The organism is Lactiplantibacillus sp. YT640 (genome assembly GCF_049745435.1).
Lineage (GTDB): Bacteria > Bacillota > Bacilli > Lactobacillales > Lactobacillaceae > Lactiplantibacillus > Lactiplantibacillus plantarum.
On the sequence record NZ_JBMNVY010000017.1, the window covers coordinates 1 to 57,671 of the forward strand.

57 protein-coding genes, 3 tRNA genes and 1 other annotated feature (1 of these 61 running past the window's edge) are annotated in these 57,671 nt (G+C 45.3%); of the genes, 7 read left to right on the forward strand and 53 right to left on the reverse strand.

All coding sequences use genetic code 11. The annotated features are described in order from the left end of the window. Positions 1 to 70: 70 nt before the first annotated feature. From rplL to ACOV1R_RS10730, 17 genes are all read right to left on the reverse strand, one after another. Positions 71 to 439: a 50S ribosomal protein L7/L12 gene (rplL, locus tag ACOV1R_RS10650; protein ID WP_003637775.1), complete on the reverse strand. Its 369-nt coding sequence runs from the start codon at positions 437 to 439 to the stop codon at positions 71 to 73. A 62-nt stretch (positions 440 to 501) separates the two neighbouring features. After that, complete coding sequence (rplJ, locus tag ACOV1R_RS10655; RefSeq protein ID WP_003643933.1) at positions 502 to 1,005, reverse strand: 50S ribosomal protein L10; 504 nt, start codon at positions 1,003 to 1,005, stop codon at positions 502 to 504. Between the two features lie 29 nt (positions 1,006 to 1,034). Next, positions 1,035 to 1,148, reverse strand: a sequence feature (ribosomal protein L10 leader region). A gap of 55 nt (positions 1,149 to 1,203) precedes the next feature. Further along, positions 1,204 to 1,893, reverse strand: a complete 690-nt coding sequence (rplA, locus tag ACOV1R_RS10660) for a 50S ribosomal protein L1 (RefSeq protein WP_003640943.1) — start codon at positions 1,891 to 1,893, stop codon at positions 1,204 to 1,206. A gap of 100 nt (positions 1,894 to 1,993) precedes the next feature. Beyond that, positions 1,994 to 2,419, reverse strand: coding sequence for a 50S ribosomal protein L11 (gene rplK, locus ACOV1R_RS10665; protein WP_003640942.1), 426 nt, complete (start codon positions 2,417 to 2,419; stop codon positions 1,994 to 1,996). Between the two features lie 101 nt (positions 2,420 to 2,520). Next, a complete protein-coding gene (locus ACOV1R_RS10670) occupies positions 2,521 to 3,408 on the reverse strand; it encodes an alpha/beta hydrolase (protein WP_003640941.1) in 888 nt (295 codons plus the stop codon). Between the two features lie 27 nt (positions 3,409 to 3,435). After that, positions 3,436 to 3,984 (reverse strand): transcription termination/antitermination protein NusG, encoded by a 549-nt coding sequence (gene nusG, locus ACOV1R_RS10675; RefSeq protein ID WP_003643932.1) that lies wholly within the window; start codon positions 3,982 to 3,984, stop codon positions 3,436 to 3,438. Positions 3,985 to 4,088: 104 nt separating this feature from the next. After that, complete coding sequence (gene secE / locus ACOV1R_RS10680) at positions 4,089 to 4,274, reverse strand: preprotein translocase subunit SecE (protein WP_003640939.1); 186 nt, start codon at positions 4,272 to 4,274, stop codon at positions 4,089 to 4,091. A gap of 11 nt (positions 4,275 to 4,285) precedes the next feature. Continuing rightward, positions 4,286 to 4,435: a 50S ribosomal protein L33 gene (gene rpmG, locus ACOV1R_RS10685; RefSeq protein WP_003637768.1), complete on the reverse strand. Its 150-nt coding sequence runs from the start codon at positions 4,433 to 4,435 to the stop codon at positions 4,286 to 4,288. 61 nt (positions 4,436 to 4,496) lie between these two features. Then, positions 4,497 to 5,060 (reverse strand): sigma-70 family RNA polymerase sigma factor, encoded by a 564-nt coding sequence (locus ACOV1R_RS10690; protein WP_003644973.1) that lies wholly within the window; start codon positions 5,058 to 5,060, stop codon positions 4,497 to 4,499. Between the two features lie 545 nt (positions 5,061 to 5,605). Next, the gene (locus ACOV1R_RS10695) at positions 5,606 to 6,151 is read right to left on the reverse strand and encodes an NYN domain-containing protein (RefSeq protein ID WP_016510973.1); all 546 of its coding nucleotides are present in this window, start codon (positions 6,149 to 6,151) and stop codon (positions 5,606 to 5,608) included. A 1-nt stretch (position 6,152) separates the two neighbouring features. Next, positions 6,153 to 6,938 (reverse strand): 23S rRNA (guanosine(2251)-2'-O)-methyltransferase RlmB, encoded by a 786-nt coding sequence (gene rlmB / locus ACOV1R_RS10700; RefSeq protein WP_003640935.1) that lies wholly within the window; start codon positions 6,936 to 6,938, stop codon positions 6,153 to 6,155. Next, on the reverse strand, positions 6,910 to 7,320 hold the full coding sequence (locus ACOV1R_RS10705) for a Mini-ribonuclease 3 (RefSeq protein ID WP_003640934.1): 411 nt from the start codon (positions 7,318 to 7,320) through the stop codon (positions 6,910 to 6,912). Before ACOV1R_RS10705 ends, rlmB begins: the two co-directional genes overlap by 29 nt. 1 nt (position 7,321) lies before the next feature. Continuing rightward, positions 7,322 to 8,734, reverse strand: a complete 1,413-nt coding sequence (cysS, locus tag ACOV1R_RS10710; RefSeq protein WP_016510972.1) for a cysteine--tRNA ligase — start codon at positions 8,732 to 8,734, stop codon at positions 7,322 to 7,324. A 277-nt stretch (positions 8,735 to 9,011) separates the two neighbouring features. Then, positions 9,012 to 10,502: a glutamate--tRNA ligase gene (gene gltX, locus ACOV1R_RS10715; protein WP_003640932.1), complete on the reverse strand. Its 1,491-nt coding sequence runs from the start codon at positions 10,500 to 10,502 to the stop codon at positions 9,012 to 9,014. A gap of 325 nt (positions 10,503 to 10,827) precedes the next feature. Further along, positions 10,828 to 12,003, reverse strand: a complete 1,176-nt coding sequence (locus tag ACOV1R_RS10720; protein ID WP_003640931.1) for a PIN/TRAM domain-containing protein — start codon at positions 12,001 to 12,003, stop codon at positions 10,828 to 10,830. A 15-nt stretch (positions 12,004 to 12,018) separates the two neighbouring features. Beyond that, a complete protein-coding gene (radA, locus tag ACOV1R_RS10725; protein WP_003643928.1) occupies positions 12,019 to 13,398 on the reverse strand; it encodes a DNA repair protein RadA in 1,380 nt (459 codons plus the stop codon). Positions 13,399 to 14,435: 1,037 nt separating this feature from the next. Next, complete coding sequence (locus tag ACOV1R_RS10730) at positions 14,436 to 14,972, reverse strand: dUTP diphosphatase (RefSeq protein ID WP_003640928.1); 537 nt, start codon at positions 14,970 to 14,972, stop codon at positions 14,436 to 14,438. Positions 14,973 to 15,110: 138 nt separating this feature from the next. Here ACOV1R_RS10730 and ACOV1R_RS10735 point away from each other — a divergent pair, with 138 nt between their 5' ends. The 3 genes from ACOV1R_RS10735 (at position 15,111) to ACOV1R_RS10745 (ending at position 17,506) form a co-directional block, all read left to right on the forward strand. After that, positions 15,111 to 15,407: a GNAT family N-acetyltransferase gene (locus ACOV1R_RS10735; RefSeq protein WP_003640927.1), complete on the forward strand. Its 297-nt coding sequence runs from the start codon at positions 15,111 to 15,113 to the stop codon at positions 15,405 to 15,407. A gap of 8 nt (positions 15,408 to 15,415) precedes the next feature. Continuing rightward, complete coding sequence (rpiA, locus tag ACOV1R_RS10740; RefSeq protein ID WP_003640926.1) at positions 15,416 to 16,099, forward strand: ribose-5-phosphate isomerase RpiA; 684 nt, start codon at positions 15,416 to 15,418, stop codon at positions 16,097 to 16,099. Positions 16,100 to 16,174: 75 nt separating this feature from the next. Beyond that, on the forward strand, positions 16,175 to 17,506 hold the full coding sequence (locus tag ACOV1R_RS10745; RefSeq protein WP_128485120.1) for an aminopeptidase C: 1,332 nt from the start codon (positions 16,175 to 16,177) through the stop codon (positions 17,504 to 17,506). Positions 17,507 to 17,695: 189 nt separating this feature from the next. Here ACOV1R_RS10745 and ACOV1R_RS10750 read toward each other — a convergent pair whose 3' ends face one another. The 4 genes from ACOV1R_RS10750 to ACOV1R_RS10765 form a co-directional block, all read right to left on the reverse strand. Next, on the reverse strand, positions 17,696 to 18,388 hold the full coding sequence (locus tag ACOV1R_RS10750; RefSeq protein WP_128485121.1) for a matrixin family metalloprotease: 693 nt from the start codon (positions 18,386 to 18,388) through the stop codon (positions 17,696 to 17,698). A gap of 418 nt (positions 18,389 to 18,806) precedes the next feature. After that, positions 18,807 to 19,484, reverse strand: coding sequence for a 2,3-bisphosphoglycerate-dependent phosphoglycerate mutase (locus ACOV1R_RS10755; RefSeq protein ID WP_003644979.1), 678 nt, complete (start codon positions 19,482 to 19,484; stop codon positions 18,807 to 18,809). A gap of 149 nt (positions 19,485 to 19,633) precedes the next feature. Next, entirely contained in the window at positions 19,634 to 20,659 is a 1,026-nt protein-coding gene (locus tag ACOV1R_RS10760) for a DMT family transporter (protein ID WP_015379850.1), read from the reverse strand. A 432-nt stretch (positions 20,660 to 21,091) separates the two neighbouring features. Beyond that, positions 21,092 to 22,054 carry an AEC family transporter gene (locus ACOV1R_RS10765; protein ID WP_003643925.1) on the reverse strand — a complete coding sequence of 321 codons (963 nt, stop codon included), beginning with the start codon at positions 22,052 to 22,054 and terminating at the stop codon, positions 21,092 to 21,094. A gap of 309 nt (positions 22,055 to 22,363) precedes the next feature. Here ACOV1R_RS10765 and ACOV1R_RS10770 point away from each other — a divergent pair, with 309 nt between their 5' ends. After that, positions 22,364 to 23,557: an LCP family protein gene (locus ACOV1R_RS10770; RefSeq protein ID WP_003640920.1), complete on the forward strand. Its 1,194-nt coding sequence runs from the start codon at positions 22,364 to 22,366 to the stop codon at positions 23,555 to 23,557. Between the two features lie 67 nt (positions 23,558 to 23,624). Here the strand turns inward: ACOV1R_RS10770 and accA are convergent, their stop codons facing one another. The 22 genes from accA to ACOV1R_RS10880 form a co-directional block, all read right to left on the reverse strand. Then, positions 23,625 to 24,398 carry a carboxyltransferase subunit alpha gene (gene accA / locus ACOV1R_RS10775; RefSeq protein WP_003640919.1) on the reverse strand — a complete coding sequence of 258 codons (774 nt, stop codon included), beginning with the start codon at positions 24,396 to 24,398 and terminating at the stop codon, positions 23,625 to 23,627. Continuing rightward, complete coding sequence (locus ACOV1R_RS10780; RefSeq protein ID WP_015379848.1) at positions 24,391 to 25,194, reverse strand: acetyl-CoA carboxylase carboxyltransferase subunit beta; 804 nt, start codon at positions 25,192 to 25,194, stop codon at positions 24,391 to 24,393. The genes accA and ACOV1R_RS10780 overlap by 8 nt, the downstream gene beginning before the upstream one ends. After that, positions 25,191 to 26,513, reverse strand: a complete 1,323-nt coding sequence (locus ACOV1R_RS10785; RefSeq protein ID WP_015379847.1) for an acetyl-CoA carboxylase biotin carboxylase subunit — start codon at positions 26,511 to 26,513, stop codon at positions 25,191 to 25,193. The genes ACOV1R_RS10780 and ACOV1R_RS10785 overlap by 4 nt, the downstream gene beginning before the upstream one ends. A 2-nt stretch (positions 26,514 to 26,515) precedes the next feature. After that, positions 26,516 to 26,917: an acetyl-CoA carboxylase biotin carboxyl carrier protein gene (locus tag ACOV1R_RS10790; RefSeq protein WP_003640916.1), complete on the reverse strand. Its 402-nt coding sequence runs from the start codon at positions 26,915 to 26,917 to the stop codon at positions 26,516 to 26,518. 10 nt (positions 26,918 to 26,927) lie between these two features. Further along, the gene (locus tag ACOV1R_RS10795; RefSeq protein WP_064578378.1) at positions 26,928 to 27,899 is read right to left on the reverse strand and encodes a ketoacyl-ACP synthase III; all 972 of its coding nucleotides are present in this window, start codon (positions 27,897 to 27,899) and stop codon (positions 26,928 to 26,930) included. Positions 27,900 to 28,062: 163 nt separating this feature from the next. Next, a complete protein-coding gene (locus tag ACOV1R_RS10800) occupies positions 28,063 to 28,581 on the reverse strand; it encodes a PTS system mannose/fructose/N-acetylgalactosamine-transporter subunit IIB (RefSeq protein ID WP_003640914.1) in 519 nt (172 codons plus the stop codon). Then, positions 28,578 to 28,997, reverse strand: coding sequence for a PTS sugar transporter subunit IIA (locus ACOV1R_RS10805; RefSeq protein ID WP_003640913.1), 420 nt, complete (start codon positions 28,995 to 28,997; stop codon positions 28,578 to 28,580). Before ACOV1R_RS10805 ends, ACOV1R_RS10800 begins: the two co-directional genes overlap by 4 nt. Positions 28,998 to 29,067: 70 nt before the next feature. Next, a complete protein-coding gene (locus ACOV1R_RS10810) occupies positions 29,068 to 31,917 on the reverse strand; it encodes a sigma-54-dependent transcriptional regulator (RefSeq protein WP_219033504.1) in 2,850 nt (949 codons plus the stop codon). Positions 31,918 to 32,366: 449 nt separating this feature from the next. Continuing rightward, on the reverse strand, positions 32,367 to 32,753 hold the full coding sequence (locus ACOV1R_RS10815) for a DUF956 family protein (RefSeq protein ID WP_003640911.1): 387 nt from the start codon (positions 32,751 to 32,753) through the stop codon (positions 32,367 to 32,369). Positions 32,754 to 32,881: 128 nt separating this feature from the next. After that, on the reverse strand, positions 32,882 to 33,814 hold the full coding sequence (locus tag ACOV1R_RS10820; RefSeq protein WP_015379845.1) for a PTS system mannose/fructose/sorbose family transporter subunit IID: 933 nt from the start codon (positions 33,812 to 33,814) through the stop codon (positions 32,882 to 32,884). An 18-nt stretch (positions 33,815 to 33,832) separates the two neighbouring features. After that, complete coding sequence (locus ACOV1R_RS10825) at positions 33,833 to 34,642, reverse strand: PTS mannose/fructose/sorbose transporter subunit IIC (RefSeq protein WP_015379844.1); 810 nt, start codon at positions 34,640 to 34,642, stop codon at positions 33,833 to 33,835. A gap of 35 nt (positions 34,643 to 34,677) precedes the next feature. Next, a complete protein-coding gene (locus tag ACOV1R_RS10830; RefSeq protein ID WP_015379843.1) occupies positions 34,678 to 35,652 on the reverse strand; it encodes a mannose/fructose/sorbose PTS transporter subunit IIA in 975 nt (324 codons plus the stop codon). Between the two features lie 290 nt (positions 35,653 to 35,942). Next, a complete protein-coding gene (locus ACOV1R_RS10835) occupies positions 35,943 to 36,797 on the reverse strand; it encodes a C39 family peptidase (protein WP_021357534.1) in 855 nt (284 codons plus the stop codon). A gap of 231 nt (positions 36,798 to 37,028) precedes the next feature. Next, positions 37,029 to 37,113: transfer RNA gene (locus ACOV1R_RS10840), tRNA-Leu, on the reverse strand. 55 nt (positions 37,114 to 37,168) lie between these two features. Further along, on the reverse strand, positions 37,169 to 38,044 hold the full coding sequence (thrB, locus tag ACOV1R_RS10845) for a homoserine kinase (protein ID WP_003640906.1): 876 nt from the start codon (positions 38,042 to 38,044) through the stop codon (positions 37,169 to 37,171). 8 nt (positions 38,045 to 38,052) lie between these two features. Continuing rightward, on the reverse strand, positions 38,053 to 39,339 hold the full coding sequence (locus ACOV1R_RS10850; protein WP_003640905.1) for a homoserine dehydrogenase: 1,287 nt from the start codon (positions 39,337 to 39,339) through the stop codon (positions 38,053 to 38,055). Between the two features lie 65 nt (positions 39,340 to 39,404). Then, a complete protein-coding gene (locus ACOV1R_RS10855) occupies positions 39,405 to 39,851 on the reverse strand; it encodes a SprT family protein (protein ID WP_021357495.1) in 447 nt (148 codons plus the stop codon). Next, entirely contained in the window at positions 39,851 to 42,022 is a 2,172-nt protein-coding gene (locus tag ACOV1R_RS10860; RefSeq protein WP_128485122.1) for a Tex family protein, read from the reverse strand. Before ACOV1R_RS10860 ends, ACOV1R_RS10855 begins: the two co-directional genes overlap by 1 nt. Before the next feature lie 293 nt (positions 42,023 to 42,315). Next, complete coding sequence (locus tag ACOV1R_RS10865) at positions 42,316 to 42,750, reverse strand: hypothetical protein (RefSeq protein ID WP_003640902.1); 435 nt, start codon at positions 42,748 to 42,750, stop codon at positions 42,316 to 42,318. A gap of 54 nt (positions 42,751 to 42,804) precedes the next feature. Then, on the reverse strand, positions 42,805 to 45,459 hold the full coding sequence (locus ACOV1R_RS10870) for a cation-translocating P-type ATPase (protein ID WP_128485123.1): 2,655 nt from the start codon (positions 45,457 to 45,459) through the stop codon (positions 42,805 to 42,807). Positions 45,460 to 45,914: 455 nt separating this feature from the next. Further along, on the reverse strand, positions 45,915 to 46,742 hold the full coding sequence (nadE, locus tag ACOV1R_RS10875; protein ID WP_003640900.1) for an ammonia-dependent NAD(+) synthetase: 828 nt from the start codon (positions 46,740 to 46,742) through the stop codon (positions 45,915 to 45,917). Next, entirely contained in the window at positions 46,742 to 48,220 is a 1,479-nt protein-coding gene (locus ACOV1R_RS10880) for a nicotinate phosphoribosyltransferase (protein WP_003640899.1), read from the reverse strand. Before ACOV1R_RS10880 ends, nadE begins: the two co-directional genes overlap by 1 nt. 156 nt (positions 48,221 to 48,376) lie before the next feature. Here ACOV1R_RS10880 and ACOV1R_RS10885 point away from each other — a divergent pair, with 156 nt between their 5' ends. Beyond that, entirely contained in the window at positions 48,377 to 49,114 is a 738-nt protein-coding gene (locus tag ACOV1R_RS10885) for a WecB/TagA/CpsF family glycosyltransferase (RefSeq protein WP_003643865.1), read from the forward strand. Positions 49,115 to 49,283: 169 nt separating this feature from the next. Here ACOV1R_RS10885 and ACOV1R_RS10890 read toward each other — a convergent pair whose 3' ends face one another. The 3 genes from ACOV1R_RS10890 to proC form a co-directional block, all read right to left on the reverse strand. Continuing rightward, positions 49,284 to 49,985 carry a GntR family transcriptional regulator gene (locus ACOV1R_RS10890; RefSeq protein ID WP_003640897.1) on the reverse strand — a complete coding sequence of 234 codons (702 nt, stop codon included), beginning with the start codon at positions 49,983 to 49,985 and terminating at the stop codon, positions 49,284 to 49,286. Between the two features lie 23 nt (positions 49,986 to 50,008). Beyond that, the gene (gene nagA, locus ACOV1R_RS10895) at positions 50,009 to 51,145 is read right to left on the reverse strand and encodes an N-acetylglucosamine-6-phosphate deacetylase (protein ID WP_021357175.1); all 1,137 of its coding nucleotides are present in this window, start codon (positions 51,143 to 51,145) and stop codon (positions 50,009 to 50,011) included. Positions 51,146 to 51,223: 78 nt separating this feature from the next. Continuing rightward, positions 51,224 to 52,015, reverse strand: a complete 792-nt coding sequence (gene proC, locus ACOV1R_RS10900; protein WP_003640895.1) for a pyrroline-5-carboxylate reductase — start codon at positions 52,013 to 52,015, stop codon at positions 51,224 to 51,226. Between the two features lie 360 nt (positions 52,016 to 52,375). Between proC and pnuC the strand changes: the two genes are divergently transcribed. Both pnuC and ACOV1R_RS10910 read left to right on the forward strand, forming a co-directional pair. Next, positions 52,376 to 53,197, forward strand: coding sequence for a nicotinamide riboside transporter PnuC (pnuC, locus tag ACOV1R_RS10905; protein ID WP_003640894.1), 822 nt, complete (start codon positions 52,376 to 52,378; stop codon positions 53,195 to 53,197). Between the two features lie 192 nt (positions 53,198 to 53,389). Then, the gene (locus ACOV1R_RS10910; protein WP_021357174.1) at positions 53,390 to 54,496 is read left to right on the forward strand and encodes an SLC13 family permease; all 1,107 of its coding nucleotides are present in this window, start codon (positions 53,390 to 53,392) and stop codon (positions 54,494 to 54,496) included. Between the two features lie 158 nt (positions 54,497 to 54,654). On the opposite strand, the gene ACOV1R_RS10915 is transcribed toward ACOV1R_RS10910, so the two are convergent. The 7 genes from ACOV1R_RS10915 to ACOV1R_RS10945 all read right to left on the reverse strand — a co-directional run. Then, entirely contained in the window at positions 54,655 to 55,497 is an 843-nt protein-coding gene (locus ACOV1R_RS10915) for a metallophosphoesterase (protein ID WP_013355212.1), read from the reverse strand. Positions 55,498 to 55,531: 34 nt separating this feature from the next. Further along, positions 55,532 to 55,867, reverse strand: a complete 336-nt coding sequence (locus ACOV1R_RS10920) for a cupin domain-containing protein (RefSeq protein WP_003640891.1) — start codon at positions 55,865 to 55,867, stop codon at positions 55,532 to 55,534. Positions 55,868 to 55,897: 30 nt separating this feature from the next. Then, positions 55,898 to 56,215 carry a cupin domain-containing protein gene (locus tag ACOV1R_RS10925; protein WP_225914124.1) on the reverse strand — a complete coding sequence of 106 codons (318 nt, stop codon included), beginning with the start codon at positions 56,213 to 56,215 and terminating at the stop codon, positions 55,898 to 55,900. Positions 56,216 to 56,596: 381 nt separating this feature from the next. Beyond that, positions 56,597 to 57,055, reverse strand: a complete 459-nt coding sequence (locus ACOV1R_RS10930; RefSeq protein WP_021357172.1) for a hypothetical protein — start codon at positions 57,053 to 57,055, stop codon at positions 56,597 to 56,599. 320 nt (positions 57,056 to 57,375) lie between these two features. After that, a tRNA-Gln gene (locus tag ACOV1R_RS10935) sits at positions 57,376 to 57,447 on the reverse strand. A gap of 9 nt (positions 57,448 to 57,456) precedes the next feature. After that, positions 57,457 to 57,539 (reverse strand) — tRNA-Tyr (locus tag ACOV1R_RS10940). Positions 57,540 to 57,614: 75 nt separating this feature from the next. Beyond that, on the reverse strand, positions 57,615 to 57,671 hold the 3' portion of the coding sequence (locus tag ACOV1R_RS10945) for a metallophosphoesterase (protein ID WP_003640888.1). The gene runs 786 nt beyond the window's last position; the window shows 57 of its 843 coding nt (coding positions 787-843); its start codon lies beyond the right edge, outside the window; it ends in the stop codon at positions 57,615 to 57,617.

Sequence of the window (57,671 nt, forward strand, 5' to 3'; positions counted from 1 at the left end):
ACAAAAAAATCCGGAAACACCGTCATTACAACGATGTTTCCGGATTAATAACGTTACTCTAAGTATTTGACTACTTAAGGGTAACGACACCACCAACTTCTTCAAGCTTAGCTTTCATATCGTTGGCTTCGTCTTCTGAAACGCCTTCTTTGATGATTGAAGGTACGTTATCAACAAGACCCTTAGCATCTTTCAAGCCAAGACCAGTGATATCACGAACGGCCTTAATAGCCTTAACCTTTTGGTCACCGGATTCAGTTAATTCAACATCGTATGAATCCTTAGCAGCGGCAGCGTCGCCACCAGCAGCACCGGCAACAGCAACAGGGGCTGAAGCTGAGACATCGAATTCTTCTTCGATAGCCTTAACTAAGTCGTTTAAATCTGAGATTGAAGCTTCTTTTAATGAGTCGATAATAGCATCTTTATCAAAAGCCATTTTTTTGTTCCTCCATTTTATATGAACTTATATTTTAGTTTTTTTAACACACTGACAGCAAATTAAGCTGCGTCTTCGTCGCCTTTTTCAGCAACCGCCTTAACAGCGTATGCAACGTTACGAACAGGTGCTTGTAACAAGTTGGCGATCGTAGCCAATAATTCTTCACGTGATGGCATCGTAGCGTATTCTTGAACAGTTTCAAGATCAGCAACTTTACCTTCGATCACGCCACCCTTTAATTGAAGGGCATCAGCGGTCTTCGCGAAGTTAGCCAAGATCTTTGCAGGAGCAACTGGGTCTTCTTCAGAGAAGGCAACGGCAGTAGGACCAGCAAATACAGGTTTTAAGTCTTCAAATCCGGCCTTATCAGCGGCACGCACCATGATCTTGTTCTTGATAACGCGCATCTTAACACCGGCTTCACGTAATTGCTTACGTAAATCAGTTACTTGTTCAACAGTCAAACCACGGTAATCAACAACAATGGCTGATACTGAGCTCTTCAATTGTTCTGCAACTTCTTCGACTTCTTGTGCTTTAACAGCAATTGTTTCTTTACTCAACAGATTCACCTCCCAGAATTTTGGTTCAGGGATTTATAAAAAAATCCCTATGTCCACCAAGACATAGAGAAAAAACAATGTCCTCGGCAGGTAGATTAAGGCCGTTAAGCCGCCTGAGTCTTAGGTAGAGATATTACTTAACCTCTAGTAATCTATCACAGATCACCCACGGGGTCAATTGTTTTCAGAATTTAATCCTTAAAATGATGCTAAATCAACACGTACCGCTGGGGTAAAGGTTGAAGTAACAACTAAGTTTTGGATGAAAGTCCCACGTACTGAGGCTGGACGAGCTTTCACGATGGTGTCTTCAATGGTCTTGAAGTTACCAACTAACTTGTCAGTATCGAATGATACCTTGCCAACAGGAACGTGAACGTTACCGTCACGGTCAGTCCGGTAAGTCACCTTACCAGCTTTTGAATCGTTAACGGCTTTAGCAACGTCCATCGTAACCGTACCAGTCTTAGGGTTAGGCATTAAGCCTTTAGGTCCAAGAACCCGACCTAAACGACCAACTTGGGCCATCATGTCAGGGGTAGCGATTGCGACATCAAAGTCTAACCAACCGTCTTGGATCTTCTGAACTAAATCAGTTTCACCAACAAAGTCAGCACCGGCTTCTTCAGCTTCTTTAGCCTTGTCACCCTTAGCAAAAACGATAACGGTTTGATCTTTACCGGTACCATTAGGAAGGACAACCGCGCCACGAAGTTGTTGGTCGGCTTGCTTTGTATCAACGTTTAATTTGAAGGCAACTTCAACAGTTGCATCAAACTTTGCGAAATCCATTTTTTTAACCAAGTCTACCGCTTCAGTTACATCGTAAGCTTTGTCACGATCAACGAGCTTAGCGGCGTCTTGGTATTGTTTACTTTTCTTTGCCATCTAAGTGTTTTCCTCCTTGCAAATGTGGTTCAAACGGAGATTTCCTCCCACTTGACACATTCATTTTGATGAAGTGTCCGACATACTCAACAGTACTGAATTAGCCTTCGACGGTGAATCCCATACTCCGAGCAGTACCTTCGATCATGCGCATAGCTGCTTCAACGTCAGCTGCGTTTAGATCTTGCATTTTAGTTTCGGCGATTTGCTTAACTTGATCTTTGGTTACAGTTGCAACCTTCTTCGTGTTAGGTTCACCGGAACCACTTTCAACACCGGCAGCTTTCTTCAATAGAACGGCAGCAGGTGGGGTCTTAGTGATGAAGTCGAATGAACGATCTTCGTACACCGTAATCACAACAGGGATGATCATACCTGCTTGATCAGCAGTACGAGCATTGAAATCCTTTGTGAAACCCATGATATTGATACCTGCTTGACCTAAAGCTGGGCCAACTGGCGGAGCAGGTGTTGCTTTGCCCGCAGGAATTTGTAATTTAACAACGTTAGCTACTTTTTTAGCCACGAGACATTCCTCCTTAGTCCGTGATGTGGTAAATGGAGCTGAGTTTTTGCTCCTCCCACGTAAACGTGCATACGTGACGCACAAATATCATTGTAGCATATCTATTTTTCACCAGCAACCTTTTTTGTGGCTTCTGGATATAAAAACTGGACGATTTGGCGATCAACTTCATAGTTTTCATGTAATCGTGAATGGCGGGCATTCTTACCATGTACCACAAATTCTTGATACTGGTCACGCGTCGGTCGCAGTAAAAAGCGCAATGACAACGCACTATTCAGAGCGACAGCACCATCACTTTGCGCCGCATCGCCAATGTTACCCGCAATATTCAAATACGAAATCGTGTTTGGCAATCGTTGGAGCGTTCGCAAAAAATAATTATAAACGGGCGTGGTCTTAGTTGGTCCGGTCGCCGTCAACGGGTGGTTTTCAATCGGATACGTATTCTGCCCGACCTCACTATCATTAAACGGCGCACCAATTGTGACAACCTTGCGGACTTCCGGTAAATTGACCAGTTTGGCAGCTGTCGTCAAGTATTGAAAGAGCACCACACCACCCATCGAATGAGCGACTAAATTGATCGTCTGAACGTGCTCATGCGCAATCAAATACTGCACAACTGCCAAGACGCCCGCCGCCTGTTGCCGTACAGCAACGCGTGGCGTGGCAAAAATCAACTGTACCATTGGGCGGTAAGCGTCTAGCTCACCAGTCACATGGGGATGATTATGTCGATCAATCATTACGACTAATGACTTATTGGCGATGCCCCCGGCCGTAAAACGTTGGAGCATGCCACCAAAAGAGAACCGGTTGCCCGCATACCCTGGAATAAATAGCGTCACGGCGCTATCATCTGCTGAATTAGCCGACACCGACTGCCGCAAATGCTGCGGTCGCCCGTATTGCCAAAATTTAAAGGTGATACGCCCCAAAATACCGAGCACTAAGGCGCCGATGATGACTAAAATTACTTCTGCCAAGATGGTCCACCAGCTTACTTAAATTAATTACCGAATCTGGTCAACTTGATCGAAGTCCAATTCAGTACTTGTTTCCCGACCGAACATATTGATATTAACCTTGAGCTTCATCTTTTCGTTGTCAATTTCAGTAATTTCACCAGAAAGGCCAGAGAAAGCACCATCGATGATGGTAACTTGTTCGCCAACTTCAACGTCCAATTCGGTATGCCGAGCACTCATGCCTAGTTGATGCAAGATTTGTTCCGCTTCTTCAGGCAACAATGGCGTTGGTTTACTACCTTGCCCATGTGATCCTAAGAACCCAGTAACACCTGGCGTATTCCGAACAATATACCAAGCTTGGTCCGTCATGACCATTTCAACCAAAACGTACCCGGGGAAGATCTTCTTCATTTCAACTTTGTCTTTCCCATTCTTGACTTCATGAGCTTCTTCTTCGGGAACAACGACCCGGAAAATATTGTCTTCCATTCCCATAGATTGAATACGGGATTCCAAGTTAGAACTAACCTTATTTTCATAACCAGCGTAGGTATGTAAGACATACCATCTTTTCTCAACAGACTCGACCATTATTATTCTCCTTTAAAATGTCTTTTGGCAAAATAAAAAAACCTCGTTTGCACGAAGTTTTCTTTCAATGCCATTATTATAACAAAAATTTGTTCAAAAAGCCATTAATGCCAGCTTGTTAACATTTGTAATAATAATTGGATAATCCAATCAAATAAAGCGAAAAACGCCACGAAGAACAGTGATGTTGAGACAACTGTCCACGAATCACGACGATTTTCCCGCCAAGTTGGCCAGGTCACTTTTTTCATTTCATGTCCAACTTGACCAAAAAATTTAAATAAGCGCATGTCTAATCCCCCTACCGCGTTTCACGATGAAGTGTGTGTTTACCACAATATTTACAAAATTTCTTAACTTCTAAGCGGTCAGTTCGATTCGGGTTAGCATCAATCGTGTAGTTCCGCGAACCACAAACGGTACATGCCAGTGCAACTTTTTTCTGTGCCATCGACAAAACCTCCATAATAAATCAGGTATAACATTAGCATGGAACTTTTCGAATGTCAATTTCAGGCAGCGTCTTGTAAAAAGTCACGCATCTTCTTGCGGCATCGATCCGTGGCGTTGACCACTTGATCAACTTCCACTTGCCGACTCAATGCAATCCGTTCTGGCGATTGCCCTGCCAATAGATCCATAAAAACCAATCCTTCAAATGCCGAACAGATTGCTGGAAAAATCCGCACCTGCTCACGAACATGAACCACATCAAGGGTCGAGGCCCTTAGCGTCTGAATATTGCATAAGATATCCTCATCATTAACATCCAGTGATAAGATATCCCCTTCCGGACGACGCTTGCGAGCCTGTGTCCGCCGAATATGATCAATAATCTGATTACTCAATAGCACCCGGTAATAAGTGCCAAAGCTACATTGCCGTAGCCGTTGATACTTTTTAGCCGCTCGATAAACTGCAATTCGACCTTCTTGAAGCCAATCATCCTCGTCAAAGTTCCGGACATAGTATTGCCGCCGCAACCGCCAAACAACTGGCACATACTGCTGGGCTAATGCATTAATGCTTGCATCATCACCATCTGCTGCTAAGTGGATCAATTGCTGTTCATTCACGTGACATTCCTCGCTTCTGACTAGTTTCAGAAACTGCACCCCTGAGCATCTGTAATGCTAATATACCGGGTTAATTGTGCCGTCACAAGCGAACGAACGTTTCAATTCAGCCACCTCAGCACTCACAGAAATCCTCTTATACGCGGCTATCAAAACTACTATGATCGTCCTATTCATCAACCTAATAGTGCCATATCGCACTAATTATTAGTAATATCAAAATATTGCTAACGCCAAAGACAAGTGCGACCTACTTAAGCCCGTTGGCGACGAGTACGCGCGTCCGCTGGAGTTGCAAGAAGCCACTGCGCTGTCTAACCAACCGATTAATGCAATCGCCAGCGCAAACTCCGATAACACCAAAACTGTTATGACAAGCCATCCTAACATCTAGTGAACAGCAGCTGAACTGGGGCATTTGATTACTAGATATTTTAATACTAGAACTGCTTTCGAGCCTTAAATTGCCACTGGTTATCTTTTGCAAAATTTAAATATTAATTATGACGATTTAGAAACAACCCACGCTCGCGGCAACCACCTAATTACTTGTGATGATGTTTAACGTGATTGCGTTCTAGTTGTTGGCGGTATTGATCCAAGGCCGATAATTGATCCTCATTCCAGGGTGATTTACGAACGGCACCTAAATCCTGGGTACGCACGGCGGTATGACGCACATCTTTCAGTGCAGTCTTGACGCGGTGCCGTAATTCCAAAGCTGGTACTCGTAGCGCACCTTCCGAAAAGATTACCCATTGTTCTGCCTGATCACTAGTCGCAACCGTCACTTGAAGTACTCGCGATTGCTTTTCACCCGCGTACTTTTCGATATAACTGTCAGCGGTCTGGTCTTTACTCGTCCAAATAATCTCAAGATCAGCTTGGCGATAACTCTTAGAATTACCCGGAACGTACATCGCATCAAAAACCAGGCTAATATTAAGGCCCGTAATTTTTTTATACTCAGTCAACATGCTAATTAACTCGTCACGAGCTTGCGGCAACCGGTCCGTTTGTTTTAAATGATTGAGTTCTGGCCAGTTGCCAATCATATTGTAAGCATCGACAATCAATAATTGTTGTTTCATCTTATTTTCCCAGTGGATGCCGGGACGTGTAGCCTTGATAAATCAGAAGGCTGGCCGCCACACTGGCATTCAAACTTTGAACATGACCAATCATTGGAATGGTCAACATTTCGTCCACACTCTTCTTAAGTAATGGTGAAATTCCCTTACCTTCATTACCAATAATCAAACCAACGGCACCGGAAGCATCCCACTGTCGGTAGTCCGTCCCGTTCATATCAGTCCCAAAGATCCACAGACCGGCTTCTTGCAATTGTTTAACCGTTTGAACCAAGTTCGTCACCCGCGCAACTTTCACGTGTTCGATAGCCCCCGTTGACGTCTTGGCAACCGTACTGGTTAACCCCACGGCGCGCCGTTTCGGAATAATGATGCCATGGGCGCCAGCTGCATCGGCCGTCCGCATAATCGAACCTAAGTTATGGGGATCTTCGATATTATCCAAGATCAAGAAAAATGGCGCTTCATTCTTAGCCTTAGCAACAGCAAATAAATCATCAATGGTGGCATATTCAAAAGCAGCCACCCCCACAGCTACCCCCTGATGGTTGGCGTTGTCGGTTAAACGGTCTAACTTTTGTTTCGGCACGTACTGTACGATCAAATTACGTTTCTTCGCAATCTTGGCAATGTCATTCAGTACATCGGCCTGTAGACCGCTTTGAATAAAGACTTTGTTGATCTGTTGATCACTCTTGATTGCTGCCATGGCGGGGTGCCGCCCGATTACAAAGTCAGCTGCTGTTTGGTCTTGTTCGTTATTTGACACTGGAAACCCTCCCTTCATCAACTTGTTTAATACACCACTGTGCCAGTTCTGCAATTCGGTCCGCCTGCTGAGTCAATTGTAAATACCCAAAAACGGCTTCAAAACCGGTTGAGATCCGGTAAGTGACGACATCGGTATGTTTGGCCGACGTATGACTCTTGGCATTCCGTCCACGCTTAAAAACGTCCACTTCAGTTGGCGTTAAAACTTCTTCGGCCTGCATCCGTTCGATCAGTGCCGCTTGCGCTTTGGCTGAAACATAGTGGGTTGCGTGGTGGTGCAACTTAGTGGCTTTAGTAAAACCACTTTCAATCAAATGTTGGCGAATAAACGGTTCATACACCGCGTCACCGAGGTACGCGAGTGCAATCCCGTTTAATTGTTGATAATCAACTTGCATATTATTCCTTTCTAAACCGCACACCCTGAGGCGTATCTTCTAAAATAATCCCCTGAACTTTCAAATCATCACGAATCTGGTCGGCCTTAGCAAAATCCTTAGCTTTACGAGCAGCTTCTCGTTCATCGATCAGTGCTTGAATCGCGTCATCAGCCAGCGTCGCATTAACCATTTCAAAAGTGACGCCGAAGACGCCAGTCAACTGCACTAATGCCTTCTGTAAGGCAATCAACGTCTCTTTTTGAACCGTTGCCTTGGCTGCATAGACATTGGCTAACTTAGCTAATTCATACACAGCAGCCACCCCGTTTTGAACATTGAAATCGTCATCCATTGCGGTTCCAAAGTTAGTGATGAGTGTCTGTAACTGTTCTGCCACCGCAGTATCCGTCCCGTTCGTCGCATCTTGCAACCGGAACGTGAGATTACGATAAGCATTACGTAACTTATCCAAGTTATTAGCTGCCTCGTCTAAGTTGGCCTGCGTATATTGAATCGGTCGCCGGTACTGGGTCGTCGCCATGAAGAACCGTAGCACTTGCGGATCAACCGTTTTAATAATATCGTGGACCGTCACAAAATTACCTAATGACTTGCTCATCTTTTCGTTGTCATCGCCAACCGTCACAAAACCGTTGTGTAACCAATAATTGGCAAACGTCTTGCCGGTCTTCGCTTCACTCTGGGCAATTTCATTTTCATGATGTGGGAATTCAAGGTCCTGACCACCACCATGAATATCAAACGTATCGCCCAAGTACTTAGTAGACATGACCGAGCATTCAATATGCCAGCCGGGCCGACCCGCACCCCATGGCGATTCCCATGAAATTTCACCGGGCTTGGCTGCTTTCCAGAGTGCAAAGTCAATTGGATCTTCTTTACGATCGGTTTCTTCATCGGCAGTATGCTGACTGGCACCCACTTCTAAATCATCGATTCGCTGGTCAGATAACTGACCATACTTTTTAAACTTCCGTGCGCGGTAATATACGTCGCCAGCTGATTCGTAAGCATAGCCCTTTTCAATCAATGCTTGTACAAATGCAATGATTTCTGGGATATTCTCAGAGGCCCGCGGGTGAACCGTCGCTGGTTCAATATTGACCGCAGTCGTATCTTCCATAAAAGCTTTAATAAACCGGTCAGCAACTGCTGGTACCGTGGTGTGATCTTCAGCGGCACGTTTGATCAGCTTATCATCCACATCCGTGAAGTTGGAGACATAGTCAACGTGGTAACCGCAATATTCAAAATACCGTCGGATAGTATCAAAGGCAATTGCAGAACGCGCATTACCGATATGAATATAGTTATAAACGGTCGGCCCACAGACATACATTTTCACAACTCCGGGGGTGATGGGCTTGAACGGTTCTTTTTGACGCGTTAACGTATTAAAAACACTTAACATATTGGCGACAACTCCTTTCAATTGAATCATTACTTTTGATGATAGTTTACCATGTTTGAAACACAAATAAAAAGCATCCCTCGCACGGTGGAACCGAAACTCCACCATACAAAAGATACTTTCATATGCAGTCACGCGCCACTGGGTAACTTTCGCGATACTGAGATAACGCTCACCCGGGGACTAGCTTGCTGACCGCACGATGTATTAATTGCGTTGTCTTGCTGACGACGACCGCCACTTACGACAACCAACTAATATTTTAATAATCCATTCATTACTTGGCGAGTTCCGCAATCATAGCATCGAGATGCTTTTTGGTCGTTTCACGCCCTAATAATTCAATCGTTTCTGGTAATTCTGGCCCGTGCATTTCGTGAGAAACGGCGATCCGGATCGGCATGTATAATGCCCGGCCCTTGATCTTCGTATCCTTTTGAATGCTCTTGATCGTCTTTTGAATTGCGGTTGCTTCGAAGACGTCAATATCTTCGATTCGTTGCCGGAATTCCTTCAAGACAGGGAGTGCCGTGTCATTATCAAGTTCGGCCTTAGCTTCATCATTGATATCAGCCGGACCATTGAAGAAGAGATCTGCTAAATCAACGATTTGACCAGTATAGCTCATCTGGTTCTTAAATAATGAAACCAACGTCCGTGTCCATTCAATCTGGCTCATATCTGGGCGTTGTGGTAACCGGCCAGCCTTGATCAATTGGCGAATTGACATTGCAAAGACTTCATTTTCGTCAGCCTTCTTAATGTACTGGTTGTTCACCCATTCCAACTTCTTGCCATCAAAAGCTGCTGGTGACTTGCTCAACCGCTTTTCATCATACATTTTGATGAATTCGCGCTTACTGAACAATTCACTTTCGCCAACTGGTGACCATCCTAGTAGGATGATGAAGTTAAGCATTGCTTCTGGTAAGTAACCCAATTCACGGTATTGTTCGATAAATTGCAATACGGTTTCGTCACGCTTGCTTAACTTCTTACCGGTTTCGGTATTGATAATTAAGCTCATGTGGCCAAACTTCGGTGGTTGCCAACCAAAGGCTTCATAAATCATCAATTGCTTAGGCGTGTTGGCAACGTGGTCATCACCACGGAAGACGTGGCTAATTTCCATCATATGGTCATCAACAACCACCGCAAAGTTGTACGTTGGCATCCCGTCACGCTTCTTGATGACAAAGTCGCCACCAACCGTCTTGGATTCAAACGAAACTTTACCTTTAACCATGTCATCCCAAGCATAGGTCGTATTTTCTGGGACGTGGAAGCGAATAACGGGTTGGATACCAGCCGCCTTAGCAGCCGCGATCTTCGCCTGTTTTTCGTCTTCCGTCATGCCAGCAAATTCGTAGACGTAGTGTGGCATTTCCTTACGCGCTTTTTGAGCTTCACGTTGTGCCGACAATTCGTCTTCCGTCATGTAAGATTCGTAAGCTTTACCTTCATCAATTAATTGTTGAATCAACGGGTCATAGATTGATTTCCGTTCTGATTGACGGTAAGGGCCAAAGTCGCCACCCTTATCCGGACCTTCGTCCCAATCAATCCCTAACCACGTCAAATTGTCCATCTGACTCTTTTCACCGTCTTTAACATTCCGCTTTAAATCGGTGTCTTCAATCCGAAGAATGAACTTTCCCTTATTATGCCGGGCAAATAAATAGTTAAACAATGCAGTCCGAGCATTACCAATGTGTAAATGGCCAGTTGGACTTGGTGCGTAACGCACACGAATCTTGCTCTTTGCCAATGTGATTAACGCCTCTTTCGTATTTTTTCATCTTAAATGTTACGCCGGAACCTTTCTATCGACCAGAATATTCCGACTTTCACTTGCTTTTCCAGTTTACCATGTTTACCGCTAAAAATTAAGGTTTCAGACTGAACCCATTGTAAAAATATCGAAACAGGCCCTAATCGTACACTAACAACATCCCAATTTATTGATAATGAGCATTAACCCTCCTATTTTGTTGCGATTCGGCCGCCTCCCTTACGACGTCCTGGATTAGTCATCATTGAACAAAAAAACGGTAGCCCCCATCAAATGAGTTGCTACCGTTGAATCGCTTAACCTAGTGCCGATTATCGCGATTATTATTTCGATTATTACTATGATTATTGTTGTGCTTATTATTTCCATCCGCATGATCCGGAATTCCGCGATTAGCGTGCGCTAAACGGGCAAAAATCATTCGACCAGCATCCGTTTGTAAGGCGCTCGTTACAACGACATCCACCTTTTCATTGATGTAAAACTTCCCATCTTCGACGACAACCATCGTCCCATCGTCCAAGTAACCGACCCCTTGTTGGCGTTCGCTACCATTTTTGACGACCATGACATTCATCTCTTCACCAGGAATAACCCGTGGTTTCAACGACTTAGCCAACTGATTAATATTGAGAACTTGTACGTTTTGGAACTCAATCACCTTATTCAAGTTGTAGTCATTCGTCACGATCACACCGTTGACTTTTTTAGCCAATTGAATGAGTTTACTATCAACTTCTGGAATATCCTCAAAATCGCCCTCGTACATTTCAACCGGGATAATATTTTCATTTTGTAGCTTATTTAAAATATCTAGCCCGCGACGACCCCGCACACGTTTAATACTATCAGCTGAATCCGCAATGTACTGTAATTCATACAAGACGAAGTTCGGTACTAACAGTGTCCCTTCTAAGAAACCAGTCTTGACAATGTCGTAAATCCGGCCGTCAATCAAGATGTTGGTATCTAGAATCTTATAATGATGATAGTTCTGATCTGGCTGAGCATCAGTAATCTCCGGACTTGTTTCCTTTTCACGACGGCGGAAGTTGAAAACTTTCCGCCACTCGTCGATCCGGGTAGTCCCGACTCGCGCACCAATGTAACCAAAAAACAACATCAAAATAATTGGGACGACCGTGTTCAATAGGAATAATGGACTACGATTAAATAATTGCGAAATCAGAACCGCGATCAATAACCCAATAATAAATCCGATACTGCCAAATAAAAGTGTCATTGGGTTTTGCTTGGATAAGTTCTTTTCGACTCGATCCACCAGTCGTACAGCGGCATTGGCTAAGAACAATGACAAAACCCATAGAATCAGCGCCCCCAACAAAAAGTTGGTAAAAACGTTATTCAATAACACATTTGGTTGCGACAAAATTGTCGTCCACAAGAACGGCAGGTAAGTTAGTCCTAACGTACCCCCGACGACAATAAATACTAGTCGCACCGTTAACTTCTTCATGGCATCAGCCCCTTTTTAATAATTTGGTTGTTGTAATGCTAATTGGAGCGCTTCTTTTAGCGTGGCAACTCCAATTACTTCGATTCCAGTTGGGATATCCCAACCTTGCAGATTATTCTTAGGAATAAAGATACGTTTAAAACCTAGCTTAGCCGCCTCACCAACTCGAGATTCAATCCGGTTGACCCGCCGAATCTCACCAGTCAAACCGACTTCACCAACAAAACAGTCACTCGGACGAGTCTGCTGGTCACGATAACTAGAAGCCACACTGACCGCAATAGCTAAGTCAATCGCCGGTTCATCTAACTTAACGCCACCGGCCGCTTTCAAATACGCGTCCTGGTTCTGAAGCATTAGACTCGCCCGTTTTTCCAACACTGCCATAATCAAGGAGACTCGATTATGATCCAAGCCACTTGCGGTCCGCTTCGCATTACCAAAGACCGTTGGCGTTACCAGCGCTTGAACTTCTACTAAGATTGGTCGTGTTCCTTCCATTGAAACAACGATGGCGGAACCCGTAGCATCCTTCAGACGTTCTTCCAAGAAGATCTCTGACGGATTGGCCACTTCATACAAACCGCCCGTCCGCATCTCAAATATTCCCAGTTCATTCGTTGACCCGAATCGATTCTTGACTGCCCGTAAAATGCGGTACGTATGATGTAAATCACCTTCAAAGTACAAAACGGTATCAACCATATGTTCTAAGATCTTAGGCCCCGCAATGGCACCACCCTTAGTCACATGGCCCACAATAAAAATGGTAATGCCGTTAGTCTTCGCAATTTGCAGTAGTTCAGCCGTAATTTCACGGATTTGTGATACTGAACCAATCGCAGAGTCCATATCAGGTTCTTGCATCGTTTGTACCGAATCAATGACCACAAATTCTGGATGCGTCGATTCAATCGTTGAACGAATATTCGACATATCAGTCTCAGGATAAAGATAAAAGTCTTCACTGCTAACAGCCAGCCGGTCCGCCCGCATCTTCACTTGGGAGGCACTTTCTTCACCAGTCACGTATAGTACAGAACCACCCGTCTCGGCCAATTGCCCCGAAACTTGCAGTAGTAACGTTGACTTACCAATACCTGGATCACCACCGATCAAAACTAGTGAACCTGGCACAACACCGCCACCTAAGACCCGGTTGAACTCTTTCAGCTTAGTCTTGACACGCGGTGTCTTAGTCAGCGACACTTCTTTGAGTCGTTGTGGCTTAGCCGACTTACCCGCAAAGCTCACCCGCGACTTGCGGTCCGGTTTTGTATCAAAATGTTCTTCAGTTAGTGTATTCCATTCACCACAGTTCGGACACCGTCCTAAATATCGCGGTGTTGAATAACCACAGTTAGAACAAACAAACTGAGTTTTTGCTTTTGCCACGTACACACGTCTCCATTTCTCCGCCAACATATCAATTTAATGTTGGGTATTGGAATTTCTAAAATAATTACTTCATCCGCGTCACACTGTCATGAGTCATGATTAAAACGTGCCGTTTTTTAAATTTAAAAGCAGCCAGCTTAGGCCCGCTGGAAACAGTCCGGGTTAGCGTAAACTTGCTTAGTTAATTCGTCCTACACCGACCTCCAGGCATTTCTGCCAATTGCCGGAACGCGGTGGGCACAGATTTGAGCCGAAGCCCACGTCTTAAATACTGGCCTTTCACGCTTTTATGCCATATTGGTGAAACGTGTTCGGGTCAGACTGAGACTTCACACTCTTGCAGTACTGGGCATTGTCAGAAACACCTTCCAGTCGGGATGGTATTCGAATAGCTGATGAAGATGTACTCAACTTTTGATGAATTGGTCGTTGTTCTTCATAAACGGTAATTTTCTCAATCAACTGTCAGGCCGAAAATGATATTGTGATGACTTACTATTTCTGAGTTACCAGTCATAATACATTGAACGTTTCGACAAAGTAGAGATTACATTCTGATGTTTCGCTCAAAGTTTTCGTATCAAAGTAGTCAGCAACCAATTGTACCAAGTTAAGCGGCCGTTTATTTGCCATTCGAGCGGCTTCCCGGCTGGAGGGGCTGGGTGACAATGCTCAGTAGCCAAATTATTCTTAGGCGGAAGTGTCTTTCTTCCGGCTTAGAATAAGACTCGTATTTGAGATGACGCGGGTTATGCGTTAGCTCAAATCGACGTCGGCTTACGTTCCAGCAATTGTCACCCAGTCCCGGAGGTCGGAATAGGATAGTCATTGCAGACGAACAGAAATCTATCTAATTGGCACCTTTTAACCATGATTCTTACTAAACAACCAGCCAGTACGATGCAGACTTAAATAATCAATCAAACTCAATTAACTGGATCGTCATTTTCATGCTATGGGTATAAGTTTATTTTACCATTATTAATCATTAAAGCCTTTAAATCACCTTGGCTTTACCGATTTTTTATTATTTCCTATTTATTGGTCGAACCGAAGCCCCCAGAACGTGTCGTTGTCACATTCGTTTCATCCGTAACAGTCAGATAAGGGGTAAAAATCCCTTGGGCAATGCGTTCACCCTTTTTAATGTGAACGTCGCGAATCCCCATGTTGATTAATTGGACGAAAATCGCACCTTCGTTCTTGGGATTGTTATAGTAGTCAGCGTCAATGACGCCAATCCCATTCGGTAGAATCAAGTTACGCTTCAAGGGGTTGCTAGAACGATTGGCTAATAGTAAGTATTCACCATCATTCATAAATGCCTTAATACCCGTTGGAACAAGCCATGGTTTAAGGACTTTAGCCGCCGCATCCAAATCGGCTGCAGAACTCGTTTCACCATGATGTATTTGCCAAAGTACTTTGATAAAGTTCATTTTCCAAATTGACGGTAACGTAAAATCTTCCGCCGCTTCGAAGTCATAGCCAGCTGCTTGCTTGGTAGTGCGGTAAGGTACATGTAACCCCGCCTGCGCGTATTGACTTACAATTTCAAATCCCCGTGCCATTTCAAATTCCTACTTTCTCAACATTAATTTAGTGTTCACATTTTACCATACTTTTATTATAGAAGTTTCGTTGACAAAACGGGCAATTACCGGTTTAATTACGGTAGATATAAAACCCTTTACAAGGTGGTGAAATCAATGGAATTCACGCGTGAAGCACACCGCTTTTATTTTAATGACGATCACGGCAAGTTGGCTGGTGAAATTACCTTCCCCGCCATCAATAATGATCAGACCTGGGTCATTGAACATACCTTTGTTCGTGACGATTTTGGTCATCAGGGCATTGCCGGCCAATTAACCAAAGCCGTTATTGACGCCGCTCGAGTTGAACACAAACGTATTCAGCCACTGTGTACCTACGCTAAGGCTTACTTTGATCGGCACCCTGAAGCTGCCGACGTATTAGTCACTAGTTCTCAATCAAAGGAGTAATTCATATTATGAATCAGGATCAGTTAAAACAACTTGTTGGTCAAAAAGCCGTTGAATACATTCAAGACGGCATGCAGGTCGGCCTCGGAACCGGCTCAACCGTTAAATTCATGGTTGATGCTCTGGGTGAACGGGTCAAAAATGAACATTTAAACATTGTCGGCGTCTCAACCTCCGACCGAACCGCTGCCCAAGCTAAGGCGCTCGGTATCCCGATGAAATCCGTTGACGAAGTCGACCATCTCGACTTAACGATCGACGGTGCCGACGAAATCGCCGATGATTTCCAAGGCGTTAAGGGTGGTGGCGCCGCCTTACTCTTCGAAAAAATCGTTGCCATCAATTCTGATAAAGTCATGTGGATTGTTGATGAAAGCAAAATGGTCCATCAATTAGGTGCCTTTGGCTTACCCGTTGAAGTGATTCCTTACGGCAGCCAACATGTCTTTGAAAAAATGGCTGCCCGGGGCTATAACCCAGTATTCCGTAAAGTCAACGATGAACTCGTCCGGACCGATTCTAATAATATTATCATTGATTTACACATCGACCCAATCACGGATCCCCACGCTTTAGCCGAAGATTTAATTCACATGGTTGGTGTGGTTGAACACGGCCTGTTCTTAGACATGGTCAACACTGTCATTGTCGGTCATGCCAATGGTCCCGAGGTTATCGAAGCGCGACCATAGTTTTGTGCGACTCCCCGCTTGCCCCACCCGTCATAAACCGATACAATTAGAATTAGATTAAAGGAGAGTGATCTTTTGAGTAAAGCAATCAGTATGAACCAAATTGCTAACTTTCAAGCCGACTTGGACCAACGTCCCGAAGCAAAAGTCATCGAACGTAGTGTCACTAAGAACGGTATCTTAGCAAGCAGTCAAGATATTCAGGCCATGAGCCAAACCACACCAGTATTTTCCATTGATTTGGATACAGGTGACGTTGCGAACCAAAAGCAAAGTGGCCGTTGCTGGATGTTCGCCGCTTTAAACACGATGCGGCATTCATTAGCTGAAAAATTCAACTTGAAACATTTCGAACTATCACAAAACTACACCTTTTTCTGGGATAAGTTCGAAAAAGCGAACTATTTCTATGAAAACGTGTTGGCAACCGCTGACCAACCAACTAGCAGCCGTAAAGTTGCCTGGTTGATGACCACGCCACAACAAGATGGTGGCCAATGGGATATGCTCGTTGCCATTATTCAGAAGTACGGTATCGTGCCTAAGAGTGTCATGCCTGAAACTTACAACAGTTCAAAATCGGCTGAAATCAACAGCACACTTAACTTAAAATTACGTAAAGATGCCGTTGAATTACGTGAACTAGTGGCTGCCGGAACTAGTGACGACGCGATTCAAGAACGCAAGGAAAAAATGTTAAATGAAGTCTATCGCATGTTAGCCTATGCCTTTGGCGAACCCGTTTCACATTTTGACTGGGAATATCGTGATGATAAGAAACAATACCACATCGACCAAAACTTGACGCCACAAAGCTTCTTCGAAAAGTACGTTGGCTGGAATTTGGACGATTACGTTTCAATCATCAACGCCCCAACCGACGACAAGCCTTATAACCATACCTACACGATTGAAATGTTAGGTAACGTCTTAGGTGGCCGTGAAGTCAAACATTTGAACGTGTCTATGGCCGACTTCAAGCAATTGGCCATCAAGCAATTACAAGCTGGCCAAAGTGTCTGGTTTGGTTGTGATGTTGGTCAATCCTCCGACCGCCAAAAAGGGGTCATGGCTACCGATGTCTACAGTAAAGATGAATTATTCGACGTTGACCTTTCAATGTCGAAGGCTGAACGTCTTGATTACGGCGAAAGTCTGATGACCCACGCCATGGTTATCACCGGTGTCGACCTCGTTGACGGCCAACCAACTAAGTGGAAGGTTGAAAATAGCTGGGGCGACAAAGTTGGGACTAAGGGCTTCTTCGTCATGAACGATGCTTGGATGGACGAATACTGCTACCAAGTTGTTGTTAACAAGGAATTCTTGTCCGATGACTTAAAGGCAGCCCAAGCCGAAGAACCAACTGTTTTAGCACCTTGGGATCCAATGGGTGCATTAGCCTAATTAAGTTTAATGGTCCATCTAAATTAAGTACCATTACTGCTTTAGCGTGATGGTGCTTTTTGGACTGCATTAGACTTAACTACCGCTCAAGGAACTACTAACAACAAACAATAAAAAAATCGACCAAACTCGCGTGAGTTTAGTCGATTTTTTTATTATTACGTTTACTTATAGCAATCACTATTATAATTATTTATACATCTGCTTAAGCGTACTAATCTCACGAGTCGTGATATGTGCTGCTCGATGCGACTGGTAATACATCACCGCACTCTTGTTGTTCTCGTGCTCTAGTCCCAGTGCATGTCCCAATTCATGGGTCGCAACGGACAGCTTATATTCTACCGAATGATTGCTGGCTGGAAAGCGATTCGTGTAAATCACACACTTCGCCGAATCCCTCCAAGTTGTTCCTTGCGAACCACTTTGATAGTACGTCCGCCAAGTCCGGCCGATTTCCGATCCGGTCGTCTCCGTCTCGTCTTCACTCTCGCCCAACGTAATCTGGGCTTTCGCTTGGTCCTTAGCCTCAACTAACCTCACCGCGTTAGTGTTATTCCAACGTTCCACGGCTCGTAGCCAAATCGCTCGATACACCTTGCTATCACTTGTAATCCGATACGTGATGACCCGATTCTTGAAGCGAGCCTTATAATTCAAAACCTTAGTCCCGTTATTTATATAATCATATTGATAATTATCCATCTGGTCATTGTAGTAGACCTGATCATGAGTTGTATCGTGATCACTAGTCTTATCCGCTTCAACTCGCGAGGTATTCGAGTTGATCAGCGTACTAAGCTGCGGTGCAAACATCAGCAGCATGCCGCAAAAACCCAGGCTCATTATTATTAGTAATAATAAATTTTTATGCTTCATCATCGTTAACCAAAGATTTCTGATCAGATTTTTGGCTGTTAACCGCGCCAAATCGCGAGTTTGTCCATCTGATATGTTACAGCGTTTACCATTCTATTACAAGTGATATATTATATTTATTTATGAAAACTGAAGGATTTTATTACATTAAAAATATTTATATTGACTCAAATAGTTGTGAAAGCACTGTTATATCAATTTTTTAAGCCTGTATCATTTTTTGAGTACTCGTCGGCAATTATTATCAATGATTATAATTACTTATACTGGGCATTTATTTAACACTTTAACTAAAAAAGAGCTTCAGCGTCTGCTGAAGCTCTTAACTCAGGCTCGATTAATCTAATAATGGTCTAAAAAAACAGTCCAGATTAGCACTTACTTTCAATAAAAGTACCGCTTAGGAGAACTATTACTAAATTTAATACTCTTCTTTACCGATAACGTGCAGTTGCTGATCAAGGTGATAACAAATTGGCACTCCGTTAGCAACTTCGACACCATCAATCCCAGTATCACTAATATGCTCTAAATATTTGATCATCGCACGCAACGTACTACCATGCGCCACCACGAGTTGGTTTTGGCCGTCTAACAACCGCGGTGCAATCTCATCGATCCAATAAGGCATGATGCGGTCGTAAGCCATCTTCAAGCTTTCTCCCCGCGGTTCGACGGCGGCACCGTACTTGGTGTAACGTCGATCATGGTCTAGTTCAGCTGGTGTCAACAACGGCGGCACCGTATAAAAGCTCCGCCGCCACTGTTGAACTTGCGCCTTACCATACTCTTGACGAGTCACATCCTTATTTTGACCACGTAAGGCACCGTAATGTCGTTCATTTAACCGCCACGTCTTATACTCAGGCAGCCATAACTGATCAATTTCACTTAACATAATATTCGCGGTAACGATAGCCCGTTTTAGGACTGAGGTATGCACAGCGCCAAACTGCAGTCCCGTAGCTCGTAATCGCTTGCCAGCTTGATGAGCCTGTGCAATACCCACTGCTGTTAGCGGGACGTCACTCCAACCGGTATACGTATTATCCCGATTGGCCGTACTCTCACCATGGCGAACCAATACTAGTTCTGTCATTCTCTTTCCCACCTACTATCTTCAATACTTCCTATGATAATCGATTTGGTTCATTTTTCAAAGTCACAACCAGCTGTTACGTGCGATAACGCGCTTGCCACAAAAAAACGGTCAAGCTGATTAATATCACCCTGACCGTCCACGATTAATTAATTTTCTTGATTTGAAACGGTGTGCGCGGCTTTGATGACATGTTCATCATCAGTGGCGGCCGCTGTTGGCTGCTCAATCGCCCCCATCGTATCCCGTTCACGGAACCGATTACCAACAAAGGTCACGACGGAACCAATCAAAATCACAACAATTCCGACCACTGTCGTCCACAAAATTTGTTCATGGAGGATCAACGCTGCTAAGATTGGCGCCAACCCCGGCTTAATGAAGAATACTAGGGAAGCCGTTGAAACATCGGTTTGTTCCATTGCCAAGAAATAAAACGCGAAGCCCCCACCAGTAACACAAACGCCGATAAAAAATAGTAACCAGAAATAGTTGAGATTAACATTCACCAAAACCGGAATGGCAGCAAATTGCCGCAAACCGATGGCCGTCAACCCATTGGCGACAGCCGGAATCTTAGTAATCCAAGCTAAAACTAGAAGTTCAAACGCACCAGCAAAGAAAGTAAAACAAGTCATCGTCAGCCCATTCAAGCCCCGTTTAACAGACCCATAACGCGAGATGATACTGTACAGCCCAAAAGTCACGGCAGACCCGATGGCTAATAGCAGCCCAAGCCCATTCGTCAAATGGGCCGGATTAACAATGATCAACAACCCAATCACAGAAATCACGACGGAGATCAAGTTAGCTCGACCCAACCGTTCTCGCAGAATTAAATAGGAGAATAATAGCGCAAATACCGGATTACAACTAAACAATACGGCCACAGTCGAAGCTTGATCGACCGTAATCGCGAGTTGGTAAAGCGACATACTGACAATGACACACACTAGCCCGGTTAAAGCAAATAGCCGCCAGTCAGCACTCACTAACTTTCGTCCGGTTTGCTTTAATGCCCGCAATGCAAATGGCAGTAACACAATTGCCCCAATAAAAAATCGAATTAGATTCAATTGGATTGGATTAAAGGCACTGCCGGCCATCTTTAGCGCAATTTCCATCGAACTAAACATTAAGGTCGAAATTGCAATGTAAAGATATGCTTTCTTCACGAAACGTTCGCTTCCTTCTTAATCAAAATTTAATACGCAACGGTTCTCAGTATAGCACCATTTTCACGTGACTTTCAAATCAGCTCAGTATACTACCTCGCTTTTATCCACGGGAAAACGCCGTTTAACGCGGAATCAGGCGTTATTTTTTTCAATTTTTAATTGCTTTTGAAAACAATTTTCATCAGGCTTGAACCATTCAATGGCATCTTGCCGCCTCAACCATCATCCAGCACGCACTCATCAGCTTGTCATCAAAAACTACCAGCGAGACGTGTTGGGACGGCCCTGAGCAGAAAGTATCTAATTGGTCAAACCTTGTTGACCGAACTAAATTGAGTTTTCATCATTAATAACCAGCAAAAAAGCACCCGCAACGCCTGTCACTAGTGGCACGCATTCGGGTACTTTTAATTTTAAGTCACATAATAATTAACGAATAAAATTGGCTTGAACGATCACCATCAAAATCGGAATAACGATCAGGCTCAATAGTGTCGTTTCTGTCACCATGACCGCGGCATAATCGGCATCCGCCCCGTACAGTTTGGAGACAACTGGCGCGTTCGTCATGACGGGCATCGCGGACTGCAGAATGAAGACTTGCTTCATCTCCAATGGAATCGACATTGGAATAAGCATCAGCGTCATCAGTACCGGCGCAAGGATAAAACGCCCAAGTAAAATTCCCAAGCTATCCCGGTCGAAGCGCATGCTGCTTAACCCGGCGTTGGCCATTGAAATCCCAATAAAGATCATGGACAGCGGAATCGTTAGACCGCCGATATATGAGAAATCATCCATCAAGAATTTTGGAACGTGAATGTTTCCTAGAACAAGCAAGACACCAATCATAAATCCTAGTAATGGCGGTGAGAAGATCTTGGTCAGTGTCTGCTTCAAGTCAAACTTAGCAGTGCCAGTACCGTCACGTTGAATCAAATAAACGCCCAGCGTCCAGAAAATGGTGGTATTGGCCATGTAATAAACTAACACGTATGGCAATGCGCTATTCCCAAACAAGGCTTGATTAACCGGTAGCCCAATAAACACCGTATTGGAGTTCAAAAACATGGAGGCAAATAAGCCGCGATGACTCTTTTTAATATTTAAGGCTCGCATCACCCCGAACGAAATGCCAAACAAAATAGCCATATTAAGAACTGGAAAACGTAATCCTGGCAACGTTGATAATAATTTATGCGCTGTAAACTGCTTTGTGATCGTTGCAATCATATAGGCTGGTAGCGCAATTTGAGTGACCAATCGGGCAATCAGCTTAGTCGCACTTTCATTAAACCAGCCCCAGCGTGCCAACAAGTAACCAACTGCAATCATCACGATGATCGTCATGACACCTTGAATACTCTGCACGAATGTCTGTAAAATTTGCACGCTCAGTCTTCCCCTCTTAACAAATTGCTCATCATTGAATATCGCTATCAAGCTATGTAAAATAATAATTCAATGAGAATTATTCAAGTATACCACTGTTTTATGATGGCTTGTACCGTAATTTATAGATGGAAACGTTTGACGCCGGTCACAATATTACTTATAGTGTTCTATAATTGTGTTACTACTGATGCCAGTAATTTTTTGATTATTAAAATCTTTTTAAATTACTAACTTTAAGGACCAATGATTTGCTAAACGTCATAAAATGACTATTGAGGGAAAAATCTAAAGTGATGAGGAACGAATATGTCAGAAAATAACAATGATAATGAAATGGGACCACGCCAACGCCGCTATCGTGAACAGCAACAGCGTAACCCACATTTGAAACCACACAAAAAACGTCCTTGGTTAATTACTTTACTAATCGTCGTTGTCCTGTTGATCGTTACGGGTGGCTGGTGGGGCTACAAGACCTGGAATGCCGCTAAGGATACGATGAATACGACCTACCAGTCGACCGGCTCGACCAAGCTTCGGAATGTTGATGCCGTTATTAAGAAGGGCAAGCCATTCTCGATTCTACTGTTGGGAACTGATACTGGTGCACTAGGTCGCGGCAAGGACTTCTCAGCCCGGACTGATACCATGATTGTTGCGACAATCAATCCTAAAAAAGAAAGTATGACGCTCACTAGTATTCCACGGGATACGCAAGTGATGATCGATGGGCAATCACAAAAAATTAACGCAGCCTACACCATTGGGGGCGCAAGTGGTGCCGTCAAGTCAGTAGAGAAGTTACTGGATGTTCCAATTGACTTCTACGTCTTACTGAACATGGGTGGTTTAAAACAGATCATCAACGCGATGGGCGGCGTGACCGTGACACCTAAGCTGACTTTCAAATACGGTAATGCCAACGTTAAGAAAGGCGTTAAGATCAAACTTAATGGTGCAGCGGCACTTGATTACTCACGGATGCGTTATGACGATCCTCAGGGTGATTATGGTCGTCAAAAACGGCAACGGCAGGTTATTATGGCCATGGTTAGTCAGTCTAACTCACTTGGGTCAATTGCCAATATTGAAAAGATTACGAAAAAACTCGCTAAGAACATGCGCACCGACTTAACTTGGAATGACATGGTCGCACTCGATACGAAGTACAAGAATGCGTCTCACCATGCCAAATCATATACCGTTCAAGGTACTGACGCGACGATCGATGGGCTCTCTTATCAAGTTGCCTCTTCGTCAGAACGTTACAAGAATTCGAAGCGCATCCGTAAAGCGCTGGGACTCTCAAACAGTAATTTAACAGAGTCAGTCTTCTCTGAGACAGCTTCAATTACAACGGGTAGCTCAAGTTCCAGTTCAAGTTCATCAAGTACCACAACGTCTAGTGATACCACTACTTATGGCACTAGTACGACACAAGATACAACGACGCAGGACCAGACCACGACTCAAGATCAAACCACGACTAATCAGTACTAAGCAACTATTAAAAAATGGGTTTCTTCAGAATAAAAATTCTGAGAAGCCCATTTTTTGATGATTATTTTTAATTGACCGGCCAAGATTGTAAAAAGTGTTGAAACTTTGCTTCGCGCTGTTCAATTAGATCCGGTGCCGGCAATGCTTCTAGTGCAGCAAGTTGGGTCTCAATCGCCTGGTTGATCGCAGCGACTAATGTCTGATCCTGATGGTCAATAACCAGGTCAACTAAGCCGCGCGACTGCAAAGCGCTAGCTGTCATTGGTAATAAATCGATGGCGTCACTGCTGGTCTGTTGCCCATGTAAAATCGCGGTGACTGCCTCGGGAGAAGCAACGTTGAAAAGTGCATCATCTAGCATGATAATGCGGTTGGCGTTGGCAAAGGCTAACGCCCCACCGCTATGGCCCTCACCGAGAAATACAACAACGTTCGGTACGGTCAGCTGACCAGTCGCCGCAATCAAGTCCGCAATGGCCTGACTCTGACCATAGCGTTCCGATTGGGGGCTCGCATCAGCACCTGGCATATTGATTAAGCTAACGACCGGCCACCCAAATTTAGCCGCATGGGTTACGACTCTTAACGCCGTGCGATAGCCGGGAACAGTTAATGCTCCCCCGTTTTTTCGACGCCGGCTCGCAATATCAACACCCCGGTCAACGCCCAGAACAGCTAATTGGCGACCAGTGGCAGTGCGCCCAAAGCCAGCCGTTAAAGCCGCATCCTGACCTAATAAACGGTCTCCCCGTTGTTGCGTCATTGTCGGCAATAACGCTTGAATGATAGTCGGCGCACTGATCCGATCAGCCGCCCGTAATCGCTGTAATCGTTTATCCATGGGCTGACCTCCCAATCCCATAATTCGCTAATGCTTGTCCTAGCGTTGACCGCAATTGAGGTCGTTCAACAACTGCATCCACCATGCCATTTTTAAACAGCTGATCCGCCGTTTGAAAATCCGCCGGCAGCTTGACAGGCAAAGTTTGTTGGATGACCCGGGCTCCGGCAAAGCCAATCTTAGCACCCGCTTCTGCGATAATCAGGTCACCCTTAAACGCAAAACTCGCCGATACGCCCCCCATAGTGGGATCTGTCAGCACTGTGATCAAGGGTAACGGCGTTGCTGCTAACCGTGCTAATTCTGCCAGAATCAAATTCATTCCGACCAAGGCATAAACACCTTCTTGCATCCGAGCACCACCTGAGGCGGTCACAATGATCAGTGGTAGCCGTTGGGCCCGCGCTTGTTCACTAGCATGCAATAAGCGACGTGTGACCGCCGTGTTTAACGTCCCCATCATAAAATGACTATCCATCACTGCTAAGATACAGGGTTGTTGCTCAATCAGGGCCGTTCCACAGACAACAGCCTCGTTTAACCCGGTCTGGCGTTGGGCCCGCCGCAGTTTGTTCGTATAGTCCGGGAACCCCAGCTGATTGACAGGCCGCTCAGTCATCGTCAACGGCTGAAACGACCCTTCGTCGACGAGTTGTTCTAATCGTTGCGCCGTCGTCAGTCGTTGCCAATAGTGACAATAAGGACATTGCTGATAAGTGCCCCATTGGCGTTGGTGGACGTGCCGACCGCACTTAGGGCAGGCTTGCCAGGTCCCAGAAGCTGGATAATGACTCATTTCGACGCCTCCCAACGTGCTAGACTGTGAATCGTGTACTGATCATGAATGTAGGCCGGCCGGGCCACCGTTTGCTGTAGAAAAGTTAAGTTCGTCGTGGGTCCTGTCAATGTTACTTGCGCTAAGGCCCGTTGTAAGTTGCGCACGGCTTGCTGACGGTTCGCACCGGTGACCATCAACTTGGCAATTAAACCATCATACATGGTTACTAGCCGATCGCCCTGATGATAATCCGTATCCACTCGTACATCGGCTGGCCAGCTCAGCGTTTCAATCCGCGTCTGCTTAACCGGTAAGGTAGCGGTCAATCGAGCTTCGATCGCCGTACACTTGGGCTGCAAGCCAACATGCTCTGGAAAATCAACCGTGACGCCAGCCGCCTGTTTGATTTGTTCAGCCACAATATCAATTCCGGTGGTTAATTCTGTCACCCCGTGTTCAACCTGTAAACGCGTATTCATTTCCATGAAATAGAACTGACCATCCGCAAATAAGTATTCAATTGTGCCCAAGCTTTGATAATGTGTACCCGCTAATAACTGCCGGGACAGATCGTATAAGGTCCGGCGTTGTGTCTCAGTCAAAATACTTGCCGGACTTTCTTCGAGAACCTTTTGCTTGTGCAATTGGAGGCTACAGTCACGATCACCAAGAATGAATAATTTCGTCCCCGTGCCGAGGACTTGAACTTCAATGTGGCGGGCAGTTGTCAGAAATTGCTCTAAATACATCGCATCGTTCAAAAAGGACGCAGCAGCTTCTTGACGCGCAGCCCGCAATTGTTGATGGAGTTCATGAACGTCGGTAAGCACTCGAATACCCTTGCCACCGCCACCATAACTGGCTTTCAAAACTAGTGGAAAACCGATCTTGGCGGCCGCGTGTTTAATATCCGGCCATGCTAAGCCCTGTAATGATTGACCTGCTAGTACCGGAACGGCTTGTTGCCGTGCAAAATCCTTAGCGCGGGCCTTATCACCCATCAACTTAATTTGCTCAGTCTGCGGGCCAATCCAGGCAATGCCACATTCCGCACACATGGCGGCAAAATCCGCATTTTCAGCTAAAAAACCATATCCCGGGTGAATCGCATCGGCGTGCGTATTAATTGCAGCCATTAGAATCGCTTCGGCATTTAAATACGATCCACTGGCAGCTGCAGGTCCGATACAGACCACTTCATCCGCTAATTGTGTGTAACCCGCATGCCGATCAGCAGTTGAGCAAACGGCGACCGTCTGAATATTCAATTGTTGACAGGCTTTGATAATCCGTACGGCAATTTCACCGCGATTCGCGATTAACAGCTTGCGAAACATAGCTACCGATCCTTTCGCATTGTAAATAACGGTTGTTCGTACTCAACAGTGGCGTCGTCAGCAACTAGTACTGCTGTTAACGTCCCATCGGTCGGACTAACTAATGGATTGAATAATTTCATACTCTCAATCTGGCCTAGTTCTTGACCAGCTGTCAGTGACTGACCAACCTTTAAATCTGGTGCCAAGTGGACCACCCCGACCATCGGACTCGGCAGTGTAACGACTTCATCTTCAGTCTCCGCAACTGTGCTGGCAGGCGTAGCGGCTACGGGAGTTACCGTTTCTGAAGCTAACGCTGGTTTTGTCACTTCAATCTCCAAGTCGCCGGCTTTAACGCGAATTTGCTGATAACCCTGTCGCGCGTATTTCTCAACTAATCGATCTAAATCTTTTAATTCCATCTGCACACTCCTACTTCTTGATCAAGACTGAGCCATACGCTAGCCCGCCACCAAATGCTGTTAACAACACTGGCCCAGTTAAGGTATCAAAAACATTGGCTAAGGCCATTGCCACCCCAGCTGAGGACGTATTACCATAATGATCAACATTATGTGGAAACTTCGTCATTGGTAACGCCAAGTTAGCCGCAATTTTTTCAATGATCCGTAAATTAGCTTGATGACAGATCACGTATTGTAAATCACTGGGTGTCAGTTGCGCACTCGCAATTAACCCACGCATCTGTTCTGGAACAACCGTCGTGGCAAATTGAAAAACATCCCGTCCAACTTGGTAAAACGCATCCGTTTGCGGGTAGTTCGTTGCGGCAACTTCAGTAATCGGCCGTACTCGTCCAGAGTGAATGACCGTAGCGTTTCCTTGCGATTCTAATTTCTCAGCGATCAAGCTGTTTTCATCTGGATTGTCAGTAGCTTGTAATAACGCGCCACCAGCACCGTCCCCAAAGAAGACGGCTGCCGTCCGGTCTTGAAAGTCCATCATCTTGGAATTAACTTCCGCACTGATCACCATCACATTTTGGTATTGCCCACTGCGAATAAACTTGTCAGCCGTTGCTAGGCCAAACGTGAACCCAGCACACGCTGCACTCAGGTCGAACGCAAACGCATTATCAGCGCCAATATTAGCTTGCACTAAACAAGCCGTCGCAGGTGTTAAGGCATCGGGCGTAATTGTCGTAACTAGGATCAAATCAATGGCACTGGCAGCTAAACCACTTTTTTGTAGTAACTGCTGGGCGACCTGGGCGGCTAAATCCGAGGTGTTTTCATCATTCATCGCGTAGTGTCGGGTTTTAATCCCAGTATGCGCCTGAATCCATTCGTCGCTAGTGTCCATAATGGCTGCTAATTCGTCATTATCAACAACGCGTCCCGGAACATATTGTCCCATGGCGGTTAATTTTGTATAAGTTGGCATTTTTAAACCCCCGCTACTTTCCGTTTCGATTAGTTTAATTTTATCAATAAAAGCCTATCCGTCAAAGTTTACGGCTGTATTTTTGGTAAATCCTTAGAAACCTAGCCAAAATGAAAGAACAGTGGTGCCCATAACCGACACACCACTGTCCATCATAACTTTGTTAATACTTATCTGGCGCCATAAAGCCATTTTTAGCTAATAGCGGCATCACATCAACCCTTTTATCCGTCGGGACTTTCTGCGCAAACACCTTTAATCCCGCTGCTTGTAACGCATATAATGCCCGTGCTTCGGCTTGACCGATTGCAATAGCATTGGTGACCATCACCATGCCCGCTGAAAAAGCTAGACTACCAATATCAATGCCCGTTTTGCTAAAATCAAGTCCCCCCGCTACTAAGCGCGCCATGTTCTGGGGCGTATCAGTTAGGATTAGTGGCTTTACTTCATCAAATAGCGAGTCTTGATAAATCTCGATCATTTTGTCAACTGTAATCACATTAGCTTTCACACCAGGGGGCGCGGCTTGCACAATTAGAATCTTGCGAAGTGCATCCTGGGCAACTTCGTCTGAGACGACCAAAATACGGTTAGGACTGACCGTCTTGGTCCACACCGTGGCAACTTGCCCGTGGAGTAGCCGACTATCAATGCGTGCTAAACGAATATCCATCGTCATAGCGGTTCATCTTCCCCATCGTCCTGTAACAACTTGAGATGCTTAATCCCAATCTTTCCAGTCTCTTCAAGGTGGGCAATCACCTCATCAATTGGCTTATCACGAACAGTGTAAGCCTCAATCAGCATTGGCAGGTTCAGACCGGTAATCAGACCCATGCGCTCTGTATGTTCGGCAACGATCCGACTAGCGGCGTTAAATGGCGAACCGCCCCATAGGTCAACCAAGAATAAGACTTGGTCATCCGCGTCAAACCGGGCAACCGCAGCAGCTAATTTATCAGCTAATTCATTAGGTTCTTCGTCCAGTTGAAAGGTAACCGTTTGGACCTTATCTTGCTTGCCAAAGATCATGTAGGATGAATCGACAACGCCCTGCGCAAAACTCCCATGACTGACAACGACAAATGCTAACATCTACTTTCCCTCCTCAGTCGGTTAAATCTACTCAATAAGATACATGCAAAAAGCATGCCAAGTTAGTGTATCAACTCATCGCGACCTTTGCCTGATGAGTCTCCAATAATTGCACAATATAATAATTTTCAGCATCTGAGAAGGTTAACTGTAGTTGATCTGTCAATTGCTGATTGGCCTGTTGCACAAGTGGGTACCACTTCGATGCCATAATGTCTGGCATCTCTTCGGTGGGTGCCGAAATTTCATCTTTGATGGCCGTTCGTTCTAGCGCACCCGCTAAGTGCATAATCAAATCAATGCGAAAAGCATTCGTCATTACACCATCCAAGTGCGTCGCAATCACTTCGCTATACTCCCATAAAATTCCCGTTAACTTCTTAGGATTTAAAAACGTGAAGTAATCGCCTAAGTACCGTTCGCAGAGTTCCGGTGTCAACTGCTGACTTTCTTCCGCCATGGTCTGTGGCGAATCGATCCCCGTCGCTAACTGATCAATAAACTTTTCGCCACCACCTTGTAGCAATTCTTCCAATGAAATAAAAGGGACGTCTAATTCGGGTTTTGTAATCCCAGTTGCCGCAATGATTTGATAATTTTGACTGATTTGTTGTATCCGTGTCTTCATTTCGACCACTGAGATTGGGAATACCGTGATACCTTCGATAAAGTTTTGAGCTAATAAACTGTCTAAAATTGACTTGATACGTTCAGCCGTCCCAACGCCGGTCGCACAAATTGCAATAATCGCCCGTTGTGCCGTCTTATCCGTCGCTAAGGCGGGCTTGACTGTTGCGCGCTGACTATCCGTTGGTAGGTTCCGTGAAATTCGCGAATAACCTTTGAAACCAACGAGCTCCTGATACATAGAATCCAGATCACTATCGACCAGGCTAGCCTTCCGAACGGCTTCCAAAACAACCGGCGTGGTCACCATGTCAATCGTTCGCGTCGCAATTCCCGTCTCCTGCTGAATTCGTTCCCCGAAGGTCGTTAACGACCCCATATCGACTAGTAACAAAATTCCTTTCCCAGAATCAAGCTTTTCTACTCGTCGCTTGACATGATCATAGGCGACACTCGGGTCCATATCGAGAGGCATGTCGAAAGCCTGAACATCATAATCATCTAACAATTGTCCGACGACCTGTGCCATGGAAGACGCGGTACTCATCCCGTGCGCTGCCACCAGCACGCCAACTTTGCCGTTAAGCTGCATCGATTTTAACGAGATGAGCAAAATGGCCAGATAATAAACTTCGGACTTGGGAATCGGTAAATGATACCGTTCCTCTAATCCTTGCTTGAGCGCCTCCGCTGCTTTGATTTCAGCCGGATATTCACGCACCATCGCTAACATATCCGAACTCATTTGACGCATGGGCTTGCCTGCCTGGATGCGTTTGATAAAGGAACTGACGTGCAAGCTCACAGCGTAAATAAAGTTATCCTTGAAATTATAACCTAGCATGTCTTGAACCGTCATCTGCGCCGTCTTGGTAAAATCAATGACGTCCTGATCAACGATCTCGGCTAACTTGTTTTCTGGTGAAACTTCTAACTGATTTTGTTTATAAAATGATTTTAAATGCACATTGATATCGGTCGTGATGAAACGATTGATGTGTTCTTTATCAAGGCCTTCCCGTCGGAGTAACGCTGCTTTATCACCAATAATCTCATATAAATTATATGGTAATTCATAATTATCGTTCTTATTACGAAGCGGCGTTGGACCATCATTTGGCTTCACGATGAGAACCGGGTCCAACAACTCAGAGATGGCCCCCAGTTCGTGACGGTTAGAGGCTACTGTCATGAGACCGCTACGGATATTTTGTGGCAAATCATCCATCGTGATTGTGATTTCACTGTCATTTTCGATGCTATTGACAAAACCCTGGGCACACACCAGCTGAATGTTCGACTTCAACTGACCGACGTTCCCAAATGTGACTGAGCCAAGTAAGGCCTGCACCACGTCCTCCGTTAACCGAATCTGTTTATTGATTCGATTAGCTTCCAATAACAATAATGCCTTCAGTAATTCTAAACGTTCCTTGGCTGAGCGATGATTGAACGCTGGTAGCTGAATCGTAATCGGAATTCGCCGAACAAAGGTCTGCAGTAGGGTACTTTCTGGGTCCTCGGTCGTTGCACAAACTAAGCGGACATTGGCATGGTGACTCTTCGCCGTCTCACCGAGTCGTGAATAAGTCCCGTGATCCATGAAATAAAAAATCATTTCCTGACCTTCTGGTGGTAGACGATGCACTTCATCTAGGAACAACATGCCCCAATCCGCTTCTTGGATCAAACCGTCCTTATCTTCATTAGCACCTGTAAAAGACCCCTTAACATAACCAAACAAATGCGACATCAATAATTCCGGATTATGCGCATAATCGGCACAATTGAACGTAATCAGGCCTTGCGGGTTCGTTAAGACTTGTTGGGTTTCCGCAAAACGATACATGGCGTTTGCAAAGTAAGTTTTACCAGAACCAGTCGGGCCAATGATTAATGTATTTAATCCCCGCGGTGGGTAAAGAATGGCCGCTTTCGCCTGTTCCACTTGATTAGCAAGGCTCTCATGCGAGCCAATCATGCTGGCAAATATATCATTTACAACCGGTTTAGGCATAGACGTCGCGACGGGCGCTGTCGGTATTCGCTCTGTCGTCGCTCCATTCGCTACGCCACTAGTTGTTGTGGCCGTTGTGGCTGTTGCATTCACCGGAACATAGTGCACAGGCCGCCCTGTCAGCTTGTGCAACTGGCCTTCTCGCACCAGTGCATTTAATTCCTTGCTGACGTTTGAACGCGCTATCATTAAAGCAGTCGCTACCATTTCCGTCGTCAGTCCGTGTCGATCGCTATGTTGACGGACGTATTCACAAATCTTGGATTTTCTGGTCAACTTCGCCACTCCTTTTCACCACTATCAAATAACTGATCCGTTTTGATACACTATAACACACTATATTCTACCATAGTTCCCGAATCAGTTACTTTTTAAGACTTGTCAGTACAACTATTTCTGTTTCATGGTATTGAAATTCCATTTATGACGCACCTTAACGTGCTCGGATACTGCTTTTGATGCATCAAAAAAAAGCTTAAGTATCAACCCGCGCTAACCCCACCCGTTGATACTTAAGCTTCTTAAACTAACTATTAAATAATCACCAATCCGTCGGCAAAGAACCCTCGACAGCATTGGTCATTATTTCAAATACTTATCTTTTTTACCTTTACCCTTGAATATTCTCCCAAGGACTTGGAAAAATGTCAGTGATTTTACAATTCGATCAGGCTCAATATATTGCCGAACGGNCGTCGGCAAAGAACCCTCGACAGCATTGGTCATTATTTCAAATACTTATCTTTTTTACCTTTACCCTTGAATATTCTCCCAAGGACTTGGAAAAATGTCAGTGATTTTACAATTCGATCAGGCTCAATATATTGCCGAACGGCCCGTAACACTTTTTTAGGGTCCTTAGCTGAAAAAGTGATCATACCATTACGTTTCGTCTGAAAAGAGAACCGTGGAATCCAGCGGCCACCAAACATTACGGATACAACTACATATTTCACCTCAGTCCAAGGAATTTGAATAAAATTACGAACATTGCGATCATCATAAAATTCAAAACCATTATCACCGACCATGATTTTGCCATAATCAGTCAATCCCATGTGCGAATTGCCGTTCGTAACTAAATCAACCTTAGTATTAATTGATTGCACCATACTAACCCCTCCTCGTATCCATTCTCATACCGATTATACGGCGAGTCTCTATGTTATGCAAAGCACGCTTGTAAATAAAAAGGATGAGCTCCCACGAGTCCATCCTTTAAATATGACACAAGCAAGTATTACATCCAACCAATAACGTGCAGCAGAACCCCAAACACGAAGAGGCCTAGAATGATAACGATTGGTGAGACTTTCTTCTTTAATAACCACATGCAGAGGAAGGTTAATAACAAGGCCATTAAGCCTGGAATTAATTGATCCAAGTTGTCTTGCAAAGTGGTTACCTTGTATTTGTCAAGTGAACGACCGGCAGCTTGCTGTGTTAAGGCTTCCTTAACACCAGAAGCACCCTTTGGTAGTTTATCCCAATCAATGTACGACCCAGCTTGTTGCTTAATGGTCGAAACCTTAACCGGACTGAAGTCCACCTTAACCCACCGTTCAATCAATGCCGCTAAGATAAACATCCCCAGCATGGAGGCGCCACGGGTAATATCTTGTAAAATACCACCAGATAAATCGTCGGTAATCTTAGAACCGGCTTTGTACCCAAATTCTTGAGTATACCACATGAAGCCCATCCGAATTGCATTCCAAACAACGAAGTATAAGATTGGTCCAACAATACTACCAGAAATAGCCAACGATGCAGCTAAGGCACCAACGATAGGCTTAACCGTGTACCAGAACACTGGGTCCCCAACACCGGCTAAAGGTCCCATCATACCAACTTTAACCCCTTGAATCGTAACGTCATCAATAGGTGCCCCATTGGCACGTTCTTCTTCAAGCGCTAAGGTAACACCAATAACTGGTGAAGCCACGTATGGATGGGTATTGAAGAATTCCATGTGACGCTTCAAAGCAGCAGCACGGTCTTCTTTAGTTGTATATAATTTCTTGATTGCTGGAATTAAAGAATAAGCCCAACCACCGTTTTGCATACGTTCGTAGTTCCATGAACCTTGGAGGAACGTTGAACGCCACCAAACATGCAGACGATCACTTTTACTTAATGTTACTTTTTTAGTAATATTTGTAGTTTCAGACATCTCAGTTTGCCTCCTTCTCTAATACTTATCGATAATGTCGCCAACTGGATCACCAGTATTAGCGCCACCGCCGTTGCTACCAGAGTTACCTTGCTTGGAAAGTGCCAAGTACATTAAGGCTAAGGAAATCCCAATTGCACCTAAACCAATCAAAGTAATTTCACTGATTGCGGCTAAAACAAAACCTAAAGCGAAGAATGGCCAAACTTCACGAGAAGCCATCATATTGATAACCATTGCATAACCAACGGCAACAACCATACCACCACCGATTGATAAACCATCAGTTAACCAACTAGGCATAGCATTTAACATTGCTTTCACTGGCGTAGCACCAACGGCTAAAATCAAAGCGGCTGGAATTGCAATCCGAAGTCCTTGCATACAGATAGCAACCCATTGCCAGAAGTCAATCTTGCTAAAGCTACCTTCTTCAGCAGCACGGTCCATGATGTGAACAATCCCAGTTGCTAACGTACGAGCAATGATCGTTAAAAGTAAACCAGCAACGGCCAAAGGAACGGCAATCGCAATAGCTGAGGAAACCCCGGCACGGCCTTGACCACCTAAAACTAAAATAATTGCAGATGCAATTGATGCTAACGCAGCATCAGGTGCAACGGCGGCACCAATGTTGGCCCAACCTAAGGCAATCATTTGTAAACTCCCACCTAAGATAATACATGGGACCAATTGTCCGGTTACTAATCCGATTAGGGTACATGCAACAACTGGTTGATGGAAGTGGAATTCATCCAAAATACCTTCCATACCAGCTAAAAATGATACAAGTACGACTAAAATCACTTGAATTACGTTCAAATTCATGATTTAATCCTCCATCTTTTCTGATATTCTTGGAACTATTTTTGTTCCTTCAACATATTTTCAGCTTTGTTCAAAATATTATCCATATTTTCCTTACTATCACTTGGAACCTTCCGAACATCAAATTCGATGCCATCTTGTTCAAGTTTACGGTAAGTGTCGATATCATCTTGATCAAATGCCAAAACCTTGTTTGGTTGAACTTTACCAGCCGAATGGGCCATTGACCCAATGTTCAATGTCTTAATTGGTACACCGCCCTCGATTGCACGTAGCGCATCTTGTGGCGTTTCGAATAAGACCAATGCTTTTTGACCACCAAAGTGCTTGTCGTCTTTAGCAATCTTAATCATTTGAGCAATTGGAATAACGTGAGCTTTAACACCAGAAGGCGCTGCTTGCTTGATCATGTTAGTCCGCAGTTCGTCTTTAGCAACGTTATCAGACGCAACAATGATCCGAGTCGGGTTAACCGTCTTACTCCAAGCAGTGGCAACTTGTCCATGCAAGAGTCGCGAATCAATCCGTGCCAAACCGTATGTTAACGTTCCTGGCCGACCAGCGTTATTGTTAGTCGTTGCAGCGGCAGCAGCCTTTTCTTCCTTAGGTGCTAATGCTTCAGGACGAACCTTCACGCCATCCTTAGCAGTTTCAATGATATGCGTGGCAATTTCGTGTGCCGAATCCATTGAAAGTCGTGAAGCATACGCTTCAATTAACATTGGCAAGTTCAAACCGGCAACGATTGCCCATTTGTCCTTGTGTGCTTCAAACAAGCCGTTAACTTGATTGAATGGTGTACCGCCCCAAAGGTCGACTAAGAATAAGACTTGCTCTTGATCGTCGAATGAAGCAATGGCTTTTTCCAACTTAGCCTTGATGTCGTCAGGGCCTTCGCTAGGCATCAACGTAACGGCTTGAACGTTTTCTTGTTCGCCGAAAATCATTGATCCAGATTGATAGATGCCTTTAGCGAATTCGCCGTGACTAGCAATGATAATGCTTACCATCTTTGTACCTCCTATTTTTTCGTTACAGTCATATAAAACGAATAAATAATATCTAAATTGCCTGTAACTATTTATGCTTTTGATACTGTAAGCGCAATCTTTTTCGCACTCACTTATATATATGCAAATTCCGTGCCAAAATACACTAAAGCTAAAAGCCCTTATTTCAGGCTCAAAGTTGATACACTAGCACGATACAGTATTAAAAACGATTATTTTGTGTGTCAAATAGCGTATTTTTAATATAAAATTATGAAACAGTAACTAATGTTAACTATGGTATCAATTTCTTAATAGCTCAGTGCCCGACGACCATTTAATTGCCACATCGTCTCAAACGCTTGGTTACCCATCTGTCCAGATTGACCACGCCAAGGATCATTGTACCTAATAGTTGCCGTTGTATATCCAGTGAGCGTCACTGTATGACTCGCAAAACCATCGAGTCCCTGAACCCAAGCGACTACCGGATGACGTTTAGCGAGCTGTGCTTTAAGTCGTTGCAGGCCCACCCCGCTGAGATCTACAGCGGACGGCAGATAGTGGCGGATCGTTGGTAACAAGCCTTGGGGGTAGATGTAGAGACCAATACCGTAAGCCGAAGCAGGATCACCAACAAAACCAGTGTTAGGATTCGAACTGCGCGGCACGTGGCTGGCAAACTGTTCCTTATTAATATTAACGCCGGCATACTGCAGCATCATGGTAGTCGCTGTCATCTCACACCCCGTTGGCAACTCCGGTAGCTGGTCAATCAGTGGTACCCGCAGTTGAACCGACGCCGTACTGGCGGGTTTTAGCTGATTAGCAGCTATCCAGCCGCTCTGCTGATAACCATTATGCACATAGTAGAAGCGTTGGTAATGCCCGTTGCGATAAATATCAGCTTGCTCAGTACGCGTCCACTGTGTATGCTGGTGATACTTTAAATGTAAATTAACACGCAATTGGGCACGCTGATGACGCACGACGGTTAAATGGTAACCGACACCGTTCTGACTATTCGTCTGATAGACCCGCGGCTGCACCACCTGAATCCCTGTAATCGGATAAGTCGTTACGGCCGCTTGTGCGGGGTAAACCACGCCACTAACCAGCAAGCCGCCCACCAAGATACGCCACCACCATCTACTCATTCTAATCAATGCCTGGTCCTCGCCTTCTCTTAATATCGTAATCAGTAGATTAACCGTTTTCATTATAATGCTGGTAATCATGAGATTAAACAATAAGGTACGGCAAATTTGGTGAACATAGTTGAAGTAGTTGGCAAAAAAGCAAGCCTGGAATAACGTGACCAGTCCAATTTACCGCAACAAAAAAAGAATCGACCCTTCAAGGCCTAACCTATCGAAATCGATTCTTATATTCGTTAGTGCGGCCAAGAAGATTCGAACTTCCACCGGGTTAACCCCGACAAGATCCTTAATCTTGCGCGTCTGCCAATTCCGCCATGGCCGCATCACAACTCACAAAAAATATTATAACAAAATTTTGCGAGTCTGACAAGCTTATTTTAAGATTTTTGTACTTTTACACCAGTTGCATCCATTGGCAATAAGAATAATTGGCCGGTGAGTGTTGTATCTTGGCTCAATTGTGCCTGCAACGTAGCGAGTTGACCGTAATCACCCAAAGTAATCACCGTCGGCCCAGCACCACTCAAATAAGTCCCCGTTAATCCCAGAGCATGGGCATGGTCTCTAACCGTTTGTAGTGCCGGCACTAACTTAGCCCGATACTGTTCATGGAACTGGTCCTGTTCTAGCAGCGGTAACGCCACGTCCCAATTTTGAGTTGCTAGAGCAGCCACTAACGTATTTGCCACACTACTACCAGTAACGGCTTGGTGGTACGCCAATTCAGTTGGCAAGGCTTGGCGACTGGCGGTCGTCAATAGCGGTTCGTTAGGCACGTAGACACTTGCAAAAAGCATCGGTAACGGTAACTTCACCGCACGGACGCGTCCATCAGTGTTCGTCGCCACAACCAAGCCTCCTAATAGGGCTGGTGCAACGTTATCTGGATGACCCTCCAGTTGAGTGGCAACTTCCAGTAGCTCAGCAGAAGAGCGCGTTGCGCCGGTCAATTCGTTTGCCAGCACTAAGCCGGCTACGATGGCCGTCGAGCTACTACCCAATCCGCGCGCTAACGGGATTTTTGAAGCCATCTGTAAATGCTGTGGTTGTAAATCTGGTACCAAATGCAACGCCGTTTTAATAATTAAGTTGCGTTCATCCGTCGGCACATCCGCCCCAAAGGGATGGTCAATCTGCCAATGGTCACTAGGTTGCAACACTTGTAGCGTTAGTTGCATGTCCAGCGCCAGACCGATTGAATCAAAACCGGGACCAAGATTAGCGGAAGTCGCCGGAACCGAAATCGTTAACATGTCCTCACCTACGCATTCTTTAAAACTTTATAACTCGCTAATAGTTGCATATTCTCTTGTTCACCGATTTCACGAGTGATATCTGCTAACTGTTGATCATTCATGGCATGGGTAATGATCACAACACGAGCGTTGCCGTCACCTAATTGATTTTGAATGATTCGACTAAATGAAACTTCTGCGCGGGTCATAATCGCCGTCAATTTCATCATCATCCCCGGCACATCACGCATCTTCAAGGCAATAAAGTGAGGATACACAACATCTTCAGGCGTTGCTAAGACTGTCTCCTGGCGATAAGAGTTAAACGTGTTACCAGTCGTATTCAACGCAATATTTTTCGCAACCGTTGTAATATCACTCAGCACACTGTTGGCGGTCGGGAGTTCTCCAGCGCCGGGACCGTAAAACATCGTGTTCCCCACAGCCGTTCCCGTTACCATTACAGCATTATTCTCATTTTGTACCGTGGCAAGTGGATGTTGATCAGAAACGAGCACAGGCCCGACTGATACCGCAATGCGATCGTCAATTTCTTCCGCAATCCCGAGTAATTTAATCGTATACCCAAGCTGATGAGCTTCCGCAATATCCTCTGGGCTGATTTTCGTAATTCCCTGAACTTGAACGTGGTCGAGGGAAAGACTCATCCCAAAGGCAAACTGCGTTAAAATAATCATCTTGAACGCCGCATCAAGGCCTTCGACATCATTAGTGGGATCACTTTCGGCAAACCCCAAGTCTTGTGCTGAGCTCAAGGCTTGATCATACGACCAATGCTTAGTCAGCATCTGCGTCATGATGTAATTAGTGGTCCCGTTGACGATTCCCATGACCCGTTGAATCCGGTCAGCGGCGAAACTATTATCAATCGTCCGTAAAATTGGAATCCCACCAGCAACACTAGCTTCATAGAATAAGTCGCGATGATTTTCACGAGCAATCTGAACCAACTCCCGGCCATATTGCGCAATCAAGTCCTTATTGGCCGTCACCACGTGTTTGCCAGCTTGCAAGGCTTGCGTAATATATTCCTTCGCCGGATGAATTGAACCCATCACTTCGACCATAATTTGAATGGACGGATCATCAAGCAGGGTCGCGATTTGGTCGGTCATCTGAACGTCCCCCAAATCAACTTGTTCGTGCTTTTTCAAGTTGTGGACAACTACGCAGGCTAGTTCCAACTTACGACCGGTAATTTCTGAAATCTTTTCCTGATGCGCTTGAAGCATTTTTACAACGCCGGTCCCGACTGTGCCTAGTCCGACCACACCAATTTTAATCGTTTCCATCTTAATCCCTCCATATCAATAGTTAAGCTAATTCTATCGGAAGCGTACCACTTTAGCAAACCTTTTCAGACTAATTTAATTGGCCCCTGACAACGACCACACGTATAGCGGCGAGTGTCCATGCGGCGCTTGCGGTAATACCGCCGGCCACACCGTTGGCATTCATAAATATACCGATACGGCCGGGCCGTCGCCTGCTTCGGCGCTGGTGCATAGCGCGAGCCACCCATTTGCGCGAGTAATCGTTTAAAGTCTGCATCACGATGCCGATATCCCCGCTTAGTCAAATGTAAATGATAATGGCACAATTCATGCTTGATGACGCCAATCAAGGTGGCCTCATCAAAATCAGTCAGCATCTTCGGATTGATATCAATATCATGCGAGGCCAACTGATAACGACCACCCGTCGTTCGTAACCGAGCATTAAAATAAGCGCGGTGCTGGAACGGACGGTGAAAATCACGCATGGAAATGGTCGCAACGAGCTGCTGTAACTCTAAATCAGTCATTATGCTTCAGCCGGTGCAATCATCGTCAAAGCGATGCGCTGCCGCTGTTCATCAACTTCTTCGACCCACACCGTTACGATGTCGCCAACTGCCACCGCCTGACGCGGATCTTTCAAGAACTTATCCGTTAGTTTGGAGACATGTACGAGGCCATCTTGCTTGACACCAATATCCACAAACGCCCCAAAGTCGACCACGTTGCGGACGGTTCCTTGCAACTGCATCCCTGGTTTTAGATCACTCATCTTTAAAACGTCTTGCCGGAGTAACGGTGCGGGCATCGTATCACGAACATCACGCCCGGGCTTTTGCAAACTACTAATAATATCCTTTAAGGTCAGTTCACCGACACCGGTGCTGGTCGCAAGTTGCGCTAAATCTAATTGATTCAACTGTTGGGCTTTAGTCGTCCCAACGTCCGTCGCCTTCAATCCAGCCGCTGCCAATAACGCTTTGGCTGCGGGATAACTTTCTGGATGAATATCCGTGTTATCAAAAACATTCTTGCCGTCAATGATTCGCAGGAAGCCGACCGCTTGTTCATAAGCTTTCGGTCCCAACCGCGGCACTTTTTTCAATTGTGGTCGGCTCGTGAATTCGCCATTTTCATCCCGATAAGTAATCACATTTTGGGCAATCGTGCTGGATAGCCCCGAAATATGCGTCAATAGCTCCGAACTAGCGGTATTCAAATTGACCCCAACTTGGTTAACCGCGGTCTCAATCACCGTATCCAGCTGCGTTGTCAATTCCTTCTGGGGCACATCGTGCTGGTATTGCCCCACTCCCACTGACTTCGGATCGATTTTGATCAATTCTGCCAGTGGGTCTTGTAGTCGCCGGCCGATACTGATCGCACTACGTTGTTCAACGTGTAGCTCAGGAAATTCAGCACGCGCCTTAGCACTAGCAGAGTACACGGAAGCCCCGGCTTCGTTAACGATGACATAATAAACCGGTCGGGTCATAGTCTTCAATACCTGTGCCACAAACTCCTCGGATTCGCGGGAAGCCGTCCCGTTACCAATCGCAATCATTTCAACATGATACTTCTCTAAAAAGGTTTTAAACTCACCCGCAGCAGCTTCCCGTTTGGCAGTTGGAGCTGGTTTGTGTGGATAAATCACAAGTTTATCTAAGAACTTACCATTCGCGTCCATCACGGCTAATTTACACCCCGTCCGGTAAGCAGGATCGAACCCTAATACCACGCGACCCTTTAATGGTGCCTGCATTAATAAGTGGTACAAATTATCGCCAAAGACTTTGATGGCCTGTTCATTGGCAGCCGCACTCAATTCGTTGCGAAGTTCACGTTCGATGGCTGGGCCAATAAAGCGTTTGTAGGCATCCTGATAAGCAGCTTCTACTAGTTCAATCGCTGGGCCGTGGTGCTGACCAATAAAGCGAAAATGACAATACCGGTCAATTCCAGCACGATCAACATCAATGCTGACTTTCAATACTTTTTCGGCTTCCCCACGGTTGATAGCCAGTACCCGGTACGGTACCATCTGCTTGATGGGACTATTAAAATCATAATACTGTTGGTAAACACCTTGTTCATCGGCTGCTTTACCCTTGGGTTTCACTTTTGCGACTAGCAAGCCCCGGTCACGCGTATAATTCCGGACCCAGTTTCGTAAACCGGCATTATCACCAAAGGCCTCAGCCAAGATTTCGTGAGCTCCAGCTAACGCGGTATTCGCGTCTGTGATGTCCTGCGCTTCGTTCACAAACTGCGCCGCGTGTTCCTGAATACCACTTGCCGGAAAACGTAATAACCAAGCTGCTAACGGCTCCAGTCCAGCATCTTTCGCAATCGTTGCCTTCGTACGTCGCTTCTGTTTGTACGGTAAGTACAAATCTTCGACATCTTGCAACTTGTCAGCTTTTTCAATGGCTTGCTTTAAAGCCGGCGTCAAGTGATCTTGTTCAGCGATCAACTTCATCACATCTGCCTTACGACTCTCTAGACTCGCAAGCCGATCATAGTTATCTTTAATTTCGCGAATTTCAACTTCATCTAAGTTACCGGTACGTTCCTTTCGATACCGTGCGATAAACGGAACGGTGTTGCCTTCGTCCATGAGTCCGAGAACCGCTTTGATCTGTTGCGGTTTAAACTTCGTCAGCGTTTGATCAACTAACGTTAAAATCTGATTATCCATTATTTCACCCAATCTTTTAATCTCATTACATTATATTATACGCGTTTTACTCCGGTTTCCGCGCCGAATGACCATCTGAAAATTGTCGTTGACTGTCACTACCAATCGAAGCCATTACCGATACTGTTCACACATTGGTTGTGAGCTGGAAAAAACCAGCCCATTAGGCTAAACGAGCACGGCGCGGCCGCACAGTTGGCTGCCCCGCAACCAACAATAAAACGCTCGGCAACGCATAAACGTTACCGAGCGTTTTATTAGTGTGCTAAATCCAATCACCCAGATTAGCGCTCCTACATGACTGTATTCATGATCCGTTGCACGTTATTTGAAACGCGGCCCATTTCAGTCTCTTGATCCGTTTCAGCCTGATTAAAAGCAGCCACATCAATCGTTTGATCGTCGATGTTCATGCTAGCCGTCATGGCCGCACACGCATTCGTGTAGGCTTCGTATGCTGCTAACAAATTACGATGCCGCCCCATTAACCGTGCGGGTACCGCAACTTTTTTCAACTGTGCCAAATTTTGTTGATACTGTTCAGTACCATCGCTAAATTCCATCTGAATATCATTGAATTCAGCTGGAACCATTTTGGCAACTGCGTCATTATCAATGGCCTGACGTAGTTTTTCAAAAGATGGGTTTAATTCTTCCCCCATTTTTTCAGTACTTTCGATAACTTTAGACAGTACTGGCATATACGTTTGAATCGTTGCTTTTTTCATGTACAAACTCTTTTCTTTAAATTAGTTAGCCTTATTTTACCCCTAATGGGTGGGTTATGCGCGCCGCATGTGTCGACGTTGGAAGAACTTAACAAATTCAACAATCACGACCATCGATAAGGAAGCTAAGGCCACGATTCCCCATTGGTAAGCATCCAAGTGACTCACGTGGAATAACCCATTCAGACCGGGAACGACGATTGTCATCGCCAGCATCACAAATGCAACTAGAATCGCCCAATTAAAGAACTTGTTTCGGAACAAGCCGACCGTAAACAACGATTCATGAATAGATTTGGAATTAAACGCGTGGAACAACTGAATCAAGCCAAGGGTCGCGAAAGCCATCGTTAACGCATCAGCATGAGCTAATGAGGCCGTTGCGTGAACCGGATACGTCAAAGCTAACCAGTACACGAGCAACGTAATGCCACCTTCCAGTAGCCCTTGATAAATAATACTGCTGAAGACCCCACCTGAGAAGAAATTAGAATTTCTCCCGCGCGGTTTATGCTGCATAATGTTCTTTTCAGTTGGTTCAACGCCTAAGGCAATTGCTGGCAAGGTGTCGGTCACTAAGTTGATCCATAAGATATGCACTGGTGCCAAGATTTGCCAGCCCAACATCGTCATCACGAACAAGGTTAAGACTTCCCCTAAGTTCGCTGACAAAAGGTACTGAATCGCCTTTTGAATATTGGCGAACACTTTTCGGCCTTCCTCGACAGCAACCACGATCGTGGCGAAGTTATCATCAGCCAAGACCATGTCACTAGCCCCCTTGGAAACTTCCGTCCCAGTGATTCCCATACCAATACCGATATCAGCAGCCTTCAAGGCGGGCGCATCGTTGACCCCATCACCAGTCATAGCAACAACTTTGCCTCGTTTTTGCCATGCGTTCACGATTCGAACTTTGTGTTCAGGCGCCACCCGGGCATACACCGAGTAATCGCCGACCTTTTTGCCGAATTCCGCATCACTCATTGCATCTAACTCGGCACCAGTAATCACAGCGTCATCTTCGCCAGCGTTAATGATACCAAGACGGACGGCAATTGCTTCGGCGGTATCACGGTGGTCACCCGTGATCATCAACGGCCGAATTCCAGCTGATTTAGCTTCTGCAACGGCTTGCTCAACTTCTGGCCGTTCCGGATCAATCATGCCGACCATCCCGGCAAAGACCAGGTCATTTTCTAACGTCTCCGTATTAACAGTCGTCGGAACCGTGGTGATCACTTTATAAGCAAATGCTAAGACCCGTAAGGCTTGCGTTGCCAATTCATGATTAACAGTTAGAATCTGGTCACGGCTTGTCTTGGTTAATGGCTGAACGTCACCGTTACTTTCAATCTGAGTGACCCGTTTGAGTAATTCATCAGGAGCCCCCTTGACGGCTACTAAGAAGCGACCATCTTCTAAGGGGTGCACCGTCGACATCAATTTACGTTCCGAATCAAAGGGGACTTCTGTTACTCGGGGGCGGTCCGTCAATAACTGATCGACTGGATAACCCTGATCCAAATTATATTGAATCAACGCTGTTTCCGTTGGGTCACCTGCTAACCCATCCGGCATGATCTTCGTATCATTACTTAAAATCATCACTTGCGCTAAATGGCTATCAAGCGGCAATTCAGTAGCGCGCGCGTCCACCAGTTCCTGGTTGACGACCAACTTTTCAACGGTCATTTTGTTTTGCGTCAACGTTCCGGTCTTATCAGAGGCAATAATATCGGTACTTCCCAACGTTTCAACTGCGGGTAATTTTCGTACTAACGCATGCCGTTTGGCCATCCGCTGGGTTCCTAACGCTAACGTGATCGTAACGATTGCCGGCAACCCTTCTGGAATTGCGGCCACGGCTAACGAAATCGCCGTCAATAACATGTTGATCAAACTCTCTTGACCACGCAGCATTCCGATACCAAATACCACTGCGGCAATAACTAAGATTAAAATCGTCAGCGACTTACCTAACTGTGTCAAGTTCGCTTGCAGTGGTGTGGTCATCTCATCGGCCGCTTCAATCATGCCGGCAATTCGACCTACTTCAGTCTGCATCCCAGTCGCCACCACAATCCCAGTGGCCCGACCATACGTCACGTTACTATTCATGTACGCCATGTTTAACCGGTCCCCGATTGGTAATTCCCCATCGGCAATCATCTCCGCCTGCTTCTCAACTGGGACAGATTCACCCGTCAGCGCCGATTCTTCAACCTTCAATGACGCACTCTCAATTAATCGTAAATCCGCGGGAACGATATCCCCGGCTTCTAGCGACACAACATCCCCAGGAACCAACGCGTCACTCTTGACCGTTTGCAGCTGACCATCCCGTAAAACAGTCGCGTCCGGCGCTGACATTTCCTTCAACGCGTTGATGGCCTCTTCCGCTTTCGATTCCTGGAAGACACCGAAAATCGCATTTAATACCACCACCAATAAGATGATAACGGCATCGACGGCTTCCCCAGTAAAGGCGGCAATCAAGGCGGCCACTAACAGGACGATAATCATGAAATCCTTGAACTGCGCAATAAATTTTTGCAACAAGGAAGTCGTTTTTTGCTGATTCAACGCATTCGGCCCATATTGTTCTAACCGTTGCGACGCAGCACTTTGCTGTAAGCCGTGTTCATCAGTGCCTAGTTCCTCATAAACGGCGGATAACGCTTGTTGATACTTTGGTTTTGTACTCATCGTAAGCTCCTTTTCTGGCATCCGAGCCCCACTCCCTAACTGATCTCCAGATAGAAAATGAGACTCATGTATGCACGCAAAATTGTGTGAACATACATAAGTCTCACTATTTAAGACAATACCGGATTGGCTTCTTGCTGACGATATTGCCGCAGAATATTTCTGCTAGTTACTCCCTTATGATTGTATCGTAAGAATACCAGATTCCATGGGAGCTGTCTAGCAAAATAATCGCTTTGACTACCTCTGCATTCGCCACAGCACTTGGATATTCTCACATTAAGCGTTTACATATTTTAAACCATTCTACCGCTTTTCCACCAATCCCACCAATATTACGGTAGTCACCATAAAATTATGTGACTATGCAAAAAGGCGACCTGAAGCTGAATAATCTTCAAGTCGCCTTTTTAATTAGGTTAGCCGTAATCCTAATCGATTATCAGCTAACTAGCTTATTTCCAAAAATCATCAAACACAGTGATGGCCGCGTGGCGTTTGTGGGCAGTCTTTAAGTACCACGCCTCAATCTTTTCGGCCGCAGCATCGCTGACCGTCCGGCCTTCCAAGTAATCGTCGATGTCGTCGTAACGAACACCTAACGCGACTTCATCAGGTAATGCTGGCCGATCTTCTTCCAAGTCAGCGGTCGGGACTTTGTCATACAAATGCTTGGGCGCATCTAAAGCGGCCAGCATTTGTTTACCTTGACGCTTGTTCAATCGCCATAGTGGCACAATATCCGCACCACCGTCACCGTACTTGGTATAAAAACCAGTAACAGCTTCGGCTGCATGGTCGGTTCCCACGACAGCACCGTGCATTTCACCGGCAATCCCATATTGCACGATCATGCGTTGGCGCGCTTTAATATTGCCCTTGTTGAAATCATGAATCGTCAATTGGTTAGCTTCCAATGCAGTTACCATGGCATCCGTAGCCGGTTGAATATCCACCCGATCCGTCACGTCGGCTTGCATAAAATCAATCGCTGCCATCGCATCCGCTTCATCCGCTTGATTGCCATATGGTAACCGGACTGCGATGAATTGATAGCGATCATCACCCGTTTCCTGCCGCATTTCGGTAATGGCCATCTCCGTCAATTTTCCAGCTAACGTGGAATCTTGACCGCCAGAGATGCCAAGCACATAGGTCTTCAAAAAGGTATTTTTAGTTAAATAAGCCTTCAAAAAATCAATACTTCGACGAATCTCAACTTCTGGATCAATCGTTGGTGCAACGTGTAACGCTTTAATAATCTCAGCTTGTAATGGCCGCATTAGTAAGCTTCCTCCTCATCTTTATGGTTAACGTGGTCTCTGACCGTGTTAATAATATTCATTTTATGATCATAAAGTTTTTGTGACAAGTCGACCGGGTAATCCTGAGGGTTTAAATCCCGCTTGTATTCGTCCCAGAGTGCATCTAGACTTTCAAATGAATACTCCTTGATTTCATCTAACGTTGGTAAAGTATAAACTTGTTGACCGCGGTCATAGATGGGAACCAATAGTGGTCGCGCATCAAAATCACTGACCGTCTTATTAATATACGTATAGCTTGGATGGAACATGTAAATTGATTCTTCGTTGCGCGGATCTTCATCGTACAACGTCACATAGTCACCTTCTGACTTGCCATCCGCACGCTTCGTAATCCGCCAAACTTGTTTTTGACCAGGCGTTGAGACCTTTTCCGCGTTATTTGAAAGTTTGATCGTATCAACCATCTGATGATGATCATTCTCGATCGAAACCATCTTGTACACGGCCCCTAACGCGGGTTGGTCAAAGGCCGTGATTAGCTTCGTCCCAACACCCCAGACACTAATTTTAGCACCTTGCATCTTCAAGTTTTGGATCGTTTTTTCGTCCAAATCATTTGACGCATAAATCTTGGCATCCGGAAAACCAGCTTCGTCTAGCTGTTCACGCACGCGTTTTGATAAGTAAGCCATATCGCCACTATCGATACGAACCCCTTGGAAATTGATTTTATCACCCATTTCCTTAGCCACTCGAATCGCACTCGGCACCCCGCTACGTAACGTATCATACGTATCCACTAGAAAGACACAGTCATGATGGGTCTCCGCATAGGCCTTGAAAGCTTGATAATCGTTTCGATAAGTCTGCACGAGCGCATGCGCATGGGTCCCGCTAATCGGAATACCAAAAATTTTGCCAGCCCGCACGTTACTCGTCGCGTCAAAGCCACCAATATAAGCCGCCCGGGTTCCCCAGATGGCCGCATCAAACTCTTGCGCCCGCCGAGTACCGAATTCTAGTAAGCCATCTTCACCGACAACCGATTTAATGCGCGCCGCTTTAGTCGCAATCAACGTTTGATAATTGATAATATTGAGTAGTGCCGTTTCAATTAACTGACAAGTGGCCAGTGGTCCTTCGACTTGTAACAACGGTTCATTATTAAAGACCAAGTCCCCTTCACGAACCGCACGAATCGTCGCATCAAATTTGAAATTCGCTAAATAATCTAGAAAACCGTCTGAGTAGCCACCCAGTTCACGTAAATACGCGATGTCAGTTGCCGTAAAATGTAAATGATTGATATAATTAACAACTCGTTCCAGACCCGCAAATACCGCGTACCCATTTTGGAACGGCATCTTACGAAAGAACACTTCAAACACCGCATGTTTGTTGTGAATACCTTGTTCCCAGTAGGTTTGGATCATATTAATTTGATAAGCATCCGTATGCAAGGTAAAACTATCATCCGGATAGATTTGCGTCATGAGTATAATTCTCCATTTCGTAGGTAATAACCGTGTTTACAGTAAGTTAAGCTTATTTTAGCATTTTTTATAAAAGAATGCGCTTAAGCATCCAAAAAGTTGCAGAATTCCTTGATTTACCTATACTTTAATTATGATTAGAAAGTGAGGTCGCTTATGTCAGTCCCTTTTGACACGGTTAACATCTTAAACGTGCCGTTTATCAAGACAACTAACGCTGGTTTTGTTCAGCAACTTCAAACCGATATTCTCGCGCATCGCAATCGCTTTGTGGTGACCGCTAACCCCGAGATCTTAATGTACGCTCGTGAACACCCCGATTACCAACAGGTGTTAACGCAAGCGGACTATATCACGCCAGACGGCATTGGCGTCATTCAGGGGGCCCAGATTCTTGGCACACCACTCCCCGAACGGATCACCGGCTATGACACCCTTTTAACACTACTAGAATGGGGTAGCCAACAGCACCAACGGATCTTTTTGTTAGGTGCCAAGCCGGCCGTGTTAAAGCAAGTGACCACGATCGTTCAACGAGATTATCCCGGCATCGTTGTCGCGGGTGCCCGTGATGGCTATTATGACGACGAACAAACCGTTGTCGACCAAATCGTGGCCGCGCAACCCGATATGGTCTTCGTAGCCACTGGTTTTCCTAAGCAGGAATTTTTCATCGCCGAACACCGCCAACGCCTCGATGCGCTCTGGATGGGTGTCGGGGGTAGCTTCGACGTAATTGCAGGCGCGGTTAAGCGGGCGCCGTTATTTTGGCAAAAACACCACGTTGAATGGCTCTACCGTCTGATTCAAGAACCAAGTCGTTTCAAGCGGATGCTCGTGTTACCCCGCTACTTGCGGTTAGTTAAAAAAATAGCGCGCCAGCAAGCCCATTAACTGGCAATCATTACCAGTTATAAGCCACTGCGTTACGATGACAATTGCTTTTGTGCGTGTACCCAGTCTTCAGTCATAAATCCAAAAATAGCTCACCTAGAATAACATCCTAGGTGAGCTATTTTTGGTATCACCACTCTAATCAGGTGCCCAGCACCCGACTGACTGGTTATTTTTCAAGATAAAACTCAAACCGGTTACCAACGTACTGGGTCCGCACGTATTCAAACGGTTCGCCGGTTTGCAAATACGAAATCTGCCGTAACCGTAGCAACGCATCGCCACGCCGGACTGACAAGTATTCTGCGATACGCTCAGAAGCAGACATCGCCGAAACAGTCTGTTGAGCCTTACCAGGCACTAAACTTGCCTTCTCTTCCAACGTCCGATACAACGAACTCGTAATTTCGTCCTTGGTGAACTGCTTGACGAGTCGTTCTGGAACTGTTGCGACCTCAAAACAAATTGGCACATCATCACCATAGCGAATTCGTTCCATCCGTAGAACTTGTTCGTTGGCGCCTAACGCCAACTTTTCGCTCTCAGATAGCGACGGGCTCGTCACGTGATATGAAATCGTCTTACTTGATGGGACCTTACCCTGGGCCAGCATTAGATCAGTAAAACTGGTGACACCGGACATTTTTTCTTGGACCTTCTGATTCGCGACAAACGTGCCGGCACCGACTCGCCGCTCTAATATTCCTTCGTCAACCAATGTCTGGATTGCTTGTCGAAGGGTCATCCGACTAACATCGAACTGTGTAGCCAGCTCCCGTTCAGACGGAATCCGGTCACCAACGGCCCACCGACCTGCTTCAATCGCCTGCTTAATTTGGTTGTGGATTTGAATATAAATTGGCGAACTCATGGTACTCATCCCTTACTTCTAATTTATTTAGCTGCTTTTTTACCGTAGCTATATGTTGCGACTAAATCTTGATTGCCATCTAAGATGTTGATATCAGCATCTTTACCGGCTTCCAATGTTCCTTTCTTAGTCAACCCAAATTCACGTGCTTGGTTGACAGAAGCCATCTTAACCGCTTCAGCAATGCCGCAACCGGTGAACTTCTGAATGTTCTTGAAGGCATTAATGAATGTCAGGACAGAACCAGCCAAGTTACCTTCTTCAAGACGTGCTTGACCATCCTTAACAATCACTTTTTGACCACCTAATTCACTGATACCGTCGGGTTCACCCTTGGCACGCATTGAATCAGTCACCAATTCGATCCGGTCAACGCCCTTTTGTTCGTAAGCGAGCTTGATCATGTCAGGCACGATATGGAACCCATCACAGATCAATTCACAGTACATGTTGTTTTCAAGCATGGCATGACCAGTAACACCTGGTTCACGGTGCTTGAATTCACGTTGCGCGTTGTATAAATGCGTCACGTGAGTTGCTTTACTTGCTAATAATTGTTCACGAGTCGCGTTACTGTGGCCCACTGAAGGCACAATGCCACTTTCCAAGCAGTACTTTTCAAATTCACGCGAACCAGGATCTTCCGGCGCGTAAGTAATCAACTTAACCCGACCACCCGACAACTTGTTCCAGTTGTCTAATAAGTCAACGTTAGGATTCTTAATGTACTTTTCAGGTTGGGCACCCTTAAACGTCGCCGAAATGAATGGGCCTTCCAAATGAACCCCTTGGATAACCGGATTTTCATCGGCGGCCTTGTTAATACCGGCCATCGAATGATCTAAGTTTTCGTTGGATTGCGTCATGGTCGTACAGAAGTATGACGTAATACCTTCGCGGGCAACCATATCATTAACCATTTCGTTAATTTCAGCTGGATTCCCGTCCATTGAATCAAAACTATAACCACCATGGCTATGAACATCAATGAAGCCCGGTACAATCGTTTTGCCACTCACAAATTCGATATCATCATCGGGTTGGGCCACGTAGTCATCCATTGGACCAACCGCTTCAATTTCCTTACCGAAACGAATGTAGCCGTCATCGATCTTTTCTAGACCAGTATAAATGATGGCATGTTTTAACACTTTGCTCATGAACAATTCCTCCTTGGATTTATCTGGTTTAATTATAATCGGTATAGACCAAACTTGCAACCACTAGCACCAAGTAATTTAAGATTCGCCAAGTTCCTTCGCAATCGTCGCATCAATTCCCTTCACCACTGCGGTCATAAAGCCGGCCTCTTCCATGGCCAGTAATCCAGCAACCGTCGTGCCACCAGGTGAAGAAACTTGATCGATCAGGTCAAACGGAATTTTATCAGAAGCTAAAACATTCTGCGCACTGCCCAGCGTGGCCTGCGCCGCAATCTTAGTCGCTGCATCCTTGCTCAAACCGTGCTTGACGCCTGCGCGGGCCATCGCGTCAATAAAGAAATAGATGTAGGCCGGCGAACTACCTGCTAAGGCTGAAAAAGTTGGAAAATCTTTCTCAGCGATGGCACTCGTGGCACCAATCGCATCGAATAATTGTTGCCCAGCCGCATATTGCTCTGGTGTTAAGGCATCATTACCAACCAACGCCGTCATCCCGGCACCAATCGCCACATTCACATTCGGCATGATTCTCAGAACGGGGAGATCAGGGACAACCGTGGCATAATCGGCCAAACTCAATCCTGATACCATTGTAATAACCCACTTGCCCGTTAAAGCTGCTTGAACTTCTTTTAATGCGGCCAACGCAATGTTCGGCTTAACTGCCAAAACGATAACGTCAGCAGCTTGTGCCACGGCCAAATTAGTGTCACAGGCCTGTAGCCCATTTTTTTGCGCATAAGGTTGATAACTCGCAGCATGGGCACTGTGAATATAAATATCTGCTGGGACGACCGCTTGTTGTTTTAACCACCCATCAATAATCGCGCGGCCCATGTTACCGGCACCAATGAATCCGATTTTCATCCGTAAAACGCTCCTCTGACTTATAATTTATATCATTAACCACTAACCGATTAACGGCTAGGCAGGATTAAACAGACATTCCCGCTTACTCTTCTACTATACCAATATTTGTGAAACTGTGGGTAATTAATCACTTCTTTCAGCTCAACTTTCACTATCAACAAATAAATATCACGAGCCACTCTATTAAGGTGATTGCTTATCAATACTGAAACCAATTGATTAATCTATTAATAATCGGCCTTCAATATGTGCGAAGCTCGTTGACAGGTCTGCTTGAACAAGCTAATGTAAACAGCAATCAAACACAGCGTTGCTTCCGAACACGGCTGTCTAAAAACAACTAAGGAGTGTTTCACTATGAACCAGAACAACCATTTCCGACTCACCTTATCAACCCTGCTGCAACAATGCCAGCAAGACATCACTAGTCTGCCCACGGCCATGCGCGCCGTCTTCAGCTGGCAACGGGGACTTAATGAATTAAAGACGCTTCGCCGCACCACTAAGTTGATGATGAGCACGATGCTAATCGTGACCATCATTGGTTTTATTCTGGGTCGCGATTACAGCCTACATGGCTGGATTGGCCTATTGACCGGGATTACGGTCGTGATTAACTTAATTCTGGTTGATCAAGGGCGACTGACGAACTATAGTTGGGGCATTATTGCCTGTGCGGCTTGGCTTACTACGGCCATCACCAATCGGCTGATTGGTGACATTGCGTCGCAATCATTTTACCTTATCATGCAATTTGTCGGCATCACCGTCTGGCATCGTAAAATGGCAGCGCAACCCGATGCCAGCGAACTGACTGGTCGTAAATTGAGCAAATTAGCCGGTTGTGCCTGGTTCGCGTTAGCCGTACTCGTCTACGCCATTGTCTTACACTTTAGTAAACAACTTAACGGTAACCAAATCTACCTGGACGCGACCCTGTTACCACTTGGGATTGTCGGTAGTGTCCTCATGGTCAACGGTTATCGTTCCCAATGGGTTGCGTGGATCACACTCGACGTGATTAACGTTATTATCTGGTTCAACCAATTAAAAGGCTTCAGTCCTGCAGCCGCCTCAATGTTAGCATTGCAACTAGTGATGCTCGCTAACGCGTTATATGGTGCCTACTTGTGGTTCTTCGGTCAAAACACTCAGCAAGATAAACTAGATACACATTAAGCAAGCTAACTGGCAATCAAAACCAAGCACTAATCGCTTCAAAGTTAAACACATAACTTTGAAGCGATTTTTTATTTGGGTTACCGTTCGGGTGGCTACATCCTTATCTGAAAAATGTCTATCAGTTTACATTTAGCGACGAGTTTGTTTAAGTTAGAACTAATTAACTGACTATTGAGGGGGACGTTTACCATGGTGACAGTCGTTCGTCGCACACTTCACGATAAAATCTTTATTATTGCATTAATTTGTGCTGGTTTAAGTTTGTTCATCGGGACACCCCAACTGACGGCAATTAATTGGGCTACGATTGGCACCTTATTTGCACTCATGATCAGTGTTCAATTACTTCGCGCGATGTATTTGCTTGATACTTTAAGGGACTGGCTCTTAGTTAAATCACACGATACCCGTCAAATGTGTCAATTATTCATCTTACTGGCCTTTGGTGGCTCAATGATTTTAACTAACGACGTTGCGATCCTAACGTTAATTCCAATCTTTCTCACACTCGCCCGGCGGCAGCACCTGGCCATTGCCTACCCAACGACTTTAATTATCATGGCAGCCAATCTTGGTAGCGCGTTTACGCCCATTGGCAATCCCCAAAATTTATTTTTGGTCACGTTCTATCACGTTAATCTATTCACGTTTTTTAAATTGTCGACTCCGTTAATGCTTGCTAGTCTAGCTTTATTAGTTGCCTTAAGCCGGCGGTTACCTCGGTTGCCGCTAACTGTAACACCAACCAAATCTACGCCCATTTCTCGCAGTCAAATCGGGCTTGCGGGCGGCCTGCTCAGTTTCATTATGCTTGGCATTTTTAATTTGGTGCCCATTTCACTAGTTATTATCGGAACGATTGTCGTAGGCCTCATGATTAACCGACGCGTCTTTCAGTACGTTGATTACGCACTACTCTTAACCTTTATCTGCTTCTTCATCTTCGTTAGCGCCATCAGTCATAATCCCGCAATAACGCATTGGCTCAACCAATTAACTCAGACAGCCCCCAGTGTCTATATTACTGGACTAATTACTAGCCAAGTCATCAGCAATGTTCCAGCCGCCATCTTACTAGCGAATTTCACGCCCCATTTATCAGCGCTATTTTTAGGCGTCAACATCGGCGGTCTGGGGTCATTGGTGGCCTCACTAGCAAATCTGCTTGCCTTAAAACAATTGTTGCCCTTCAATGATGAACAACCAATCCACCATTTTTTGATCGTGTTTACGGCCCTCAATGGACTTGGCCTGTTCATTTTAGGCCTTGGTGGCTGGTTCTATTTACACCTATAATTCAGTTACGCTGAGTAACGATTCAGTGAGAACTTGCAAACCAATCAACTTGAAATAGTGCGAAAACCAGTAACTAGCGTGACATCATAAAAGGAGCAGTCTCAATATCATGTGAGCCTGCTCCTTTTACGTTCTATCTCTGAGATGTTTAGTGATACTTAGTGCGCCTGATCCACCAACATGGCCGGAGTGACGATTTGCTGACCATCGTAGCGGTGACCCTTGATCACGCGTTTCGCCCTGACAAATTCACCATCGACCGTCAGCGTTAACGCACAAATTCCACCATCAAACAGGCCTGAACGACTGCCTGCATCAATTAGATATCGTGGAACGTCTTGCGCATCTGCCTGCATCTTTAAATAACCAGTGTGTGAACCAGTCAAGGTCTGCACCGGCGTATGACCAGTAATGATGACTTTATTGAATAAGTTCCGATGCCAACGGTGACTGCCAGTCGTGAAGTCATCATAATAGTCATCCCGAATCCACAGTAGGTCAGTCGTTGTTTGTTGTGTTAATGGGTATTGCCAGTTAACACCCGCGTGCATAGCCAGTAACCGACCATGTTGCCACATCAGTGGCAAATGTGCTAAGAAATCAGTATCCGGCTTTAATAGCGCACCATTTAATGCCCGCCGAACATGATTGGGATTGGAGGAGTAAATCCCTAATTTGCGCCAGGTCCGGTGACCACCGTTCAACACCCAAGTTGCGGTGGCATTGTCATCACCATGAGCTGTCCGTAGCCAAAATTCATCATGATTGCCAAGTAAAGCCACATCGCCGTATTCCCGTACCCGTTTTCTAACCATCGTCAGTACTTTTAGCGGCGCCAACGGAGCTGACTCGGTGGCATGACCAAAATAGCGTGCCGCCGTACCATCAATATAATCGCCCAAGAAAATCAAGCGCGTCGCGGTAACTTCAGGATCGGCTAATAAAACTGCCAGATCATCCGCGGCACTATGAATATCACCAATAAACGTATACAGCGGCATATTACTCCCTCCGTCTCATCGATAACCACGTGCATTAGTCGGGTTTAACGACCACCAATAACATCTGAAATCCTTGAACGGCATATAACGCGTGCCGGGCATCCTTAGGAATCACGATCGATTGTCCCGCAGTTAAATGATAAATGGTGCCTTCAATCGTAATTTCCGCTTCTCCACTTAAAATATTGACCATCGCATCGCCCTGGGCAGAATGGCCGCCAATCTCTTGGTCGGTTGCGACTGAAAATAGCGTCATACTTAAATCATCCCGTTGAACCAGTGTCCGGCTATTAACTTGATCATCATCCAGTGGAATTTGTTCAGTTAAATTGAGGACCTTAGCATGATCAATTTTGTTAATTAAACTCATTTGAATTCCTCCGCATCTCGCTATTAAGGCCTATTTCGTTTCTAATTGAATAAACTGGCACGGCTGCTCAGCGACCAACGTATGGACCGTATGAGCTGGCACCACTAACATCTCGCCCGCATGCACTTCTTGGTCGGTCTCCGTCGCCAAACGGACAGTCAAAGTACCATCAACAACCTCAAATAAGCGGGTCAGCGTGGATTGTTCAGCACTAATACTTTCACCCGCCGCCATTGCGTACATCGCAAACGGCAGTTCAATCCCTAATTTTCGAGCAAATGATTTACTAGTAATTGCATGCTCCTGGTAAGTCATCGTGGTTTTTAAATCAATTTTAGTTACCGCCATTTCAAATCCTCCTTGGTCATCATCATGGTCGCTTACGTTATTCATGATGGTATGATTTCTTAAATTAAGCTTAACGCTAACAAACTCAATTTTCGAGGTTCGATTGAATAAACATCTTATAATTCTGAATAACTGACTGCTAGTCATATACTTAATAACCACGTCATCTCTGGCAGGTAAATGCCTTTGAATCCAGATATGGGCCATGCAAAAAAGCTGCCCAAACATTATTGCGACGCTGGACAGCCTGCCGTTACTGCATTTGATAACAGTTCTGTGGAAAATTTGATTTATTCAGTCAACTAGTTGGGGCTGGTAGTGGGACAACTAAGGCTACGTAGCCTCTTCAACCAAATCTCATAGATCAAGTTCCAATACGACTTATTTTCGATAATAAGCCTTGGCCCAGCAGTTGCGACGCTCCCGACACCACTGTTCAAAAGTACCTACAAACATTTGGACATCTTGCGCAGGAATTAGTTCTTCCGTTCGCTGCATGTGCACAATATCAGATATCACCGGATCAAAAGTATACGTAACAACCAGATGTTGTGGGATTCTTCGAATAATCCCACCGTTACGAGTAATCTCTAATCGCATCGTCTCCAGCTCAAGTTGAACTTGCGAATAAGTCTCTCTGGAGCAATAATCGACAACATCATACTGCTCATAACATCGTTTATACCAGGCATGCGAATTAGCCGGCAAATCATCAAATTCACCACGATTCATACGATTTCGAACAGCACGGCTAGCGCGCTTCTTTCCATAACCCATATGTGCTTTAAAAATTGGTGTGCTTTTATAAGAACGACTCATAATAATTGTGATGGCCGTCATGACGCGTTAACTAGTACGTATTTTTAAAATTAACAATGCCAGCCATTAACCTCTTCCGTGTACTTACGGAATAAATAAATTCATTGACCAGACCTCCTATCCCATCTGGATCGTGCCCCAAATAGAATACTAAAACATATCACATTATTATTGATGATGGCAAATAAACAGACCGAGACAAAAAAATCCACTTCATGAAGAATCCGTTACGCATTCTTCACGAAGTGGCACTACCCGCCGATATTAAGATAAATTTAAGCCAATAAAAAAGTCGTTACATCAAGATCCTAAGACCTGATTAACGACGAAAGGCGTAACAATTGGGCTAGCTGGGTTCGAACCAGCGCATCACGGGATCAAAACCCGTTGCCTTACCACTTGGCTATAGCCCAATAATGAAATGGAGGGGAGTGGATTCGAACCACCGAACCCGAAGGAGCGGATTTACAGTCCGCCGCGTTTAGCCAGACTTCGCTACCCCTCCGTAAATCATTCAACTATATTAGAATACATAATTTTGAATAAAAAATCAAGACTTTTTTCAAAGTTTTTTCAGTTTTTATTTCAAATCCAGAATTTGCGTATCTTGATACCACTCCGCCATAAAATTATTGGC

Coding starts and splice junctions, on each gene's coding strand:
- ACOV1R_RS10855 (WP_021357495.1), bottom strand. CDS start 39,851: ATGACTGATTTAGAGTTACAGCAGCTCGTTGCGACCATTTCCATGCGT.
- ACOV1R_RS10910 (WP_021357174.1), top strand. CDS start 53,390: ATGGTGACAGTCGTTCGTCGCACACTTCACGATAAAATCTTTATTATT.
- ACOV1R_RS10795 (WP_064578378.1), bottom strand. CDS start 27,899: ATGCCAACTTATACAAAATTAACCGCCATGGGACAATATGTTCCGGGA.
- ACOV1R_RS10800 (WP_003640914.1), bottom strand. CDS start 28,581: ATGACGATGGATATTCGTTTAGCACGCATTGATAGTCGGCTACTCCAC.
- ACOV1R_RS10755 (WP_003644979.1), bottom strand. CDS start 19,484: ATGACAGAACTAGTATTGGTTCGCCATGGTGAGAGTACGGCCAATCGG.
- rplA (WP_003640943.1), bottom strand. CDS start 1,893: ATGGCAAAGAAAAGTAAACAATACCAAGACGCCGCTAAGCTCGTTGAT.
- ACOV1R_RS10920 (WP_003640891.1), bottom strand. CDS start 55,867: ATGAGTTTAATTAACAAAATTGATCATGCTAAGGTCCTCAATTTAACT.
- secE (WP_003640939.1), bottom strand. CDS start 4,274: ATGCGCTTATTTAAATTTTTTGGTCAAGTTGGACATGAAATGAAAAAA.
- pnuC (WP_003640894.1), top strand. CDS start 52,376: ATGAACCAGAACAACCATTTCCGACTCACCTTATCAACCCTGCTGCAA.
- ACOV1R_RS10695 (WP_016510973.1), bottom strand. CDS start 6,151: ATGAAACAACAATTATTGATTGTCGATGCTTACAATATGATTGGCAAC.
- ACOV1R_RS10925 (WP_225914124.1), bottom strand. CDS start 56,215: ATGGCGGTAACTAAAATTGATTTAAAAACCACGATGACTTACCAGGAG.
- ACOV1R_RS10890 (WP_003640897.1), bottom strand. CDS start 49,985: ATGAGTTCGCCAATTTATATTCAAATCCACAACCAAATTAAGCAGGCG.
- ACOV1R_RS10750 (WP_128485121.1), bottom strand. CDS start 18,388: ATGATGAAGCATAAAAATTTATTATTACTAATAATAATGAGCCTGGGT.
- nusG (WP_003643932.1), bottom strand. CDS start 3,984: ATGGTCGAGTCTGTTGAGAAAAGATGGTATGTCTTACATACCTACGCT.
- ACOV1R_RS10825 (WP_015379844.1), bottom strand. CDS start 34,642: ATGAATTTGAACGTAATTCAAGTGATTTTAGTCGTACTTGTATCATTT.
- ACOV1R_RS10885 (WP_003643865.1), top strand. CDS start 48,377: ATGTCAGTCCCTTTTGACACGGTTAACATCTTAAACGTGCCGTTTATC.
- rpiA (WP_003640926.1), top strand. CDS start 15,416: ATGAATCAGGATCAGTTAAAACAACTTGTTGGTCAAAAAGCCGTTGAA.
- ACOV1R_RS10830 (WP_015379843.1), bottom strand. CDS start 35,652: ATGGTAAGCATTATCATTGCTAGTCACGGCGAATTCGCTAAAGGCATC.
- ACOV1R_RS10705 (WP_003640934.1), bottom strand. CDS start 7,320: ATGCAAGTTGATTATCAACAATTAAACGGGATTGCACTCGCGTACCTC.
- ACOV1R_RS10870 (WP_128485123.1), bottom strand. CDS start 45,459: ATGAGTACAAAACCAAAGTATCAACAAGCGTTATCCGCCGTTTATGAG.
- ACOV1R_RS10790 (WP_003640916.1), bottom strand. CDS start 26,917: ATGGAATTAAAAGATTTAGATCGATTAGTTGAGAAATACGCGCGACAG.
- nagA (WP_021357175.1), bottom strand. CDS start 51,145: ATGAGCAAAGTGTTAAAACATGCCATCATTTATACTGGTCTAGAAAAG.
- rpmG (WP_003637768.1), bottom strand. CDS start 4,435: ATGGCACAGAAAAAAGTTGCACTGGCATGTACCGTTTGTGGTTCGCGG.
- ACOV1R_RS10820 (WP_015379845.1), bottom strand. CDS start 33,814: ATGTCTGAAACTACAAATATTACTAAAAAAGTAACATTAAGTAAAAGT.
- rplL (WP_003637775.1), bottom strand. CDS start 439: ATGGCTTTTGATAAAGATGCTATTATCGACTCATTAAAAGAAGCTTCA.
- thrB (WP_003640906.1), bottom strand. CDS start 38,044: ATGTTAACGATTTCGGTTCCGGCGACTTCCGCTAATCTTGGTCCCGGT.
- ACOV1R_RS10930 (WP_021357172.1), bottom strand. CDS start 57,055: ATGACGGCCATCACAATTATTATGAGTCGTTCTTATAAAAGCACACCA.
- ACOV1R_RS10785 (WP_015379847.1), bottom strand. CDS start 26,513: ATGTTTCGCAAGCTGTTAATCGCGAATCGCGGTGAAATTGCCGTACGG.
- ACOV1R_RS10860 (WP_128485122.1), bottom strand. CDS start 42,022: ATGGATAATCAGATTTTAACGTTAGTTGATCAAACGCTGACGAAGTTT.
- ACOV1R_RS10880 (WP_003640899.1), bottom strand. CDS start 48,220: ATGACGCAAATCTATCCGGATGATAGTTTTACCTTGCATACGGATGCT.
- cysS (WP_016510972.1), bottom strand. CDS start 8,734: ATGTTAAGTGTTTTTAATACGTTAACGCGTCAAAAAGAACCGTTCAAG.
- proC (WP_003640895.1), bottom strand. CDS start 52,015: ATGAAAATCGGATTCATTGGTGCCGGTAACATGGGCCGCGCGATTATT.
- ACOV1R_RS10730 (WP_003640928.1), bottom strand. CDS start 14,972: ATGGCACGGGGATTTGAAATTGTAAGTCAATACGCGCAGGCGGGGTTA.
- ACOV1R_RS10805 (WP_003640913.1), bottom strand. CDS start 28,997: ATGTTAGCATTTGTCGTTGTCAGTCATGGGAGTTTTGCGCAGGGCGTT.
- ACOV1R_RS10770 (WP_003640920.1), top strand. CDS start 22,364: ATGTCAGAAAATAACAATGATAATGAAATGGGACCACGCCAACGCCGC.
- ACOV1R_RS10780 (WP_015379848.1), bottom strand. CDS start 25,194: ATGAGTCATTATCCAGCTTCTGGGACCTGGCAAGCCTGCCCTAAGTGC.
- accA (WP_003640919.1), bottom strand. CDS start 24,398: ATGGATAAACGATTACAGCGATTACGGGCGGCTGATCGGATCAGTGCG.
- ACOV1R_RS10735 (WP_003640927.1), top strand. CDS start 15,111: ATGGAATTCACGCGTGAAGCACACCGCTTTTATTTTAATGACGATCAC.
- ACOV1R_RS10915 (WP_013355212.1), bottom strand. CDS start 55,497: ATGCCGCTGTATACGTTTATTGGTGATATTCATAGTGCCGCGGATGAT.
- ACOV1R_RS10850 (WP_003640905.1), bottom strand. CDS start 39,339: ATGGAAACGATTAAAATTGGTGTGGTCGGACTAGGCACAGTCGGGACC.
- ACOV1R_RS10865 (WP_003640902.1), bottom strand. CDS start 42,750: ATGAAAAAAGCAACGATTCAAACGTATATGCCAGTACTGTCTAAAGTT.
- ACOV1R_RS10720 (WP_003640931.1), bottom strand. CDS start 12,003: ATGAAGAAGTTAACGGTGCGACTAGTATTTATTGTCGTCGGGGGTACG.
- rlmB (WP_003640935.1), bottom strand. CDS start 6,938: ATGAAGGGAGGGTTTCCAGTGTCAAATAACGAACAAGACCAAACAGCA.
- ACOV1R_RS10815 (WP_003640911.1), bottom strand. CDS start 32,753: ATGGTGCAATCAATTAATACTAAGGTTGATTTAGTTACGAACGGCAAT.
- nadE (WP_003640900.1), bottom strand. CDS start 46,742: ATGCGGCCATTACAAGCTGAGATTATTAAAGCGTTACACGTTGCACCA.